The organism is Salmonella sp. 741265050_HSA (genome assembly GCF_046569445.1).
Lineage (GTDB): Bacteria > Pseudomonadota > Gammaproteobacteria > Enterobacterales > Enterobacteriaceae > Salmonella > Salmonella enterica.
This window is the reverse complement of record NZ_JBKFSV010000020.1, coordinates 1-57,221: the sequence shown is the minus strand read 5'-3', so window position 1 is coordinate 57,221 and position 57,221 is coordinate 1. Positions and strand designations below refer to the sequence as shown.

54 protein-coding genes and 2 pseudogenes (1 of these 56 running past the window's edge) are annotated in these 57,221 nt (G+C 52.2%); 22 read left to right on the top strand and 34 right to left on the bottom strand.

Annotated elements, in window-relative coordinates; all coding sequences use genetic code 11:
• Together ACLD4F_RS20735 and dsbA are read left to right on the top strand one after the other, a co-directional pair.
• Positions 1 to 844, top strand: partial view of a serine/threonine protein kinase gene (locus ACLD4F_RS20735; RefSeq protein ID WP_000999264.1) — the 3' portion only. Its footprint begins 143 nt before the window's first position; 844 of the gene's 987 nt are visible here — the last part of the coding sequence; its start codon lies beyond the left edge, outside the window; the stop codon is at positions 842 to 844.
• A 16-nt stretch (positions 845 to 860) separates the two neighbouring features.
• A complete protein-coding gene (gene dsbA, locus ACLD4F_RS20730; RefSeq protein WP_000725364.1) occupies positions 861 to 1,484 on the top strand; it encodes a thiol:disulfide interchange protein DsbA in 624 nt (207 codons plus the stop codon).
• Between the two features lie 12 nt (positions 1,485 to 1,496).
• Here the strand turns inward: dsbA and ACLD4F_RS20725 are convergent, their stop codons facing one another.
• Positions 1,497 to 2,405, bottom strand: coding sequence for an acyltransferase (locus tag ACLD4F_RS20725; protein WP_000196890.1), 909 nt, complete (start codon positions 2,403 to 2,405; stop codon positions 1,497 to 1,499).
• A gap of 387 nt (positions 2,406 to 2,792) precedes the next feature.
• Between ACLD4F_RS20725 and polA the strand changes: the two genes are divergently transcribed.
• Positions 2,793 to 5,579, top strand: a complete 2,787-nt coding sequence (gene polA / locus ACLD4F_RS20720; protein ID WP_000249963.1) for a DNA polymerase I — start codon at positions 2,793 to 2,795, stop codon at positions 5,577 to 5,579.
• Positions 5,580 to 5,913: 334 nt separating this feature from the next.
• Here polA and yihA read toward each other — a convergent pair whose 3' ends face one another.
• Positions 5,914 to 6,546, bottom strand: a complete 633-nt coding sequence (gene yihA, locus ACLD4F_RS20715; protein ID WP_000183331.1) for a ribosome biogenesis GTP-binding protein YihA/YsxC — start codon at positions 6,544 to 6,546, stop codon at positions 5,914 to 5,916.
• A gap of 239 nt (positions 6,547 to 6,785) precedes the next feature.
• Between yihA and ACLD4F_RS20710 the strand changes: the two genes are divergently transcribed.
• The 3 genes from ACLD4F_RS20710 to hemN all read left to right on the top strand — a co-directional run bounded on the left by ACLD4F_RS20710 (position 6,786) and on the right by hemN (position 9,206).
• Entirely contained in the window at positions 6,786 to 7,010 is a 225-nt protein-coding gene (locus tag ACLD4F_RS20710) for a hypothetical protein (protein ID WP_001541209.1), read from the top strand.
• A 118-nt stretch (positions 7,011 to 7,128) separates the two neighbouring features.
• Positions 7,129 to 7,644, top strand: a complete 516-nt coding sequence (gene yihI / locus ACLD4F_RS20705; protein WP_079944623.1) for a Der GTPase-activating protein YihI — start codon at positions 7,129 to 7,131, stop codon at positions 7,642 to 7,644.
• A gap of 188 nt (positions 7,645 to 7,832) precedes the next feature.
• Positions 7,833 to 9,206 carry an oxygen-independent coproporphyrinogen III oxidase gene (gene hemN / locus ACLD4F_RS20700; protein WP_079944622.1) on the top strand — a complete coding sequence of 458 codons (1,374 nt, stop codon included), beginning with the start codon at positions 7,833 to 7,835 and terminating at the stop codon, positions 9,204 to 9,206.
• A gap of 89 nt (positions 9,207 to 9,295) precedes the next feature.
• Here hemN and ACLD4F_RS20695 read toward each other — a convergent pair whose 3' ends face one another.
• The 4 genes from ACLD4F_RS20695 to glnA form a co-directional block, all read right to left on the bottom strand.
• Entirely contained in the window at positions 9,296 to 9,406 is a 111-nt protein-coding gene (locus ACLD4F_RS20695; RefSeq protein WP_001578131.1) for a YshB family small membrane protein, read from the bottom strand.
• A 112-nt stretch (positions 9,407 to 9,518) separates the two neighbouring features.
• Positions 9,519 to 10,928, bottom strand: coding sequence for a nitrogen regulation protein NR(I) (gene glnG / locus ACLD4F_RS20690; RefSeq protein ID WP_001188782.1), 1,410 nt, complete (start codon positions 10,926 to 10,928; stop codon positions 9,519 to 9,521).
• An 8-nt stretch (positions 10,929 to 10,936) separates the two neighbouring features.
• Positions 10,937 to 11,986, bottom strand: a complete 1,050-nt coding sequence (glnL, locus tag ACLD4F_RS20685) for a nitrogen regulation protein NR(II) (RefSeq protein WP_000146194.1) — start codon at positions 11,984 to 11,986, stop codon at positions 10,937 to 10,939.
• Between the two features lie 274 nt (positions 11,987 to 12,260).
• Entirely contained in the window at positions 12,261 to 13,670 is a 1,410-nt protein-coding gene (glnA, locus tag ACLD4F_RS20680) for a glutamate--ammonia ligase (RefSeq protein WP_001271699.1), read from the bottom strand.
• Between the two features lie 375 nt (positions 13,671 to 14,045).
• On the opposite strand from glnA, the gene typA reads away from it, so the two are divergent.
• The gene (gene typA / locus ACLD4F_RS20675) at positions 14,046 to 15,869 is read left to right on the top strand and encodes a ribosome-dependent GTPase TypA (protein ID WP_000572064.1); all 1,824 of its coding nucleotides are present in this window, start codon (positions 14,046 to 14,048) and stop codon (positions 15,867 to 15,869) included.
• A 54-nt stretch (positions 15,870 to 15,923) separates the two neighbouring features.
• Here typA and ACLD4F_RS20670 read toward each other — a convergent pair.
• The 10 genes and pseudogenes from ACLD4F_RS20670 to yihU form a co-directional block, all read right to left on the bottom strand.
• A pseudogene (locus ACLD4F_RS20670) lies at positions 15,924 to 15,995 on the bottom strand (hypothetical protein); the annotation flags it as partial.
• Positions 15,996 to 16,103, bottom strand: a pseudogene (locus tag ACLD4F_RS20665) (cytoplasmic protein); the annotation flags it as partial.
• A gap of 156 nt (positions 16,104 to 16,259) precedes the next feature.
• Complete coding sequence (ompL, locus tag ACLD4F_RS20660) at positions 16,260 to 16,952, bottom strand: porin OmpL (RefSeq protein WP_000838829.1); 693 nt, start codon at positions 16,950 to 16,952, stop codon at positions 16,260 to 16,262.
• A 67-nt stretch (positions 16,953 to 17,019) separates the two neighbouring features.
• The gene (locus tag ACLD4F_RS20655) at positions 17,020 to 18,441 is read right to left on the bottom strand and encodes an MFS transporter (protein ID WP_411011010.1); all 1,422 of its coding nucleotides are present in this window, start codon (positions 18,439 to 18,441) and stop codon (positions 17,020 to 17,022) included.
• 45 nt (positions 18,442 to 18,486) lie between these two features.
• Positions 18,487 to 19,869: an MFS transporter gene (locus tag ACLD4F_RS20650; protein WP_058216155.1), complete on the bottom strand. Its 1,383-nt coding sequence runs from the start codon at positions 19,867 to 19,869 to the stop codon at positions 18,487 to 18,489.
• 45 nt (positions 19,870 to 19,914) lie between these two features.
• Positions 19,915 to 21,951, bottom strand: coding sequence for an alpha-glucosidase (locus tag ACLD4F_RS20645; protein ID WP_079944620.1), 2,037 nt, complete (start codon positions 21,949 to 21,951; stop codon positions 19,915 to 19,917).
• A gap of 43 nt (positions 21,952 to 21,994) precedes the next feature.
• Positions 21,995 to 22,852: an aldose-1-epimerase gene (locus ACLD4F_RS20640; RefSeq protein WP_079944619.1), complete on the bottom strand. Its 858-nt coding sequence runs from the start codon at positions 22,850 to 22,852 to the stop codon at positions 21,995 to 21,997.
• A gap of 3 nt (positions 22,853 to 22,855) precedes the next feature.
• Positions 22,856 to 24,097 (bottom strand): sulfoquinovose isomerase, encoded by a 1,242-nt coding sequence (gene yihS / locus ACLD4F_RS20635; protein WP_076727648.1) that lies wholly within the window; start codon positions 24,095 to 24,097, stop codon positions 22,856 to 22,858.
• A 15-nt stretch (positions 24,098 to 24,112) separates the two neighbouring features.
• The gene (yihT, locus tag ACLD4F_RS20630; RefSeq protein WP_001067413.1) at positions 24,113 to 24,991 is read right to left on the bottom strand and encodes a sulfofructosephosphate aldolase; all 879 of its coding nucleotides are present in this window, start codon (positions 24,989 to 24,991) and stop codon (positions 24,113 to 24,115) included.
• Between the two features lie 22 nt (positions 24,992 to 25,013).
• Positions 25,014 to 25,910, bottom strand: a complete 897-nt coding sequence (gene yihU, locus ACLD4F_RS20625) for a sulfolactaldehyde 3-reductase (protein ID WP_000268248.1) — start codon at positions 25,908 to 25,910, stop codon at positions 25,014 to 25,016.
• A 164-nt stretch (positions 25,911 to 26,074) separates the two neighbouring features.
• On the opposite strand from yihU, the gene ACLD4F_RS20620 reads away from it, so the two are divergent.
• From ACLD4F_RS20620 to fabY, 6 genes are all read left to right on the top strand, one after another.
• The gene (locus ACLD4F_RS20620; protein WP_001520529.1) at positions 26,075 to 26,971 is read left to right on the top strand and encodes a sugar kinase; all 897 of its coding nucleotides are present in this window, start codon (positions 26,075 to 26,077) and stop codon (positions 26,969 to 26,971) included.
• 33 nt (positions 26,972 to 27,004) lie between these two features.
• Positions 27,005 to 27,808: a DeoR/GlpR family DNA-binding transcription regulator gene (locus tag ACLD4F_RS20615; RefSeq protein WP_000059693.1), complete on the top strand. Its 804-nt coding sequence runs from the start codon at positions 27,005 to 27,007 to the stop codon at positions 27,806 to 27,808.
• Between the two features lie 190 nt (positions 27,809 to 27,998).
• Positions 27,999 to 28,598 carry a glucose-1-phosphatase gene (yihX, locus tag ACLD4F_RS20610; protein ID WP_079942247.1) on the top strand — a complete coding sequence of 200 codons (600 nt, stop codon included), beginning with the start codon at positions 27,999 to 28,001 and terminating at the stop codon, positions 28,596 to 28,598.
• Positions 28,592 to 29,464, top strand: a complete 873-nt coding sequence (locus ACLD4F_RS20605) for a virulence factor BrkB family protein (RefSeq protein WP_000921423.1) — start codon at positions 28,592 to 28,594, stop codon at positions 29,462 to 29,464. Before yihX ends, ACLD4F_RS20605 begins: the two co-directional genes overlap by 7 nt.
• Positions 29,461 to 29,898: a D-aminoacyl-tRNA deacylase gene (gene dtd / locus ACLD4F_RS20600; RefSeq protein WP_000560969.1), complete on the top strand. Its 438-nt coding sequence runs from the start codon at positions 29,461 to 29,463 to the stop codon at positions 29,896 to 29,898. Before ACLD4F_RS20605 ends, dtd begins: the two co-directional genes overlap by 4 nt.
• Positions 29,899 to 29,942: 44 nt before the next feature.
• Positions 29,943 to 30,884 carry a fatty acid biosynthesis protein FabY gene (gene fabY / locus ACLD4F_RS20595; RefSeq protein WP_170909870.1) on the top strand — a complete coding sequence of 314 codons (942 nt, stop codon included), beginning with the start codon at positions 29,943 to 29,945 and terminating at the stop codon, positions 30,882 to 30,884.
• 14 nt (positions 30,885 to 30,898) lie between these two features.
• Here fabY and ACLD4F_RS20590 read toward each other — a convergent pair whose 3' ends face one another.
• The 3 genes from ACLD4F_RS20590 to ACLD4F_RS20580 all read right to left on the bottom strand — a co-directional run bounded on the left by ACLD4F_RS20590 (position 30,899) and on the right by ACLD4F_RS20580 (position 32,668).
• Positions 30,899 to 31,345, bottom strand: a complete 447-nt coding sequence (locus ACLD4F_RS20590; RefSeq protein ID WP_001259009.1) for a type II toxin-antitoxin system HigA family antitoxin — start codon at positions 31,343 to 31,345, stop codon at positions 30,899 to 30,901.
• Positions 31,342 to 31,653 (bottom strand): type II toxin-antitoxin system HigB family toxin, encoded by a 312-nt coding sequence (locus ACLD4F_RS20585; RefSeq protein WP_000558166.1) that lies wholly within the window; start codon positions 31,651 to 31,653, stop codon positions 31,342 to 31,344. The genes ACLD4F_RS20590 and ACLD4F_RS20585 overlap by 4 nt, the downstream gene beginning before the upstream one ends.
• Positions 31,654 to 31,738: 85 nt before the next feature.
• Positions 31,739 to 32,668 carry an alpha/beta hydrolase gene (locus ACLD4F_RS20580; protein ID WP_023181423.1) on the bottom strand — a complete coding sequence of 310 codons (930 nt, stop codon included), beginning with the start codon at positions 32,666 to 32,668 and terminating at the stop codon, positions 31,739 to 31,741.
• 217 nt (positions 32,669 to 32,885) lie between these two features.
• Between ACLD4F_RS20580 and ACLD4F_RS20575 the strand changes: the two genes are divergently transcribed.
• Positions 32,886 to 33,197: a cytotoxic translational repressor of toxin-antitoxin stability system gene (locus ACLD4F_RS20575; RefSeq protein WP_001159632.1), complete on the top strand. Its 312-nt coding sequence runs from the start codon at positions 32,886 to 32,888 to the stop codon at positions 33,195 to 33,197.
• A complete protein-coding gene (locus ACLD4F_RS20570; RefSeq protein WP_000362050.1) occupies positions 33,198 to 33,488 on the top strand; it encodes a helix-turn-helix domain-containing protein in 291 nt (96 codons plus the stop codon).
• Between the two features lie 46 nt (positions 33,489 to 33,534).
• On the opposite strand, the gene fdhE is transcribed toward ACLD4F_RS20570, so the two are convergent.
• The 4 genes from fdhE to fdnG are packed head-to-tail and all read right to left on the bottom strand — an operon-like array spanning position 33,535 to position 39,058.
• Entirely contained in the window at positions 33,535 to 34,464 is a 930-nt protein-coding gene (gene fdhE, locus ACLD4F_RS20565) for a formate dehydrogenase accessory protein FdhE (RefSeq protein WP_000027730.1), read from the bottom strand.
• Complete coding sequence (gene fdoI, locus ACLD4F_RS20560) at positions 34,461 to 35,096, bottom strand: formate dehydrogenase cytochrome b556 subunit (protein WP_000829025.1); 636 nt, start codon at positions 35,094 to 35,096, stop codon at positions 34,461 to 34,463. Before fdoI ends, fdhE begins: the two co-directional genes overlap by 4 nt.
• A complete protein-coding gene (fdxH, locus tag ACLD4F_RS20555) occupies positions 35,093 to 35,995 on the bottom strand; it encodes a formate dehydrogenase subunit beta (protein ID WP_000331361.1) in 903 nt (300 codons plus the stop codon). The genes fdoI and fdxH overlap by 4 nt, the downstream gene beginning before the upstream one ends.
• A 12-nt stretch (positions 35,996 to 36,007) precedes the next feature.
• On the bottom strand, positions 36,008 to 39,058 hold the full coding sequence (gene fdnG, locus ACLD4F_RS20550; protein ID WP_077248424.1) for a formate dehydrogenase-N subunit alpha: 3,051 nt from the start codon (positions 39,056 to 39,058) through the stop codon (positions 36,008 to 36,010).
• A 194-nt stretch (positions 39,059 to 39,252) separates the two neighbouring features.
• On the opposite strand from fdnG, the gene fdhD reads away from it, so the two are divergent.
• Both fdhD and ACLD4F_RS20540 read left to right on the top strand, forming a co-directional pair.
• Positions 39,253 to 40,089: a formate dehydrogenase accessory sulfurtransferase FdhD gene (gene fdhD / locus ACLD4F_RS20545; RefSeq protein ID WP_001059739.1), complete on the top strand. Its 837-nt coding sequence runs from the start codon at positions 39,253 to 39,255 to the stop codon at positions 40,087 to 40,089.
• A 192-nt stretch (positions 40,090 to 40,281) separates the two neighbouring features.
• Complete coding sequence (locus tag ACLD4F_RS20540; protein ID WP_023217881.1) at positions 40,282 to 41,382, top strand: YiiG family protein; 1,101 nt, start codon at positions 40,282 to 40,284, stop codon at positions 41,380 to 41,382.
• 354 nt (positions 41,383 to 41,736) lie between these two features.
• Here ACLD4F_RS20540 and ACLD4F_RS20535 read toward each other — a convergent pair whose 3' ends face one another.
• Positions 41,737 to 42,060, bottom strand: a complete 324-nt coding sequence (locus ACLD4F_RS20535) for an AzlD domain-containing protein (protein WP_000527677.1) — start codon at positions 42,058 to 42,060, stop codon at positions 41,737 to 41,739.
• Positions 42,060 to 42,719: an AzlC family ABC transporter permease gene (locus ACLD4F_RS20530; RefSeq protein WP_000683586.1), complete on the bottom strand. Its 660-nt coding sequence runs from the start codon at positions 42,717 to 42,719 to the stop codon at positions 42,060 to 42,062. Before ACLD4F_RS20530 ends, ACLD4F_RS20535 begins: the two co-directional genes overlap by 1 nt.
• A 100-nt stretch (positions 42,720 to 42,819) precedes the next feature.
• Here ACLD4F_RS20530 and ACLD4F_RS20525 point away from each other — a divergent pair, with 100 nt between their 5' ends.
• Positions 42,820 to 43,368, top strand: a complete 549-nt coding sequence (locus tag ACLD4F_RS20525; protein ID WP_001517951.1) for a helix-turn-helix domain-containing protein — start codon at positions 42,820 to 42,822, stop codon at positions 43,366 to 43,368.
• Between the two features lie 88 nt (positions 43,369 to 43,456).
• Here ACLD4F_RS20525 and rhaM read toward each other — a convergent pair whose 3' ends face one another.
• The 5 genes from rhaM to rhaB all read right to left on the bottom strand — a co-directional run bounded on the left by rhaM (position 43,457) and on the right by rhaB (position 48,738).
• A complete protein-coding gene (gene rhaM / locus ACLD4F_RS20520) occupies positions 43,457 to 43,771 on the bottom strand; it encodes an L-rhamnose mutarotase (protein ID WP_000619478.1) in 315 nt (104 codons plus the stop codon).
• Complete coding sequence (gene fucO, locus ACLD4F_RS20515) at positions 43,768 to 44,916, bottom strand: lactaldehyde reductase (protein WP_023217882.1); 1,149 nt, start codon at positions 44,914 to 44,916, stop codon at positions 43,768 to 43,770. Before fucO ends, rhaM begins: the two co-directional genes overlap by 4 nt.
• 126 nt (positions 44,917 to 45,042) lie before the next feature.
• Positions 45,043 to 45,870 carry a rhamnulose-1-phosphate aldolase gene (gene rhaD / locus ACLD4F_RS20510; protein WP_175268646.1) on the bottom strand — a complete coding sequence of 276 codons (828 nt, stop codon included), beginning with the start codon at positions 45,868 to 45,870 and terminating at the stop codon, positions 45,043 to 45,045.
• Between the two features lie 142 nt (positions 45,871 to 46,012).
• The gene (gene rhaA, locus ACLD4F_RS20505; protein WP_080160284.1) at positions 46,013 to 47,272 is read right to left on the bottom strand and encodes an L-rhamnose isomerase; all 1,260 of its coding nucleotides are present in this window, start codon (positions 47,270 to 47,272) and stop codon (positions 46,013 to 46,015) included.
• The gene (rhaB, locus tag ACLD4F_RS20500; RefSeq protein WP_411011009.1) at positions 47,269 to 48,738 is read right to left on the bottom strand and encodes a rhamnulokinase; all 1,470 of its coding nucleotides are present in this window, start codon (positions 48,736 to 48,738) and stop codon (positions 47,269 to 47,271) included. Before rhaB ends, rhaA begins: the two co-directional genes overlap by 4 nt.
• A 287-nt stretch (positions 48,739 to 49,025) precedes the next feature.
• Between rhaB and rhaS the strand changes: the two genes are divergently transcribed.
• Together rhaS and rhaR are read left to right on the top strand one after the other, a co-directional pair.
• Positions 49,026 to 49,862, top strand: coding sequence for an HTH-type transcriptional activator RhaS (gene rhaS / locus ACLD4F_RS20495; RefSeq protein WP_000217112.1), 837 nt, complete (start codon positions 49,026 to 49,028; stop codon positions 49,860 to 49,862).
• 152 nt (positions 49,863 to 50,014) lie between these two features.
• Positions 50,015 to 50,863, top strand: coding sequence for an HTH-type transcriptional activator RhaR (gene rhaR / locus ACLD4F_RS20490; protein ID WP_000013292.1), 849 nt, complete (start codon positions 50,015 to 50,017; stop codon positions 50,861 to 50,863).
• Here the strand turns inward: rhaR and rhaT are convergent.
• On the bottom strand, positions 50,860 to 51,894 hold the full coding sequence (rhaT, locus tag ACLD4F_RS20485; protein ID WP_076727675.1) for an L-rhamnose/proton symporter RhaT: 1,035 nt from the start codon (positions 51,892 to 51,894) through the stop codon (positions 50,860 to 50,862). The genes rhaR and rhaT overlap by 4 nt on opposite strands.
• 618 nt (positions 51,895 to 52,512) lie before the next feature.
• Between rhaT and ACLD4F_RS20480 the strand changes: the two genes are divergently transcribed.
• Complete coding sequence (locus ACLD4F_RS20480; RefSeq protein ID WP_000378721.1) at positions 52,513 to 53,196, top strand: oligogalacturonate-specific porin KdgM family protein; 684 nt, start codon at positions 52,513 to 52,515, stop codon at positions 53,194 to 53,196.
• Positions 53,197 to 53,353: 157 nt separating this feature from the next.
• Here the strand turns inward: ACLD4F_RS20480 and ACLD4F_RS20475 are convergent, their stop codons facing one another.
• The 3 genes from ACLD4F_RS20475 to ACLD4F_RS20465 are packed head-to-tail and all read right to left on the bottom strand — an operon-like array spanning position 53,354 to position 56,171.
• Positions 53,354 to 54,661, bottom strand: a complete 1,308-nt coding sequence (locus tag ACLD4F_RS20475) for a TRAP transporter large permease (RefSeq protein WP_000566800.1) — start codon at positions 54,659 to 54,661, stop codon at positions 53,354 to 53,356.
• On the bottom strand, positions 54,654 to 55,169 hold the full coding sequence (locus ACLD4F_RS20470) for a TRAP transporter small permease (RefSeq protein ID WP_001091410.1): 516 nt from the start codon (positions 55,167 to 55,169) through the stop codon (positions 54,654 to 54,656). The genes ACLD4F_RS20475 and ACLD4F_RS20470 overlap by 8 nt, the downstream gene beginning before the upstream one ends.
• A gap of 18 nt (positions 55,170 to 55,187) precedes the next feature.
• Entirely contained in the window at positions 55,188 to 56,171 is a 984-nt protein-coding gene (locus ACLD4F_RS20465; RefSeq protein ID WP_000812822.1) for a TRAP transporter substrate-binding protein, read from the bottom strand.
• Positions 56,172 to 56,499: 328 nt separating this feature from the next.
• On the opposite strand from ACLD4F_RS20465, the gene sodA reads away from it, so the two are divergent.
• Complete coding sequence (gene sodA, locus ACLD4F_RS20460) at positions 56,500 to 57,120, top strand: superoxide dismutase [Mn] (RefSeq protein WP_000122634.1); 621 nt, start codon at positions 56,500 to 56,502, stop codon at positions 57,118 to 57,120.
• Positions 57,121 to 57,221 lie beyond the last annotated feature (101 nt).

Sequence of the window (57,221 nt, the reverse complement as noted above, 5' to 3'; positions counted from 1 at the left end):
CCGTCGACGTTTTGTCGTTAAGTTTTATCGTCCTGAACGCTGGTCTGTTGATCAAATTCGGGAAGAACACCAATTCGCGCTTGAACTGGTGAAGGATGAGGTTCCGGTTGCCGCTCCGCTCGCGTTTAATGGCCAGACGCTGTTAGCGCATCAGGGCTATCATTATGCCATTTTCCCCAGCGTAGGCGGTCGTCAGTTTGAAGCAGATAATATCGATCAGATGGAGGCGGTAGGGCGTTATCTTGGTCGATTGCATCAGACGGGGCGAAAACGTCCTTTCACTTTCCGGCCTGACATTGGGCTTGCAGAGTATCTTTTTGAACCTCGCCAGGTATTCGAAGATGCCGCACTGATTCCCTCCGGGCAAAAAGCGGCTTTCCTGAAAGCCACTGATACTCTACTGTCTGCAGTTACCGAATGCTGGCGCACCGATTTCGCCACGCTGCGATTGCACGGCGATTGTCATGCCGGCAACATTCTATGGCGTGATGGACCGCTGTTTGTCGATTTAGATGATGCCCGTAACGGCCCGGCGATACAGGATTTATGGATGCTGCTGAACGGCGACAAAGCCGAACAGCGAATGCAGCTTGAAACCATTATTGAAGCTTATGAAGAAGTTAGTGAGTTCGATACGGCTGAAATTGGTCTCATTGAACCTTTACGCGCCATGCGTTTAGTTTATTATCTTGCCTGGTTGATTCGTCGTTGGGGCGATCCTGCGTTTCCGAAAAACTTTCCTTGGTTAACAGGGGAAGATTACTGGCAGCGACAGACAACGACTTTTATTGAGCAGACTAAAATTTTGCACGAACCCCCTTTACAATTAACGCCAATGTATTAATCGGAGAGAGTTGATCATGAAAAAGATTTGGCTGGCGCTGGCTGGTATGGTTTTAGCTTTTAGCGCCTCGGCAGCACAGATCAGCGACGGTAAACAGTATATCACGCTGGATAAACCGGTCGCTGGCGAACCCCAGGTACTGGAGTTTTTCTCCTTCTACTGCCCACATTGTTATCAGTTTGAAGAAGTGCTTCATGTGTCTGACAATGTGAAGAAAAAGCTGCCGGAAGGCACCAAAATGACCAAGTACCACGTTGAGTTCCTGGGGCCGTTGGGCAAGGAGCTCACCCAGGCATGGGCGGTGGCGATGGCGTTGGGTGTAGAAGATAAAGTCACGGTCCCGCTGTTTGAAGCCGTACAGAAAACCCAGACAGTACAATCTGCCGCGGATATCCGTAAAGTGTTCGTTGATGCGGGCGTCAAGGGCGAAGATTACGATGCAGCATGGAACAGCTTCGTGGTGAAATCACTGGTTGCGCAACAGGAGAAAGCCGCGGCTGACCTGCAACTGCAGGGCGTTCCGGCGATGTTTGTAAATGGCAAATACCAGATTAACCCACAAGGCATGGATACCAGCAGCATGGATGTTTTTGTTCAGCAGTATGCTGATACTGTGAAATATTTGGTTGATAAAAAATAAAAAGAACGCCGGTCACTGACCGGCGTTTTTATAAGATGTTTTAATCTCTTCTATCTGTATATCTTTCTTATCCCACAGCGTATTAAGCCAACGTTGAAAACGGCGTTTGAATGTTTTGTCGTTCACGTAATCGCCGTGCAGTTCTTCATTTATGGGTTCCAGTTGCACCCGAACAACAATACGCGTCAGCCTACCGCTTAGCATATCGTAGAAAGGGTGGCGATCGTTGTTTGGGTAACACAACGTAATATTAAGCAGCTTATCGAACTGTGAGCCTAAAACGTTAATCGCCATTGCAATACCGGCTGCTTTTGGCGGCAACAGATGTTGATAAGGTGAATGCGTTTGCTGACGTTTCTCATGCGTAAATCGCGAGCCTTCAACAAAGTTAACGATAGTGGTGGGATACCGACGAAACTTTTCGCAAGAGCGACGAGTTGTTTCAACATCTTTGCCGCGTCGATCGGGGTGGCGGAGCAAGTAGCTACGGGAGTAGCGCTTCATAAACGGCATATCTAATGCCCAGCACGCCAGGCCGATGAACGGCACCCAGGCCAATTGCTGTTTAAGAAAGTACTTATTCATTGGGATATGCTTGCGGAACAGAACGCAAAGCACAACGATATCGGCCCAGCTGCGATGATTACAAATCAGTAAATACCAATTTTTCTTGCTCAGCCCTTCTAACCCTTCTACATCCCATTGCAAGTGCGGATTAAGGCGTAACAGCGCTGCAAGACCAGCACACCAGCAATACATCATGAAATTGCAGAAAATGGAGACCTTGCGCCAGATACCGGGAACAGGCAAAAGAAGCTTTACCATACCGGCAATGATGATCGGTACTGAGCAAACAATAGTGACCAGGATGGTCAATACGATACTCAATGGGAGCGTGATAGCCGCGAGTATTCTCGTCATAATAAATTATTCAAAAGTTAGCCATAAACGGTGCGCGAAAAGGGCGCAAGGGGCTGATTCTATCAGAAAACGATGCTAATGATGGCGCTGAGTGAAATAGAAACACTCGTAACAACTATCCACATTATGATAACGGCATGAATCAGATAATCAGAAAAACGTGATGTTAACAACTCATTGAAAATAATGGGTAATTATTAAGATGAGAAGGCTATCGCGCTGATTTTAAAGTAATGGTAAGAATTTACACACAAAGTTATCCACAGGTTGTTTTGCGAGCGATCCTGAAGATCGACAAAACTTTTCCGCAAATGCGGCGAAAAACTCAAGTTTTCCTCCTGTATGTGGCATCCTTTAACCATAATCTGTTAAACAGGCACGGACATTATGGTTCAGATCCCAGAAAACCCACTTATTCTCGTAGATGGCTCATCCTATCTCTATCGCGCCTATCATGCGTTTCCGCCGTTAACCAACAGCGCGGGAGAACCTACGGGCGCAATGTATGGTGTTCTCAACATGTTGCGCAGCCTGATCATGCAGTATCAGCCGACGCATGCTGCGGTGGTGTTTGACGCCAAAGGAAAAACCTTCCGTGATGAGCTCTTTGAACATTACAAATCGCATCGTCCTCCGATGCCGGATGATCTGCGTGCGCAAATAGAGCCGTTACATGCCATGGTTAAAGCCATGGGGTTACCTCTGCTGGCGGTCTCTGGCGTAGAAGCGGATGACGTTATCGGTACACTGGCGCGAGAAGCGGAGAAGGTGGGGCGTCCGGTATTAATCAGCACCGGCGATAAAGATATGGCACAGTTGGTGACGCCGAATATTACGCTGATCAACACCATGACTAACACCATCCTCGGCCCGGATGAAGTCGTTAATAAGTACGGCGTGCCGCCTGAGCTGATTATCGACTTTCTGGCGCTGATGGGGGACTCCTCGGATAATATTCCAGGCGTACCAGGCGTGGGTGAGAAGACGGCGCAAGCTTTGCTTCAGGGATTGGGCGGCCTGGATACGCTGTACGCCGAGCCGGAAAAAATTGCCGGTCTCACTTTCCGCGGCGCCAAAACGATGGCCGCTAAATTAGCGCAGAATAAAGACGTAGCGTACCTGTCTTATAAACTCGCCACCATTAAAACGGATGTTGAACTGGAGCTGACCTGCGAACAGCTTGAAGTGCAGCAGCCGATTGCGGATGAACTGCTGGGCCTGTTTAAAAAATATGAGTTTAAGCGCTGGACGGCGGACGTTGAGTCAGGCAAGTGGCTACAGGCAAAGGGCGTGAAACCGGCGGCCAAACCGCAGGAAACGGTCGTTATTGATGAATCGCCCAGCGAACCGGCAGCGGCGCTCTCTTATGAAAATTATGTCACGATTCTGGACGACGTTACGCTGGAAAGCTGGATTGAAAAGCTGAAAAAAGCGCCAGTTTTTGCTTTCGACACGGAGACCGACAGTCTGGATAATATCGCCGCCAACCTGGTGGGCCTCTCGTTTGCTATCGAACCTGGCGTTGCCGCGTATGTACCTGTCGCGCATGATTATCTGGACGCTCCGGATCAAATCTCCCGCCAGCGTGCTCTGGAACTGCTGAAGCCGCTGCTGGAAGATGAAAAAGTGCGCAAAGTGGGGCAAAACCTCAAGTACGATCGCGGCGTCTTGCAAAATTACGGTATTGAGCTGCGCGGTATCGCCTTCGATACCATGCTTGAGTCTTACATTCTGAACAGCGTCGCCGGACGCCATGATATGGACAGTTTGTCCGATCGTTGGCTGAAGCACAAAACTATCACCTTTGAAGACATTGCCGGTAAAGGTAAAAACCAGCTCACCTTTAACCAGATCGCACTGGAGGAAGCGGGGCGCTATGCGGCAGAAGATGCGGATGTCACGTTACAGTTGCATCTCAAAATGTGGCCTGAGCTCCAGCAGCACAAAGGCCCGCTGAATGTTTTCGAAAACATCGAAATGCCGTTGGTGCCTGTACTGTCACGCGTTGAGCGCAATGGCGTAAAAATCGATCCTGCCGTCCTGCACAAACATTCGGAAGAAATCACGCTACGTCTGGCGGAACTGGAAAAGAAAGCGCATGACATTGCGGGCGAGGCGTTCAACCTGTCCTCGACGAAGCAGTTGCAGACCATCCTGTTTGAAAAGCAGGGTATTAAGCCGCTGAAGAAAACGCCTGGCGGCGCGCCGTCAACGTCGGAAGAGGTGCTGGAAGAGCTGGCGCTGGACTATCCGCTGCCGAAAGTGATTCTGGAGTATCGTGGTCTGGCGAAGCTAAAATCCACCTATACCGATAAGCTGCCGCTGATGATTAACCCGAAAACCGGGCGCGTCCATACGTCCTATCATCAGGCGGTAACGGCGACGGGACGTTTATCGTCCACCGATCCGAACCTGCAAAATATTCCGGTGCGCAATGAAGAAGGCCGCCGCATTCGTCAGGCATTTATTGCGCCTGAGGATTATCTCATCGTGTCTGCGGACTATTCACAGATTGAGCTGCGTATTATGGCGCATCTTTCCCGTGATAAAGGACTGCTCACGGCGTTCGCCGAAGGGAAGGATATTCACCGCGCAACGGCGGCGGAAGTCTTTGGCTTGCCGCTGGATAGCGTGACCGGGGAACAGCGCCGAAGTGCGAAAGCCATTAACTTTGGCCTGATTTACGGGATGAGCGCCTTCGGTCTTTCTCGCCAGCTTAATATTCCGCGTAAAGAGGCGCAGAAGTATATGGATCTCTACTTCGAACGCTACCCTGGCGTGCTGGAATATATGGAGCGCACCCGCGCTCAGGCAAAAGAACAAGGCTATGTGGAAACGCTGGAGGGACGCCGTCTTTACCTGCCGGATATTAAATCCAGCAACGCGGCGCGGCGCGCGGGGGCGGAACGCGCGGCGATCAATGCTCCCATGCAAGGAACGGCTGCCGATATCATCAAGCGCGCCATGATTGCCGTCGATGCCTGGCTACAGGCCGAGCAGCCACGCGTGCGGATGATTATGCAGGTACACGATGAATTAGTGTTCGAGGTGCATAAAGACGACTTAGATGCGGTAGCAAAACGTATCCATCAGTTGATGGAAAACTGCACGCGTATTGATGTGCCGTTGCTGGTAGAAGTCGGTAGCGGGGAAAATTGGGATCAAGCGCACTAAGCATTTAAGGAATAACGCGCTTTTTTCGTAATTAAGCAACATAAGCACGGGGGTTTTGTGATGGGTATTAGAATTCCCTATGTAAAGAATGAAAAAAAATTACGAAAAGGTCTTTCTGTGTTGCTCAAAAAAGAGTAAAGTTATTCACGTAGGGTACAGAGGTAAGATGTTCTATCTTTCAGACCTTTTACTTCACGTAATCGGATTTGGCTGAATATTTTAGCCGCCCCAGTCAGTTTATGACTGGGGCGTTTTTTATTGTGCGCAAGAAAAGTTTCGCTCACACCGTAGGCCGGATAAGACGCGCAGCGGCGCCATCCGGCATAGCGGGTGATTATTCCCCGTCCTGAATCTCTTCGACCGGTGCCAGTTCACTAAACCAGCTATCCAGCTTCTGACGTAACTTATCCACGCCCTGCTTTTTCAGCGAGGAAAACGCTTCTACCTGCACATCGCCATTAAAAGCCAGCACGGCTTCACGTACCATATTCAACTGCGCCTTGCGCGCGCCGCTGGCCAGTTTGTCCGCTTTGGTCAGCAGAACCAGAACCTGGATATTGCTCTCTACAGCCCACTGGATCATCTGTTGGTCGAGGTCTTTCAACGGATGGCGGATATCCATTAAAACGACTAAGCCCTGTAGGCTTTGACGTTTCTCCAGATATTCCCCCAGCGCGCGTTGCCACTTGCGTTTCATCTCTTCCGGGACTTCCGCATAGCCATAGCCCGGCAGGTCGACCAACCGTTTGCCCTCTACGACTTCAAACAGGTTAATCAATTGGGTACGGCCCGGCGTTTTAGAGGTGCGCGCCAGGCTTTTTTGGTTGGTCAACGTGTTCAGGGCGCTGGATTTGCCTGCATTGGAACGGCCAGCAAAAGCCACTTCAATTCCGCAATCGGAAGGTAAATGGCGAATATCAGGCGCACTCATCACAAAATGCGTCTGTTGATAATTCAGGTTAGTCAAAGCGGTCGTCTCCGTCAGTCAAAGCATTGTGGCGATTATACCTGAACGCCAGCAAAAGACGGATTTTTCGGCGCGTCGGTGCTGTAAGCAAAAGCCATACGCTTTGTGAGACATTGTCCATTGCACTTATGCGACATGACAGAGTCGTTGTCAGGCTCAAAGCCAGTTAATATAGTTAAATCATGAATTTATAGAAAGGTAATTGTCTGAAAAAAAGGGATTTGCCGTGTCGGTATCTTGTGAGTTTACCCCAAAAGAGTAAAGTAATGCACATAGCGAGGACGCTAACAGGATCAACGACTCAGGATGAGGGTCAGGAGCGCCAGGAGGCGAAGACACAGGATTGTCAGGAAGACAAACGTCCGGAGACGTTAGTAAAAGGAAATGGAAACAACATGGAATGTTCCAGGCTAAGGGAAAAACAGGGCGTGTTGATAGCCAACAGGGATGGTGGAACCCGTTAAGGGTCGTGAGTCAAGAAAAAAGGCGGCAGATTACTCTGTCGCCTTTTTTCTTTGCTTGCTTTCTGCTAGATTCCGCCTCAATTCTATACTGAATAAAACGGCTTAAAGATCTGACATCATGAAAAAACCAACCTCTGCACCGCGCAGTAAAGCCTTTGGCAAACAGCATCGTAAAACGCGTGAAGAGTTAAACCAGGAGGCGCGCGACCGTAAACGCCTGAAAAAACATCGCGGTCATGCGCCGGGAAGTCGCGCGGCGGGCGGCAATTCCGCTTCGGGCGGCGGCAATCAGAATCAACAAAAAGATCCACGTATTGGCAGTAAAACACCTGTTCCATTGGGCGTGACTGAAAAAGTGACCCAACAGCATAAACCGAAAAGTGAGAAACCTATGCTTTCACCGCAGACGGAGTTGGATTTACTGGAAACGGATGAGCGCCTGGATGCGCTGTTAGAACGTCTGGAAGCGGGCGAAACCCTGAGTGCGGAAGATCAAGCCTGGGTAGATGCCAAACTGGATCGTATTGATGAACTGATGCAGAAGCTTGGTCTGTCTTACGATGACGACGAAGAAGACGACGAAGAGGACGAGAAGCAGGAAGATATGATGCGCCTGCTAAGAGGCGGCAACTAACGGGTTTACACCGTGGGCTTGCCCGTCCTGCTTATAACCCTTCCGGTTATATGTTATCTGGTGTGGTTATTCGTTAAACTACAGCGATTGTCGCGGCGACAGAAATGGCTGCGCAGCCGGCTTGCCGCCCGTCATGGCGTGAAGCCGGTACGCCGTACCCGCCAGAGACGCCATCGGAAGGAGTGAGCATGTCTGAACAGCAAATAGACTGGGATCTGGCCCTGATCCAGAAATATAACTATTCCGGGCCACGATATACCTCGTACCCAACCGCGCTGGAGTTTTCTGAAGACTTCGAGGACGCCGCATTCTTGCAGGCTGTGGTGCGTTATCCTGAACGTCCGCTCTCGCTGTATGTGCATATCCCGTTTTGTCACAAGTTGTGTTATTTCTGCGGCTGCAACAAGATTGTCACCCGCCAACAGCATAAAGCTGACCAGTATCTTGACGCGCTTGAGCAGGAAATTCGTCATCGCGCGCCGCTGTTTGCAAACCGTCATGTCAGCCAGCTTCACTGGGGCGGCGGTACGCCTACTTACCTGAATAAAGCGCAAATCAGCCGCTTAATGACGCTGTTGCGTGAAAATTTCCACTTTAATACCGACGCGGAAATCTCGATCGAAGTCGATCCCCGTGAAATTGAGCTGGATGTGCTCGATCATTTACGTGCGGAAGGTTTTAACCGCCTGAGTATGGGCGTGCAGGACTTTAATAAAGAGGTGCAGCGCCTGGTTAACCGCGAGCAGGATGAAGAATTCATCTTTGCGCTGCTTAATCACGCCCGCGATATCGGCTTTACCTCGACCAATATCGATTTGATCTACGGTCTACCGAAACAGACGCCGGAAAGCTTCGCTTTCACGCTGAAGCGTGTGACGGAACTGAACCCCGATCGTTTGAGCGTCTTTAACTATGCGCATCTGCCAACGCTTTTTGCCGCCCAGCGTAAAATTAAAGATGCCGATTTACCCAGCGCGCAGCAGAAACTGGATATTTTGCAGGAGACCATCGTATCGCTTACTCAGGCTGGTTATCAGTTTATCGGGATGGACCATTTTGCCCGTCCGGACGACGAACTGGCCGTCGCGCAGCGCGAAGGCGTGCTGCACCGTAATTTTCAGGGCTATACGACCCAGGGCGATACCGATCTGCTGGGGATGGGGGTTTCTGCTATCAGCATGATTGGCGATGGCTACATGCAGAACCAGAAAGAGCTGAAGCGTTATTACCAGCAAGTGGATGAGCGGGGCAATGCGCTATGGCGTGGTATTACGCTGACCCGTGATGATTGCATTCGTCGCGATGTTATCAAGGCGCTGATTTGTAACTTCCGCCTGGATTTTAACGCTGTCGAACAGCAGTGGGGTTTGCATTTCGCTGAGTATTTTGCCGAAGATTTGCAGTTACTGTCGCCGCTGGCGAAAGATGGGCTGGTGGATATTAGCGAGAAGGGAATTCAGGTGACGGCGAAAGGTCGTTTGCTGATCCGCAATATCTGCATGTGCTTTGACGCGTATCTGCGCCAGAAAGCGCGGATGCAGCAGTTCTCGCGCGTCATTTAGCCGGGTTGCCCGGTGGCGCTGCGCTTACCGGGCCTACACGTTGCGACAACCTGTAGGCCGGATAAGCATTAGCGCCATCCGGCACATTGTCAGCTGAACAGTCCTACCAGCGCGGCACACAACACGGCGGCTAGCGCAGTTTGTGGCGTGTGGCTGTCGACCGCTCCACTCGATACCAGATTAATAATAGATTCTAACATAATGAATCCCCCCGTTTGCCGGGCATGATCATACTGAACTCATCGGAACAGTAAAGCGCAAAATAGCAGCGTTTTGCGCTCAATTATTAATCTTTACACTCGCGGGTAATGTTTACTCCATTCCCAGCTCTTTCAACTTTCGCGTTAGGGTGTTTCGCCCCCAACCGAGCAGCCTGGCGGCTTCCTGTTTATGACCCTGCGTATGGCGTAACGCCGTGGTCAGTAGCGTTCTCTCCAGTTCTGGCTGCGCTTCAGAAAGCAGGTTTTGATGACCGGATCGCAAGGCGCGGTCCGCCCATTGCGCCAGTAATGTAGCCCAGCTATCCGGCGGCAGGTGGGACGGGCTATCCGGCGCCGAGGCTTCAAACAGTTCGCCCGGTAAATCCTGGATCAATACCTCCTGTCCGGCGGCCATGACGGTGAGCCAGCGGCAGGTATTTTCTAACTGACGCACGTTACCAGGCCATGCCAGGCGCGTTAACGCCGTTTCGGTTTCCGGATGTAATAATTTGGCTTCCACACCTAATTCACGGGCGGCGACCTGCAAAAAATGGCGCGCCAGGCGCGGAATATCCTCACGGCGTTCACGCAACGGCGGAAGATGGATACGAATCACGTTCAGGCGGTGGAACAGGTCTTCGCGGAATTTCCCTTCCTGAACGCGTCGTTCGAGGTTCTGGTGGGTGGCGGCGATAATGCGCACATCCACTTTTACCGGCGCGTACCCGCCCACGCGGTAGAACTGTCCGTCAGCCAGCACGCGTAACAGACGAGTCTGGACATCCAGCGGCATATCGCCAATTTCGTCCAGAAACAGCGTGCCGCCGTCAGCCTGCTCGAAACGGCCCTGCCGGATGGTATTCGCCCCGGTAAAAGCGCCTTTCTCATGGCCAAACAGTTCGGATTCAATCAAATCTTTCGGGATGGCCGCCATATTGAGCGCGATAAACGGCGCTTTGGCGCGTGGGCTATGGCGATGTAGCGCATGGGCGACCAGTTCTTTACCGGTTCCTGATTCGCCGTTAATCAGCACGCTAATCGAAGAACGCGACAGCCGACCAATAATGCGAAACACATCCTGCATGGCGGGCGCTTCGCCTATCATGTCTGTTGTCGGGCCGTTAACCTCGATATTACGCGGCTGCTGCTGCTCCTGATAGTGGCTAATCGCGCGCTCGACCAGAGCGACGGCTTCATCAATATCAAACGGTTTAGGCAGATAATCAAACGCCCCCTGCTGATAGGCGCTCACGGCGGCATCTAAATCGGAATGCGCGGTCATAATGATGACCGGAAGCATCGGGTGACGCTGTTTAATCTGCTTTAATAGCGCCAGCCCGTCCATTCCCGGCATTCGGATATCCGACAGCAAGACGTCCGGCGTTTTACTGGCCAGCGCAGCCAGTACTTCATTACCATTCTCAAAGGTGGTACAGGTCAACCCTGCCCCGGCGAGAGCACGCTCAAGCACCCAACGGATGGAACTATCATCATCGACGACCCAGACTATTCCTCGTTGCATAAACACCTCTATTTCCGAATCGGCAGGTAAACCGAAAACTCGGTATGCCCCGGCCAACTGGTAAATTCAATTTTGCCGGCGTGTTGATCGATAAGATTGCGGGCGATAGATAACCCAAGCCCGGTGCCGCCTTCGCGACCGCTGACCATCGGGTAGAACAGCGTATCCTGTAAATGGGGAGGAATGCCCGGCCCATTGTCTTCAACGTCTATACGCGCCGCCAGGCGATAGCGTTCGCCATGCAGCGTTAACTGGAAGGCGGTACGGGTACGCAGCGTAATTTCGCCGCCTTCCGGCCCCAGCGCCTGCAAGGCATTGCGGACAATATTCAGCAGTACTTGCTCAATTTGTTCCGGGTCGTGCGGCAGTTCTGGCAGACTGGGGTCATAATCGCGGATAAGCCGGACATTATCCGGCAGTTCCATCGATACCAGCGCCACCACGCGCTCCGCGACTTTATGTATGCTCTCGGTAATGTGCATTCCCGGGTGCTGCGGCCCCAGCAAACGATCGACAAGGTTGCGTAGCCTGTCGGCCTGTTCAATGATGACTTTGGTATATTCCGTTAGCGCCGGGTCGGGCAGCGCCTTGCTGAGTAGCTGCGCCGCGCCGCGCAGGCCGCCGAGCGGATTTTTGATTTCGTGCGCCAGACCGCGCACCAGATCGCGGGCGGCGATTTGCTGCGCGTGCTGCAACTGCTCCTGACTCAGACGACGCTGGTTATCCATCGGCGCCATTTCGAGCAGTATAAAATCGTCGGGCAGACGTTGGGCGGTCAAAGAGAGAATATGCGAGCGACTATCAATCACCAGCGTCACTTCGTTATCGGTAAAGCCTTGCCCTGCCGCTAAACTTTCGCGCATCAGGTCAATGTTTAACGAAAAATAGCTCAACAGTTCAGGTAACGGCGTCCCGAACAGTTTGCGTGAGCTTTGCGCGAGCAACTGCTGCGCGGCAGGATTGGCGTAATGGATTGCCAGCGCGTCGTCGACCACTAGCACGCTGTTGATTAACGAATTGAGGATCTGCCCAGCATCGGGCTGTATGCCGCTTGCCATTCAGCAGTCTCCTGGAAAAGGTTGCACCATTTTAGTGCATTATAGCTTTTTACCACTAAAAAGCGCGTGAGATCAGATTGTTGGTGGAGAAAAAAGCCCATCCAGGGATGGGCTGAAAGTTTCCACGGCAACTCAAAAACTCCTGACGCCTTTCACGCTGCTGTTGTGTTGGCTGCTTTCGCTTACCCCAGTCACATCGCTATCTATGCTCCTGGGCATGTGCTCAGTTGCCGCCTTGCAGCAACGCGAAATTCGTCGGATTTTTAATATACGATTAAACGCTGTAGTACAGCTCAAACTCTACCGGGTGCGGGGTCATACGCACGCGGTCATCTTCTTCGCGACGCAGCGCAATATACGCATCGATCGCTTCATCCGTGAACACGCCGCCTGCTTTCAGGAACTCGCGGTCCAGGTCCAGCGCGTTCAGCGCTTCTTCCAGAGAACCCGCTACCTGTGGGATCTCTTTCGCTTCTTCCGGCGGCAGGTCATACAGGTTTTTGTCCATGGCTTCGCCCGGGTGAATCTTATTCTTAATCCCGTCCAGACCGGCCATCAGAAGGGCGGCAAAGCACAGATACGGGTTAGCCGCCGGGTCCGGGAAGCGAACTTCGATACGGCGCGCTTTCGGAGACGCCACCACCGGAATACGGATGGAGGCGGAACGGTTACGGGCGGAGTAGGCCAACATCACCGGCGCTTCGTAACCCGGGACCAGACGCTTGTAGGAGTTGGTGGTCGGGTTCGCCAGGGCGTTGATGGCTTTGGCGTGTTTGATGACGCCGCCGATGTAGTACAGCGCTTGTTCAGACAGGCCGGCATATTTGTCGCCAGAGAACAGGTTGGTGCCGTTCTTCGCCAGAGACATGTGGCAGTGCATACCGGAACCGTTATCGCCGAACATCGGTTTTGGCATAAAGGTCGCGGTCTTACCGAAGCGGTGAGCCACGTTATGCACGACATATTTGTAAATCTGAATTTCGTCGGCTTTTTTGGTCATGGTGTTAAAGCGGGTCGCCACTTCGTTCTGACCTGCGGTCGCTACTTCGTGATGGTGCGCTTCAACGACCAGGCCCATTTGCTCCATGACCAGACACATTTCAGAACGGATATCCTGCGCGGAGTCAACTGGCGGAACCGGGAAATAACCGCCTTTCACGCCCGGACGATGGCCTTTGTTGCCGCCTTCGTACTTGGTAGAGGAGTTCCAGGCGCCTTCAATATCGTCAATCGCCACATGTGAGCCGGAGATAGATGCGCCGAAGCGGATGTCGTCGAACAGGAAGAATTCAGGTTCCGGCCCAAACAGGACGGTATCGGCGATACCGGTCGCGCGCAGGTAGTCTTCCGCACGTTTTGCGATGGAACGTGGGTCACGGTCATAACCTTGCAGAGTGCCAGGCTCCAGGATGTCGCAACGGATAATCAGGGTAGAGTCCGCGAAGAACGGGTCGATAACCGCAGTGGACGCATCGGGCATCAGCACCATGTCGGATTCGTTAATGCCTTTCCAGCCGCCGATAGAGGAGCCGTCAAACATTTTGCCTTCTTCAAAGAATTCGGCATTTACCTGATGAGCAGGAATCGTGACGTGCTGTTCTTTGCCTTTGGTATCGGTGAAGCGCAGATCGACAAACTTCACTTCGTGCTCGTTCAGCATCGTCAAAACGTGTTCAGCGGACATACTTGTACTCTCCCGGATTGGTCATGGTCGGTCGTCGTGGTAACGAGATCTTCAATTCTGCTGGCCGTGTCGCCGTAAAAATATAAAGCGAAATCTGTGCCAACTTTCACATTGCCCCCAAAAGGCGTTATCATGCGCACCATCGTGCAAAAGGGCTGCACCACGGTGACTATGTTGCACCAAAATAGTGCTTCAATGTGAACATTAAGCACCACATTGGTGCAATAGAACGCAAGCCACCCTTTTAACGCTCCGTGAAAGCGATCACAAAGAGACTCTGCAATACTTGTTTGCGGAGGATGTTTGTGATCCTGTTTTGTAGTGCGATTAATCCGTGTACAATAACGCGCTATTTCTAATGCCTGAGGCAAAGTTGTGATCGAAAATTTGCGTAACATCGCCATCATCGCGCACGTTGACCATGGTAAAACTACCCTGGTTGATAAGCTGCTCCAGCAATCCGGTACGTTCGACGCGCGTGCCGAAACTCAAGAGCGAGTGATGGACTCCAACGATTTGGAGAAAGAGCGTGGTATTACTATCCTCGCTAAAAACACCGCTATTAAATGGAATGATTACCGTATCAATATCGTTGATACTCCCGGGCACGCTGACTTCGGTGGTGAAGTAGAGCGCGTCATGTCCATGGTTGACTCTGTGCTGCTGGTGGTTGACGCATTTGACGGCCCGATGCCGCAAACGCGCTTCGTGACCAAAAAAGCCTTTGCTCATGGCCTGAAACCTATTGTGGTTATCAACAAGGTTGACCGTCCTGGCGCGCGCCCTGACTGGGTTGTTGACCAGGTATTCGACCTGTTTGTTAACCTTGATGCGACCGACGAACAGTTGGACTTCCCGATCATCTACGCTTCGGCGCTGAACGGTATCGCGGGTCTGGACCACGAAGATATGGCGGAAGACATGACCCCGCTGTATCAGGCGATCGTTGATCATGTTCCGGCGCCGGACGTTGACCTCGATGGTCCGTTGCAGATGCAGATCTCCCAGCTGGACTACAACAACTACGTTGGCGTTATCGGCATCGGCCGTATCAAACGCGGCAAAGTGAAGCCGAACCAGCAGGTCACTATCATCGATAGTGAAGGGAAAACCCGTAACGCGAAAGTAGGTAAAGTGCTGACGCATCTGGGTCTGGAGCGTATCGACAGCGATATCGCCGAAGCGGGCGATATCATTGCGATCACCGGTCTGGGCGAGCTGAACATCTCCGACACCATCTGCGACCCGCAGAACGTTGAAGCGCTGCCGGCGCTGTCCGTTGATGAGCCGACCGTGTCTATGTTCTTCTGCGTTAACACCTCGCCGTTCTGCGGTAAAGAAGGTAAGTTTGTGACTTCTCGTCAAATTCTTGACCGTCTGAACAAAGAGCTGGTGCATAACGTGGCGCTGCGCGTTGAAGAAACCGAAGATGCGGATGCGTTCCGTGTATCCGGTCGTGGCGAACTGCACCTGTCCGTGTTGATTGAAAATATGCGTCGTGAAGGTTTCGAACTGGCGGTTTCCCGTCCGAAAGTTATCTTCCGTGAAATCGACGGTCGTAAACAAGAGCCGTACGAAAACGTGACGCTGGACGTCGAAGAGCAGCACCAGGGGTCTGTCATGCAGGCGCTGGGCGAGCGTAAAGGCGACCTGAAAAACATGAATCCGGACGGTAAAGGCCGCGTACGTCTCGACTACGTGATCCCAAGCCGTGGGCTGATTGGTTTCCGTTCAGAATTCATGACCATGACTTCCGGTACGGGTCTGCTGTACTCCACCTTCAGCCATTACGACGATATTCGTCCGGGTGAAGTGGGCCAGCGTCAGAACGGCGTACTGATCTCCAACGGTCAGGGTAAAGCGGTGGCGTTTGCGCTGTTCGGTTTGCAGGATCGCGGTAAGCTGTTCCTGGGTCACGGCGCGGAAGTTTACGAAGGCCAGATTATTGGTATTCACAGTCGCTCCAACGACCTGACGGTAAACTGCCTGACCGGTAAGAAACTGACCAACATGCGTGCGTCCGGTACGGATGAAGCGGTGATTCTGGTTCCGCCAATTAAAATGAGCCTTGAGCAAGCGCTGGAGTTCATTGATGACGACGAACTGGTAGAAGTCACCCCAACCTCTATCCGTATCCGTAAACGTCACCTGACGGAAAACGATCGCCGCCGTGCGAACCGTGGTCAGAAAGAAGAGTAATTAACGCTCTTACGGATAAAAACCCTGCCGAAATGAAAACTCGGCGGGGTTTTTTTATTCACATTGATAAAGAGATAAGGTCGTCAAAAAATCAGCAATCGCTGGCGTATTATGCCGACCAATGACAATGGTCAGTGAGCGAAGCTTTGGCAGATCTTCATCGGTTAAAATTAAATTAATGAGCTGTTCCTGGGTTAATTCATTGTCCCAATCAATATTAAATCGCTTATTCATTTGTTTCCCTTCTCTATAAGCATGAATATGGTAAAACGCTTTGCGAATATTATCATGGCGCTTAGAGGCGGGATATCGGGAGTCTGATTCAGGATGAATGAGCGGGCAGAACAACTACCCGCTGTGATGCAGATTCGAAAAATAGAGGCGATAATATCAGAAGAAATACTTCGCCCCGATACGAATCTGGTTTTGCTCTCTATGGTAGGGGCCCACGTTACGATCTAACCAGCGTAATTCAAAGTAGGGCAGCCAGTGTTCATTGATACGATAACGGAAGGTGTTAGTGATTTCCCAATGATGCTTCGTACCATTACTACTATTAAAATCATTAACGTTATAAAAATAGTGTGGTTCAAAGGTATAAGAAAATTTATCGGTAATGGTAAAATTCCAATAGTTACCGATTTCATAGCTGTCATTATTATCCAGTTCGCCATTCAAATCGGTTGAACTATAATTATTGTGATTATATCGGTTACGTACCGTAAGATTAAACCACGGGGTAAATTTATAGTTAACATCCAGATAGACGGCGCCGCCGGAACCAATGCTTTTGTCGTTTATTAACCCGCCAGGCTGGATGGTTAATTTATCTGTAGGTTTAAATAACGGATACCAGCCCTCAATCTCATTATAACCGTGCTTTAATTCATCATCACGCTGTAGCGTATAGGTATTGGTCAACATAATTCCGGCACCCATATCGGAGTTATAGCCGACGCGCAGCATAAACTCCATTTGGTCAGACGCCAGGTTATAGGCCTCACGGTTTTCTACATAAGCGCCAGCAAAAACAGAGGTGGATATTACTGAAGTTAATATCACTAGAGTATTCAGAGATTTCATAATAAATCCATTTTTCAAATATAGGGAAGCCGCCATCCATAGGGATGGATAAAGCGGCAAGCGTCGTTTAATTATTTACAGTAGAAATACTTTGTTTATTATTAGTCGCGACAATTTGATTACCTGTTTTCTTTCGTTGGGCAATTTCCTCGATAATAAAAGCGAAACGTTGTTCATTGAGCTTATAAAAAAAGCCCATCGTTAGTGCTGCGATAATGGCAAGACCGCAAGGCCATAAAAAAATGAGCTGACGCAAACCAAGCAACGTGGTGTCACTTTGAGCTATGTTGGGGATATAACCGATTTGCGTCAGCATAATACCTGGCAAAAAGCCAGCAAGCGCAGCGGAAATTTTGCGGGAAAAGGTGTAACCCGTATACACCGAGCCTTCAGCGCGAATACCCGTTTTCCATTCACCGTAGTCAACCGTATCCGGAACCAGCGCCCAGTTCAGGCTGTTGACGAAAGCGGTACCGAAGAAGGCGATACAAGAGAAAATAACAAACAGGAATGACGTTCCGCCCCAGATAAAATTCAGGATATCGCCAACGGCCCACAATATCAGACCACCAAGATAAACCTGTTTTTTCCCGAAGCGTTTTACCGCAGCAGGTACTAATAAAACACCAATCAGGATACAGCCCATGCTGAAAAAACCCATCCATGACAACAAATGAATATCGTTCAGCACGTACTGAGTGTAATAAACCTGAATGGCCAGCTTGATATTAAAGGCGGCCAGCGTGCACAAATTGGCAACGCAGAGCACCAGCAGCGGCGGATTACGAAAAATCGCGCAGAAGGACTTCAATATGCTGGGTTTATGCGTGTCAGGTACGGTTTCGATATACCGTTCTTTCACCCCGCTAAAGCTCCACCACATGCTGAACAGCCCGCAGACCGAAAAAATGACTGCTGCAATCAGATAACCCAGCGAAGGGGAACGGGTAAACAGCGCCTGAATGGGCATAAAACCTACAGTACAAAGAAGAAGGCCAATGGTAGCGCCGCCTTGTCGCCATGCGGCGAGCTGGGCGCGCTCATGCGGATTTTTGGTAATAGCGGGTACCATCGCGCCGTATGAGCAGTTCATCAGGCTGTAGAACAGACCGAACAACATAAACAGCACCGTCGCGAAGGCTGTTTTAACGGGTAAAGTAAAGTGAGTGGCAAAGAATTGCGCAGTAGCAACCAGAGCGACCGGAAATGACGCATACAGAATAAAAGGCCGAAACTTTCCTTTTGCGCCAATATTACGGCGTGAATCCAGCAATACGCCGGTGAGCATATCGGTAAAAGCGGTGAAGAATTTCGCCACCAGAAAGATAATTCCACCGTAATATGCAGGCATCCCGAGTTCATCGGTATAAAACTTCAGTAGATACAGCGTACCGATACACAGCATCAGATTTGAGCCGAAATCGCCCACGCCATAGGCGCATTTTTCCCGCAGGCTCAACTTTAGCGTTAGCGGATCATGATTAGACATAATCGCCTCTCAAAACGCCCCGCAGGGCGTTATATTTTATTGTTGTTAAACCGTATGTTTCCGGGCCTCAATCTCTTCCACAATTCGCACGTACATCTTCTCGTTGAGGTTGTAGAAACAGCCCATCGCAATAATGGTGATGACCGCCAGCACGCAAGGATAAATAAAGATCAACTGGCGTAGGCCTTCGACGGTGCCTGCCGATTGCACCACATTCGGGATATAACCGATTTGCGTCAGCATCCAGCCGGGGAAGAACCCTGCCAGCGCCTGGGAGACCTTACGGAAGAACGTGAAGCCGGTGTAAACCGTCCCTTCCGAGCGGACGCCGGTGCGCCATTCACCGTACTCCACCGTGTCGGAAACCAGCGCCCAGTTCAGGCTGTTGACGAAGGCGGAACCGAAGAACGCCAGGCAGGAGAAGGCGACAAAACTGACCGAGCCGCCGCCAAAGAAGTAGTTGAGCAGATCGCCCGCCACCCATATTAACAGCCCGCCGATATAGACTTTCTTCTTGCCAAAACGCCTTACTGCGCCGGGCATCAAAAAGACGCCGATAAAAATACAGCCCATGCTAAAGAAGCCCATCCAGGAGAGGAGGATCGGGTCGTTAAGAACGTACTGTGTGTAATAAACCTGAATCGCCAGTTTGACGTTGAAGGCGCCGAGAGTACAAAGGTTGGCGATACACAGAATAAACAGCGGACGGTTACCGGCGATGGCGCGGAACGACTGCAATAATCCAGGCTTTTGCGCGCTATCGACAGGTTTCACTTCAACGTAGCGCTCTTTAACGCCGGCGTAGCACAGCCACATAAATAGCAGGCCAAACAATGAAAATAGCGTGGCGGCGAAAATATAGCTGAGTTGGGCATTGCCTTCGATCAGGTTCATGACCGGCACAAATCCAACGGTACACAGCAGCAGGCCGAGAGTGGCGCCTCCCTGGCGCCAGGCAGCAAGCGAGGCGCGTTCATCCGGGTTCTTGGTAATCGCCGGCACCATCGCGCCATACGAGCAGTTCATCATGCTGAAAACCAATCCGTACAGCATAAACAGTATCGTTGCGACGACGGTTTTTCCCGTCACCTCAAACGGTGTGCCGACAAAGTTAGCAATCGCCAGTAGCGTTACCGGAAATGCCGCGTAAAGCACGAACGGGCGGAATTTGCCCTTCGGACCAATTTTACGCCGCGAGTCGAGCATAATGCCGGTACCCATATCGGTAAATGCGGTGAAAAATTTGGCGATAAGGAAAATGATCCCGCCGTAAGTCCCTGGTAAACCCAGCACATCGGTATAAAATTTGAGTAAATAGAGGGTCCCGATATCTAACAGGATATTGGAACCTAAATCCCCCAGTCCATAGGCAAGTTTTTCTTTAAACGGCAAGCGTAGGGTTGCCGGATTCGATGATGTTTGACTCATTATTCTTCTCCATCTGCCCGCAGGTTTCCCTGCGGGCGAGCCGTATTAGATATTCCGTAAAGAAGCAAAAAGTGAAGCCCACTCGCTCTTCGCGCGATAGAAGACCGGCGGCTTGCCAATGGGCGCATCCACGGTAATTTCACCGCCGTGGTGAACTTCGCCGGTCCAGATATTCACCCAGTGATCTTCCGGCAGGTACAGCGTCCAGTCGCAACGCCCCTGCTCGTGAACCGGCGCGACCAGCAGATCCTGACCGAGCAGATATTGATATTTCAGGGTGTAGGTTGCGGCATCGTTCTCGTAGTGCAGGAATAGCGGACGCATGACCGGCAGACCGGTAGCCGCGTTTTGCGCCACCGCCTGCTTGAGATACGGTTTCAGCGTGGTAAAGACGGTGGTCATGCGGGCAAAGTGGGCAATAGTTTCCGCGTCGCCGTCGAACTGCCAGTTATCGCCGGGGCGGTTGCCTTCATGGGTGCGCATCATCGGCGTAAAGGCGCTGAAATCGCACCAGCGCAGCAGCAACTCTTTGCTGCGTTTCATGTCAAACAGGGTGGTGTAGCCGCCGATATCGCTGTGATGCAGACCATGGCCGGTCATCGCCAGCGACAATGCCGCAGGCACTACAGAGGCCAGACCATCATCAAGGCTCCAGTCAACGTTCTGGTCACCTGCCCACATCATGGTGGAATATTTCTGACTGCCGGTGTAACCCGCACGCATAAAGAACAGGATCTCGCCGAGTTTGCCGGTCTCCTGTAGCGCTTCGTAGTTACATTTCGCCCACAGCGCAGGCCAGGCGTTATGCATGATCTCGGCGCTGACGCCGTTGTGCAGATACGTGTCGGTCGGCAGATATTCGCCGAAATCCGCCATCCAGCCGCTGCAGCCGAGCGCGATCATGTTCTTTTTGATGACGTCTTTGAACCAGTCGTAAGCTTCAGGATTGGTCAGATCGACCACGCCGCCATAGAATTCGCCAAACTCGACCAGATAGTCGCCGCCCGTGGCGTCTTTCGCCAGATAGCCGTGTTTCGCCGCCTCAGCGCAGAGGTCTTTATCACTGGCGACGTATGGGTTGATATAAGAGAGGAACTGGACGCCTTCTTCTTTCCACTGTTTGATCCGGCTATCCAGTTGCGGATAGTTGTCGCTATTCCACTTCCAGTTCCACATCACGCGCTTGCCAAAGGAGGTCATGCGGATACCGGACCAGTCCTGCGCCCAAATACCGTTCACTTTTACGCCTGCGTTGCGCATGGTATCCAGTTTTTGCTGGCAAACTTCCGTACCGCCCTGAATGCCTAGCGTGACGCCGTCATAAACCCAGTCCGGCAGCTCCGGCTGGCGGCCTAACAGCGCAGTCAGTTTTTCCAGTAGGGCGATGTAGGTGTCGGCACACTCAAAACGCAGTGTAGTTTTATCTTCCCACAGCGCCAGTTCGTGATACTCCGGCGCGCTGAAGTCGAAATTCATATAACAGCTATTTTCAACGTGGCAGTAGTATTTTTGCGTGCTGACAAAGGTCGGTTGCGGGAAGAAGGTCCAGTAATAGTCGCCGCCGGCGTTCTCTTTACAGTCTGCCTGCCAGGTGACATAGCTGGTTTTATTACGGCCAACGCCCTGTTCGCTGGTCCACAGCGGGAACGGCTTGCCGCGCAAATCGAAATAAGAGAACTGTTCGCCGCAGCCGTAGATATGGTCGTCTGGATTAGCCGCGAGGCGTAACCAGATACGGTTATGGTGCAGGTCGTCGTTTTGCAGATCCAACGTCAGGCGTCCCGCCTCATCGGCGGAGATGCGAAGGGTGGCGCTAATTGTTGCGCCACGGCTGAATTGTACCAGCCAGCCGTCGGGTAGCTCGCTGACCGTGGCCTCCGTTAATGCAATCTTCTCATTGAGTTTGTCTTTGATGCTGAAGTTGCCGCGGAACATGTCAATGTCGGCAACGCCCGCGCCAATCCACAGACAGGGGGTTTCGGCGCTGTGGCGTAAAATCAGGCGCTGCTGCCAGCTAAGCGCAAAACCATCCTGTGATGTTGTCAGTTCAAAATCGGTTGACCGTTGTGGTAGAGAATTCATTGTAATCTCCGTGAATGTAGGGTAATTCGGTAATCCATTTGGGCTAGTCACAGCCGATGGAAAAATGCAGTTGATGGATCGCTTTTGGGGCAAGATGAATCAGTGCGATCCCGGAATTAAATGCATCGGGTGGGCAGCTCATAGGCTCTACCGCGAGACCTTTTCGGCTGAGTTTTTCGCCGGTATAGATCTGTAGCCAGGGTTGGTTGCTGCGTAAAAATGTAGACATGTTCTGCGTTGGGCTGGTAAGTCTGACCTCCCACTCAGCCGGGGTAGTCGCGGTCTTAACCGCATGATCAAGGCGCGTTTCGCCGAGCAGGCATGATGCGGAAAAATCCCTGCCTGCGAGCAATTCTTCGCTTGCAGGCAGTGTTAATACACAGCTATCGATGCTTTGCAGATTACAAGTCAAATAAGGATGTGCGCCCGCGCCATAAGGGGCTGATTCATCGCCAATGTTTTGCGTACGAATAAATACGTGCAGCCCACTGGCGGCATCTAACCGATAAATCACTTCCGATATCAACGCAAAGGGATAGCCGTAAGAGGGCGGCAGAAAAATCGTTAGCGACGCTTCCGTCGCCGACTGATAATTAATCTGCCAGTCTCGCCAGGCTAACAGACCGTGAATGGCGGTCTGCGAAACCGGGTCGTTAACGGCAAGCTGGAAAACCTTGCCGTTATAGGAGTAGCAGCCATTTGTCACGCGATTGGGCCAGGGAATCAATACTTTCCCCAGATGCGCCATGGGTATTTCTTCCGGTTTATGCGGGATGACCACATGGCGTCCATGATGGGTCAGTTCCGCCAGACCTGCGCCAACCGTGACGATTTTCGCCTGGTAATGGCCCGCATTAAGCTGAATAGTTTTTCCACCGCTGTGCATGGCTGCCATCCTCATGACCTATTTCGCGTTGATATCCAGGAGACCCGCCGCGACCGCTGGAGCCAGGCCCGGCGCCAGTGGCAGACGAGGAATGACCAGACAGTGCAGCAGATGGTAAATATCTTGCTTGCCGTCCCACACTTTGGTGGTCACTTTGTTATCGGCGTCCAGCTCTTGCCACCAGGAACCATTTTCATAGTCCATCAGGTACTTAATGCAGTAGTCCCACCATTTCTGATACCACTCTTCATACTGGCTATCGCCCGTCAGGGTGTAGAGGGCGTAGGCTGTCCCCATCGCTTCCACAATCGGCCAGCGCACGCGTTCACGTACGATAGGTTTACCGTCCCAGTCGACTGAGTAGACAAAGCCGTCTGCGCCATCTGGCGCCCAGGCGTCGCGGATAGTGGCATGGAACAGACCTTTCGCGTCTTCCAGCAGCCAGGCGGGCGGCGTTTCGAAGCGGGCCTCCAGCGCAGCATGGAGATGGAGCATCAGACGGCCCCACTCAATCCAGTGACCTGGCGTACCGCCGTAGGCGCGAAAACGGTGGGCAGGATTATCTTTGTTGTAGTCGCGGATAGGGTTCCACTGTGAATCGAAGTGTTCATTGACGCGGTAATCACCGTTGCGCGCCACATCATGAATAATTACCGACGCGATACGCAGCGCGCGATCCAGCCATTTTTTGTCATGGGTAACGTCATAAACAATCAGGAACGCTTCGACGGCGTGCATATTGGCGTTGCCGCCACGGTAGTCTTCGGTTTTGCTGAAGGCTTCATCCCAGGACTCCAGGCACATCTGCTCTTCTTCACTCCAGAAGTATTTCTCAATCACTTCTATGGTGTAATCCAGCAATTTCTTGGCTTCAGGATGCCCGGTCGTGACGGCGCTGGCCGCGCCCAGCAAGGCGAAGAAGTGTTGATAACCCTGTTTAGAGGCATCTACCACGCCCTGATCATTAACGCAGGCATACCAGCCGCCGTATTTTTTGTCGCGCAGTGTGCCGTTCATGGCTTTGATGCCATGATCGACCAGATCATAAGCGCCCGGTCGGCCCATCGACGCCGCCACGGAATAAACGTGCAGCATACGCGCCGTGATCCAAAGATGGGTGCCCATCTCTTCTTTGATTTGCCCTTTATTTCCCAGCCAGCCGAAGCCTGTCGGCACCGCGGCGTTTTTACCGAAATTAAAGATGCGGTCGGTTTCCTGCTCCAGCCAGCGGTTGTGGCTCAACGTGTTAAACCATTTCATTGTTTCATCCTCGTATTAACGACGTTTTGCCATCATTTCATCGACGATCTCGCCCAGACGTTGCAATTTAGGCGCGGAAACATCACGTAGCATCAGCTCGGTATCCGGTAGACCAATCACTGATGACCAGACCGCGCGTCCCGCCAGGAACCCGGATGCGCCAGCTTCCATGGCGACCCTGACCGCGCGAGGGAACAGTTTTTCGTCCACACCGGAAGAGAGGATGACCCACGGCATATTGATATGCCCATTCAGGCGTTGTGAGGCGGTAAGAAGATCGGAACGCGCGCCTTTGCCGTAGAGCGGCATTTCAACTTTGTAAAGATCGGCGCCGCTGTCGCCCAGCTCTTTGGCCGCATCGATAATCGCCTGCTCGCGATCGAACTTGTCGCCGCAGCGCGGCGGACGTACAACCGGTTCGATAATGCTCAGCAAACCATTGGAGTGGCATAATTCATTGAATTCTTTGACCATATCCAGACGCTGTTGCGCGTCTTCGTCGCTGCGCCACAGCACCAACAGTTTTAAGGCTTTCGCGCCATCCCGTTTTACCGCCTGCGCATTAATTTTTTTATCAATGACCACGTTATCAACGGGAATACCGTTGCCCGGGATGAAATCATCCGCCGCGACGATCATGGCGCAGCTTTTAGCGACCGCGTTTTGTTCTACGGCCTGGCGATAACAGAACTGCTGATCCAGCAGAACGGCAGAGGCATACGGGGAAAGAATTTTCGCCGCATTCACTTTGAAATCCGTCAGCACGCTATCGGCAACGGGTGTTTTCGCACCAGCAGCAGCAAACATTAAACGCATCGCCTCGCGCTGATCGACAGCCAGCATGGCAAACCCGCCGGACGCTCGCGTAATGTCTTTGATGGTGTAGTTGTTCATTCAATTTTCCTTTATACAGTCGTTACTTTTTTACGTTGGCGGTCAGCCCGGCGCTGATGCGCACCTGTTCCAGGATGGCGCTCCAGTCTTCCCGACCGCGGCCTGCGGCCCGCGCCAGGTTATAAACTTCACGGGAGGCGGCGCCGAGCGGCATCGGTACGTGCAGTTGATTGGCGACATCCAACGCGATGCCAAGATCTTTGTGCGCCAGATCGATCATGAAGGCGGGAGACAGATCTCCTTTCATCACTTTATTCGGCCAGGTGGTGGTGAAATGCCCTTTGCCTGCGGCAGTGCCGCTCATCACTTTTAAAGCCACGTCGAAGGAAAGCCCCAGCGCTTCACACAGCACGGCGGCTTCGGCGGAGAGCGCATTTAGCGCAATACTCATGTAGTTGTTGATCAGTTTTACGCGAATACCCATTCCCGGGCCGCCGGTGTTGACCAGCTCATTACCCATCGCCATCAGAACAGGGGTAGCACGCTCTACTTGCTCCGCCGTACCGCCTGCCAGCAGCAACAATGTGCCGGTAATCGCGTTGTCGGATGTCCGGCCTACCGGCACATCCATCATGCTGAACCCTTTGCTCTGCATGTCGGCAATCAGCTTATCGGTTTGCAACGGATGAATAGTGGACATATCAATGACCAGCGCTTCACGGGAAAGAGTTTCACAAACGCCTTGCTCGCCAAACAAAACGGAACGAACCAGATCGCCGTTCGGGAGCATGGTGATAACAAATTCAGCGCCGATGGTTGCCTGAGCCGGGCTGCTTGCAGGTTGCGCGCCTTTGTCTACCAGACGCTGTACGGCGTCGGGATTAACATCGAAGACGCTGAGTTGATGGCCCTGCTTTAGCAGATTGCTCGCCATAGGGGAGCCCATCTGTCCCAACCCGATAAATGCTATAACTGCCATATCGTTCTCCTGAACACGGTGGTGTCATTTTTTGTCATTAATGAGCCTTTTTCTGTCTGTTTGTGATCGTATTTGTAATTTATAGTCAAAAAATTGACAGCCGTCACTTTTTAAACATTTCGTGAAATTAAAATGAGCACATCGGAAATGCTTGAGGAATGACCATGGTTCGTATTGCTTGTGTAGGTATTACCGTGATGGATCGCATCTATTACGTGGAAGGATTACCGACAGAAGGGGGTAAATATGTGGCGAAGCGCTATACGGAAGTGGGCGGCGGGCCTGCGGCGACCGCTGCCGTGGCTGCGGCGAAATTGGGCGCACAGGTGGACTTTATTGGCCGTGTGGGCGATGACGACACCGGAAACAGCCTGCTGGCGGAACTGGAATCCCTGGGGGTAAATACCCGTTATACCCGCCGCTACACGCAGGCCATGTCGTCGCAGTCAGCGATTATGGTGGATGCCAAAGGAGAGCGGATTATCGTTAATTATCCCAGCCCGGATTTATTACCTGACGCCGACTGGCTTAACGACATCGATTTTTCGCAGTGGGATGTGGTGTTGGCGGATGTACGCTGGCATGACGGCGCAAAACAGGCGTTTACGCTGGCGCGTCAGGCTGGCGTCATGACTGTTCTTGATGGCGATATTACGCCGCAGGATATTAGCGAGCTGGTGGCGTTAAGCGACCACGCCGCCTTCTCCGAGCCAGGGCTGGCACGCCTGACGGGGATGAGCGAAGCCATTGATGCGCTAAAAAAAGCACAAATGCTCACAAATGGACATGTCTATGTCACGCGAGGCAGCGAAGGCTGCAACTGGTTGGAAAAAGCGGCGGTACGCCACCAACCGGGTTTTACCGTGGAGGTGGTGGATACTACTGGCGCGGGCGATGTTTTTCATGGCGCACTGGCATTTGGCCTGGCAAGCGGATACGCCATCGAAGAGGCTGTCAGATTCGCCAGCGGCGTTGCCGCGCTGAAGTGTACGCGCCCAGGTGGCCGGGCGGGTATCCCTGATTGTGAGCAAACCCGATCTTTCTTGTCACTTTTTGTATAATATGAGCAGTAGGAAGCTTTTAGAGGAATGCTCATGAGTCTTACCGAACTGACCGGTAATCCGCGACATGATCGGCTGTTAATGCTTATTGATGAGCGCGGCTATATGAATATCGATGAGTTAGCCAGTTTGTTGGAGGTCTCTACCCAGACGGTTCGCCGCGATATTCGTAAATTAAGCGAGCAGGGGCTGATTACGCGTCATCACGGCGGCGCTGGCAGAGCGTCCAGTGTGGTCAATACCGCCTTTGAGCAGCGAGAGGTCTCCTGGACGCAAGAGAAAAAAGCCATTGCAGAAGCCGTGGCTGACTATATTCCGGATGGCTCCACGATATTTATCACGATTGGAACGACGGTTGAGCAGGTGGCGCGCGCGCTGCTCAACCATAATCATCTGCGCATTATCACCAATAGCCTGCGCGTCGCGCACATTCTTTATAATAACCCTCGCTTTGAAGTGATGGTGCCTGGCGGCACGCTGCGCCCGCATAATAGCGGCATTATCGGGCCATCCGCGGCGGCGTTTGTGGCGGGGTTCCGGGCGGACTATCTCGTCACCAGCGTAGGCGCGATAGAGAGCGATGGCGCGTTACTGGAGTTTGATGTCAACGAAGCCAGCGTAGTGAAAACCATGATGGCCCACTCGCGACATATTCTGCTGGCCGCCGATCATACGAAATACCATGCTTCTGCGGCGGTTGAGATCGGCAATGTGTCACAGATTACCGCTCTGTTTACGGACGAGTATCCCGGTCCGGCATTACAGAATTTACTTCAATCCCAGCAAATCGAAGTGGTTCAGGTGAGTCCTTCGCTGGACGACGCCGTTTCAGCGTGACAAGCGCCCTTGCGCCGGATGGCCGCGTCAGCGCTTTATCCGGCCAATAAAACGGCGCTGTGATGCAGGCGATATTGAACATCGTCTGCGTTTCTATTGTCTTTTTGTTAATTGATTTATAAAGGGATACATAGTCAAACTTCTCCTTTCCCGCTACAGTTATTCATCCCCGGTTAGCAAGGAGAATGACATGCTCTACATCTTTGATTTAGGTAATGTGATTGTCGACATCGACTTTAACCGCGTATTAGGTGTGTGGAGCGACCTGAGTCGAGTACCGCTGGCTTCGCTGAAGCAAAAATTTACGATGGGCGAGACTTTTCACCAACATGAACGCGGTGAGATAACGGACGAAGCGTTTGCTGAAGCTTTCTGTCATGAAATGGCGTTATCGCTCAGTTATGAACAATTCGCGCACGGCTGGCAGGCGGTATTTGTCGGATTACGGCCCGAAGTGATTTCTATTATGCATAAACTGCGCGAGCAGGGGCATCGCGTGGTGGTGCTATCCAATACTAACCGACTGCATACCCACTTCTGGCCGGAGGAATACCCGGAGGTGCGCGCTGCCGCCGACCATATCTATTTATCGCAGGATTTGGGAATGCGTAAACCGGAAGCGCGTATTTATCAGCACGTCCTGCAGAAAGAAGGTTTTTCCGCTGCCGATGCGGTCTTTTTCGACGACAATGCCGATAATATAGAAGGGGCCAACCAGTTGGGGATCACCAGCATTCTGGTGAAGGATAAAGCCACCATCCCTGACTATTTCGCGAAGCTGTTATGCTAAAAACCGTTCACCAAAAAGCTGGACGCCATACGCGCCCTGTTCGGGCCTGGCTCAAGCTATTATGGCAGCGTATTGATGAGGATAATATGACGACTCTGGCGGGAAATCTCGCCTATGTCTCATTACTCTCCTTAGTACCGCTTATTGCCGTCGTTTTTGCCCTTTTCGCTGCTTTTCCGATGTTTTCTGATGTCAGCATTCAGTTACGCCATTTTATTTTTGCTAACTTTATGCCAGCCACCGGAGACGTGATTCAGCGCTATATTGAGCAGTTTGTCGCTAACTCCAACAAAATGACGGCGGTGGGCGCCTGTGGACTGATTGTGACGGCATTGCTGTTGATGTACGCCATTGATAGCGCCTTAAACACTATCTGGCGCAGCAAACGCACACGGCCAAAAGTGTACTCTTTTGCGGTGTACTGGATGATCCTCACGCTCGGCCCGCTTCTCGCTGGCGCCAGCCTGGCGATCAGCTCCTACCTGCTTTCTTTACGCTGGGCCAGCGATCTGAATACGGTCATCGACAATGTATTGCGCATCCTTCCGCTGCTGCTCTCGTGGATCTCATTCTGGTTACTTTACAGTATTGTCCCAACAACTCGCGTACCGAACCGTGACGCTCTTGTCGGCGCGTTTGTCGCCGCGTTGCTGTTCGAGGCCGGAAAGAAAGGTTTCGCGCTTTATATCACCATGTTCCCGTCATATCAGCTCATTTATGGCGTACTGGCAGTGATCCCTATCCTGTTTGTCTGGGTATACTGGACCTGGTGTATAGTCTTGCTTGGCGCAGAAATAACTGTCACTCTCGGGGAATACCGAAAACTCAAACAAGCCGCAGAACAAGAAGAAGCTGACCAACCATGATTGCATTAATTCAACGCGTAACCCGTGCCAGCGTCACCGTGGAGGACGAGGTGACGGGTGAAATCGGCCCAGGACTTTTGGTGTTATTGGGTGTCGAAAAAGAAGATGACGAACAAAAAGCGAATCGTCTGTGCGAGCGCGTGCTGGGATACCGTATCTTCAGCGATGCTGACGGCAAGATGAATCTGAATGTACAACAGGCTGGCGGCAGCGTGCTGGTGGTGTCGCAGTTTACGCTGGCGGCAGATACCGAGCGCGGTATGCGACCAAGCTTTTCTGGCGGGGCTGCGCCGGATCGCGCGCAGGCGCTTTATGAATATTTTGTCGAACGCTGCCGCCAGCAGGCGATAAACACGCAAACCGGACGCTTCGCTGCCGATATGCAGGTTGAGCTGGTTAATGACGGTCCCGTGACATTCTGGCTCCAGGTATGAGTCAGCTTCCGGCGTGGCCGCGGATAACAAGAGAGAGTACGGCTATGTATCACCTTCGAGTTCCGCAAACAGAAGAAGAATTAGAACGTTACTACCAGTTTCGCTGGGAGATGCTGCGTAAACCGCTGCACCAGCCGAAAGGGTCGGAACGGGATGGCTGGGATGCGTTGGCGCACCATCAAATGGTGGTGGACGAAGAAGGAAATTTAGTTGCAGTGGGCCGCCTGTATATCAATGCAGATAACGAGGCGTCTATTCGTTTTATGGCTGTACATCCCTCGGTGCAGGATAAAGGGCTGGGGACATTAATGGCGATGACCCTGGAGTCTGTTGCCCGCCAGGAAGGCGTTAAGCGCGTCACCTGCAGCGCGCGCGAAGATGCGGTTGAGTTCTTTGCCAAACTCGGATTTGTCAATCAGGGGGAGATTACTACGCCCACAACCACGCCAATCCGCCATTTTCTAATGATTAAACCGGTAGCATCGCTGGATGATATCCTGCATCGCGGCGACTGGTGCGGGCAGCTTCAGCAGGCCTGGTATGAGCACATTCCATTGAGTGAAAAGATGGGGGTGCGCATTCAGCAGTACACTGGGCAAAAATTTATCACCACGATGCCGGAAACCGGTAATCAAAATCCGCATCACACGGTGTTTGCCGGCAGCCTGTTCTCCCTGGCGACGCTGACCGGATGGGGACTTATCTGGCTGATGCTCCGTGAACGCCATCTTGGCGGGACGATTATTCTTGCTGACGCCCATATTCGCTACAGTAAACCGATTAGCGGAAAGCCAAACGCCGTGGCTGATTTGGGGTCGCTAAGCGGTGATTTGGACAGGCTGGCGCGGGGTAAAAAAGCGCGTGTCCAGTTGCAGGTTGAACTGTTGGGCGGCGAGACCGCCGGGGCAATTTTCGAAGGCATTTATATCGTACTACCTGCGAAACCGTTCGGCTCGTATGAAGAAGGCGGCAACGAGGAGGAGTAGCTGGACATCTCCAACTACTCGATGAAGGCATCCGCTGGTAGTTTAAAGCGTTGTGTAAGCGCTTTAATATGATTAACCGTTAGCGCTCTGCGGCCATTTAAGATGTTGCTGACGTTCGATTTAGAACCAAGTTCGTTGGCAAGATCTGCTGCTTTGAGACCGTATTGATCCATGAGCGTTCGCAATACTGAAACGCCAGGGGGCGTTTTCTCCAGGTGTTGGTTGAGTGCTTTGAATTCCGGCGCATGTTTTTCGTATTCACTGATTCGGGCACAGAGCAATTCAAATAGTGGGTTTTCAAGATCGTCGTGGTCGACCAGAAACTCCACTAGCGCTAGTGCCCTGCGATACTCATTGTCATTTCGGTCTTCCCCCATCAGTGGGACGCTTTTTACCGCATCGCTGAAGGTATCAACGATCTTTTTTGCGCTGGTTGCATCCATCTGACGATGAGTTCTCATTCTTTATTACCCCGATAATATGCGGTCAGTTTGTCATATTCGGCATGGGAAACGATATGTTTCACAAATATCTTATGTAACCTGAAATCTATGTAGGAAATGAGTCTCAGGCTGTTACCAGAAACATCAATCACCCACCATTTATCTCTGTACTTAAAATTATCCAGTGAAGGAATATACCGCTTCATCTCTTCAGGCTGAGTGAATGTTTTTTTCTCCAGAACATTCAGCAACTCAGTGAGAGCAAGCTCATGGTTTGGATACATGAGCATCGCTTCATTGAACGGTTTTCGGCTGATAACATGCACAATGTAGTTCCATTACAAAGTTTTCAACCTGAAAACAATTTAGCGCAACGTTATCCAGTTTTCAAGTTGAAAACAAAATTGAATTTTAGGTCATTTTGCCTGTTGATGGACTTACAACACGCCAGGCCACATCTCGCATGGCGCTTCGTGCCGCCTGGCTCACGCCTCCGAGCTGGAAAAAGCCATGGATGACACCGAGATAGCGCTGGCAAGTACACGCCACGCCCTGGTCGTTCAGACGGTGATATAGCGCTTCGCCTTCATCACGCAGTGGGTCGAACTCTGCGGTGAGGATATGCACCGGCGGTAAACCGGCAAAATCTTCACGCCATATCGGACTGGCTTCCGGGTGACGGAGGTCGGTATCCTGGAGATACATTTCGAAGCCTGATAGTAGTGTGTCGCGGGTGATGATGTAGTCTTGCCCGTTGCTGGCATAGCTGGGGAAACTGGCAGTAGCGTCAAGCATCGGGTAGATCAACAGCAGCTTCGCCGGAGACCAGTGGGCGGTGGATTTCAGGCGTAGCGCGCTGACCAATGCCAAATGCCCGCCTGCGCTATCGCCAGCAAGCGTGATACGTTCACGATCGATGCCTAACTGCTCCGCGTATTGATGGACGATATTGGCCCCGCGTTCAGCGTCGTCATGAGCCGCAGGGAAGGTGTGCTCTGGCGCAAGGCGATACTGAATGGCAATCACCTTACAGCCGCTTTTCCAGGCCAGTTGCCGTAGCTGGGGGTCATGAGTCAGAAAGCCGCCGCTAACAAAACAGCCGCCGTGATAGTAGAGGATACAGGGTAGAGAACCGGATGCGTTTGGCGGCGAAACGACGCGAAATGTCATCCCTTCCAGCACGATATCTTCCGAACTCACCCGAATTTCTTTCTCACCCGCCAGCGTTGTGCTGGCAATATAGCCCGCTCTTCGGTCATCAATATTCTGCTCTCGTGAAGAGGGACGGCCCGCGGCGATAAACCCAGCGACCAGTTCGGCAATTCCTTTTTCCAGTGGCATATAACGCTCCCTTGACTGTATGTATGTACAGTTTATAACCTGGTTCGTTGGGGATGGAAAGTGGTGAAACGAGGGGATAATGATTCTGGATAGAGGTTCGCAAAAAATGGAATGCGGTTGGCGCTGGGTTTTTAATTTTTGTACTGTGAAATGATGATGCTATACGCCATTGACGTATAGATTATTTTCACTACTATAAGCCAATGGCGTATGGAATATGCAATTTATAGAAACGGAACTCTTTACTGAAGATGTTAAAAAACTGCTCGATGATGATGAATACCATAAGCTTCAGGTTTTTATGGCTCAGCATCCAGATTGTGGTGATGTCATTCAGGAAACGGGCGGCCTGAGAAAAATGCGCTGGGGATCGCGAGGCAAAGGAAAGCGTAGTGGCGTGCGAATTATCTATTTTCACCGTAGTCAACGGTATGAGATTCGCTTGCTTCTGATTTATCAAAAAGGCATTAAAGATGATCTCACGCCGCAGGAAAAAGCGGTGCTTCGTATGCTGAATGAGAGGTGGTAGATGGATAAAGTGTTATTTGAGCGATTAACTCAAAGTATGTCTCAAATGAATGAAATCATTGAAGGGACCCGTGAGCCTTCTCGTACCTTTCATATTGATGCAATGAAGATTAAAGAAATACGGCAGGCATCTGGGTTGTCGCAATCTAAGTTTGCAGAACTGATTTCGGTCAACGTGGATACGCTGCGCAACTGGGAGCAAGGAAGACGTTCACCGACAGGGCCAGCCAAAGCGTTACTTCGCGCCATTGCCAACGACCCGAGAAACGTTATACAAGCATTGCGTTATTGAGCAATGATCCGGCTAACGTAGATTGCTAGCCGGTATACCAGAGAACTTATTCCCCTTCCCCCGGGAACAGGAACGGGTTGATGGAACTGCGGGCGAAGCCCTCCTGTTCCATGCGCGCGTCCAGCACCAGCGAGGCGAGGTCGTCGGCCACTGCTTCCACTTTCGGGTCTTTTTCCTGATAGAGAATCTTCAGGTAAGTCCCGCAATCGCCGCAGCTTTCGGCTTTCACCGCAGCCTGCTCATTTTCCAGTGACCAGTAGTGTAAGTCGCGGCTCTGTTCGCAGTTACTGCATTTTACGCGCACGACATGCCATTCGGTTTCGCACAGGTTACAGTGCAGATAACGCAGCCCCTGCGTGGTGCCGATCTGCACCATGCTGGAGACCGGCATCGAACCGCACACCGGGCAATACTGGCGCGCTTCACCGTATTCCGCGCGGGCTTTGCCTGGAATCAAGCTGGCCATTTGCGCCCAGTAAAGGGAGAGCGCGGCCCAGATAAACGGGGCTTTATCGCTGCTGACGGAGGCAAAATCCGAGGCAAACAGCGCGCTGGCCATCTGCTCCAGCTCCTGCTCTGAGGCTTTCTCCAGGTTCTCAATCACCGCCAGCGCGGGGCCGCTCATCTCGGGTTTTAGCTCGGCAATTAACGAATGCAGCAGTTTTTGCCAGTGCTTATCACGCGGCAGCACGTGGATATCCAGCGGCGGCTTGCCCTGGTCGTTCGCTTCTTTAATGCGTGCGGTCAGATCCATTTCCAGCGGATGATCGTACAGCACCACTTCCTGCGCGTGCGCGATAAGCGCGGCAAAGCGCAGGTAATCGCCCAGCGGGTTATTTTCAGCCAGCTCGCGCAGACGTTCGGCGCGGCGGTTGTAGACGTTTTTGAGTCGGGGGAACAATAACGGCGGAATCATATCCGCCGTACGTTTCTCGCTCGACCCCAGCTCATCTTGCGGGATTATGCGAATACTCATTCAGTTTCTTTTTCCGTTGTCTTGCGGACTTCTCGGTACCAGCGCGGGTGATGTTTCTTCGCCCACGACCGGGTTACCCAGCCTTCCACCATCGCGGTAATGGTGCCTTTCACCCAAAGGGCGGCGTAGATATGCACCATGATAACCACAATTAACGCTACTGCGGCAAAAGAATGCAACATTAACGCGAATCGGATCACCGGGATTGAGAAAGCAGGCGCAAAGTACGGACGCCAGATAATTACCCCGCTTACCAGCAGCAGCACCAGGAAGATAATCGCCGCCCAGAATACGCATTTCTGACCGAAGTTATAACGCCCGGTGTCACCCACTTCCTCGTTGACGACGATCTTACGAATATTCTTCGCCCAAAAGATATCATCCCGATTGATTAGATTGTGGTGCCAATAACGGAAAAACATGATGATGAACGAGGCAAACATAACCACGCCCACAAACGGGTGCAGAATTCGCGCCAGTTGTGGGGTGCCCAGGATATGCATCAACCAGTTGAAGGATGGGAATAAAAAGCCCAGCCCGCTCACCGCCGCCAGCACGAAGCAGAAGGCGACGATCCAGTGGTTGATGCGTTCCGGCGCCGTATAGCGCACGATGGTGTCACGTCGTTTCATTTGCGCACCTCGTCTTTCTCTTCATGCAGGTTGTCATCTTCCTCTTCCGCACGGTTCGGGCCGACGCCGACATAGTGGAAGACGCTGGCGGCAAAGGTCGCGGCAAAACCGAACGCGGCGAGCGGTTTCCAGACGCCTTTCCAGAACTTAACGGTTTCGCTGATTTCCGGGTTCTCCGGCAGGCCGTGATACAGATTCGGCTTGTCGGCATGATGCAGCACGTACATGACATGCGTACCGCCTACGCCCGCCGGATCGTACAGACCCGCGTTGTCATAACCACGGGTTTTGAGTTCCGCCACCCGCTCGCCCGCCAGCGTTTTCATATCCTCTTTCGAGCCAAAATGAATGGCGCCGGTTGGACAGGTCTTCACGCAGGCCGGTTCTTGCCCCACGGTCACGCGGTCGACGCAGAGCGTACATTTATAGACGCGGTTGTCTTCCGGGTTAAGGCGCGGCACGTTGAACGGGCAGCCAGCGATACAGTAGCCGCAGCCGATACACTGCTCGGACTGGAAGTCGACAATACCGTTAGCATACTGAATGATCGCCCCTTCCGCCGGACAGGCCTTCAGGCAGCCGGGATCGGCGCAGTGCATACAGCCATCCTTACGGATCAGCCATTCCAGTTTGTCGTTCTGTTCCACTTCCGAGAAGCGCATTACCGTCCAGGATTTCGCGGTCAAATCAGCCGGGTTGTCATACACCCCGACGTTATTGCCCACTTCATCACGGATGTCGTTCCACTCGGAGCACGCCACCTGACACGCTTTACAGCCGATACAGGTGGTGACGTCGATGAGTTTCGCCACCTCTTCCTGGTGGTCCCGCGCCTGGGGCGCGGGGGTGAAACCGTTAGTGGCGGAACGACGAATGATGTCTTGCGATTGATAAGCCATAGGTCGTCTCCGTTACACCTTTTCCACGTTCACAAGGAAGGATTTAAACTCCGGCGTTTGCGTGTTCGCATCACCGACGAAAGGCGTTAACGTATTGGCTATAAAACCTTTTTTCGCCACGCCTTCGTAGCCCCAGTGAATAGGAATACCGATGGTATCGATATCCTTGCCGTCCGCTTTCAGCGTGCGAATACGCTTGGTCACCACCGCTTTGGCTTTGATATAGCCGCGGTTCGAGGAGACCTTCACGGTATCGCCATGCGCGATGCCGAGCTTATTCGCCAGCTTCTCGCCAATTTCCACAAACTGTTCCGGCTGGGCGATAGCGTTAAGCAACGCGTGCTTGGTCCAGTAGTGGAAGTGCTCGGTCAGACGGTAAGTGGTTCCGACATACGGGAACTTATCCGCTTTACCCAGCGCGTCGGCATCGTCTTTAAAGATACGGGCGGCAGGGTTAGAGATAACGTTCGGGTGCAGCGGGTTAGTGCCCAGCGGCGTTTCAAACGGCTCGTAGTGTTCCGGGAACGGCCCTTCCGCCATCTTATCGATGGCAAACAGGCGACCCATCCCTTCCGGCTGCATGATAAACGGTCCGACGTCGCTGCCGGGCGCGGCGGCGCTGTAGTCCGGAATATCCCATCCGGCCCATTTTCCGCCTTCCCATTTCAGTAGCTGACGTTTCGGGTCCCAGGGGTTACCCTGCGGATCGGCGGAAGCGCGGTTATACAGAATACGGCGGTTAAGCGGCCATGCCCATGCCCAGCCCAGCGTGTTGCCGAGACCAGACGGGTCGGCGTTATCACGACGCGCCATCATGTTGCCTTCCGGCGTCCAGCTACCGGCGAAAATCCAGCAGCCGCTGGACGTCGTACCGTCATCACGCAGTTGCGCGAACGAACTGAGCTGTTGACCTTTCTTCACCACCACCGCGCCGGTTGCCGGGTCGATAAGATCGGCCAGCGCTTTACCGTTACTTTCCATCGCCACTTCTTCAGAGGCGGGTTCGTATGGTTTGGTGTAGTTCCAGGTCATATTCAACACCTGTTCCGGGTTGGCGCCGCCCTGTTCAGAGTACATCTTACGCAGGCGTAAGAAGATACCGGCGAGGATTTCGCCGTCGGTCATGGCAATTCCCGGGGCGTCCGCGCCCTTCCAGTGCCACTGTAACCAGCGACCTGAGTTAACGATGGAACCATTTTCCTCGGCAAAACAGGTGGAAGGCAGACGGAACACTTCGGTCTGGATTTTTGCGGGATCAACGTCGTTCGACTCACCGTGGTTTTGCCAGAAGGTGGACGTTTCGGTGTTGAGCGGATCGATAGTCACCAGGTACTTCAGTTTGGAAAGCGACGCGACCACTTTGTTTTTGTTCGGGAATGAGGCCACCGGGTTAAAGCCCTGGCAGATATAGCCGTTGACCTTGCCCTGTTTCATCATCTCGAAGTACTGCAACACGTCGTAGCCTTTGTCCCACTTCGGTAGCCAGTCGAAGCCCCAGCTATTTTCCGCTGTCGCTTTATCACCAAAGAAGGCCTTCATCATCGAGACGAAGAATTTCGGATAGTTGCCCCAGTAGTTGACCTGATCCTTCAGCAATGGCTTCGGCGTATTGGCAGCCAGATAGGTTTGCAGGTCGGTCTGTTTTTCGCTCGGTAGCGTCAGGTAGCCCGGCAGACTTTGCGACAGCAGTCCTAAGTCGGTCAGTCCCTGAATATTGGAGTGACCGCGCAGGGCGTTAACGCCGCCGCCCGCCATCCCCATGTTACCGAGCAGAAGCTGGATCATCGCCATAGTACGGATGTTCTGCGCGCCGATGGAATGCTGCGTCCAGCCCAGCGCGTACAGGAACGACGCGGTTTTATCTTTTGCGCTGGTTTCTGCAATGTACTCGCACACTTTCAGGAAGTCCGCTTTCGGCGTACCGCAGATATTTTCTACCACGTCCGGCGTATAGCGTGAGACATGCTGTTTCAACAGATTCCAGACACAGCGCGGGTGTTGCAGTGTCGTATCGCGTTTGGCAAAACCGTTTTCGTCCAGTTCATAGTGCCAACTGGTTTTATCGTACTGCCGCTTATCTGCGTCGTAGCCGGTGAACAGACCATCATCGAAGCCAAAATCTTCACGCACGATCAGGCTGGCATTGGTATAGGCCTCGGTGTATTCACGGTTGTATTTTTCGTTGGTCAGCAGATACAGCATCACGCCTGACAAGAAGGCAATGTCAGTACCAGAGCGTATTGGCGCATAGAAATCGGCCACCGACGCGGTACGCGTAAAGCGCGGATCGATCACAATCAGCTTCGCGCCGTTGTGAATTTTGGCTTCCATCGCCCAGCGGAACCCGACCGGGTGAGCTTCTGCGGCGTTACCGCCCATCACCACGACGAGGTTGGCGTTCTTGATGTCGACCCAGTGGTTGGTCATCGCACCGCGACCAAATGTTGGAGCAAGACTTGCTACCGTTGGTCCGTGTCAGACACGCGCCTGGTTGTCGACCGCGAGCATACCCAGCGCGCGGGAGAATTTTTGCGTTAAATAACCCGTCTCGTTACTGGATGCGGAAGCGCACAGCATCCCGGTGGTGAGCCAGCGGTTAACGGTAACGCCTTCGGCGTTCTGCGCCTGATAGTTGGCGTCGCGATCTTCCTTCATCAGTTTAGCGATGCGGTCAAACGCTTCTTCCCAACTGATTTGTTGCCACTTATCTGAACCCGGCGCGCGGTATTGCGGGAATTTCAGGCGGCTTTCAGAGTGGATAAAGTCCACCAGACCGGCCCCTTTCGGGCACAGCGCGCCACGGCTTACCGGATGATCCGGGTCCCCTTCGATATGGAAAATAGATGCTTTGGCGTTTTTCGCACCGTCGCCGAGGCTGTACATCAACAGCCCGCAGCCAACGGAACAGTAGGTGCAGGTGTTACGGGTTTCGCGGGTGCGCAGCAGTTTATATTGCCGTGTTTCCGCTAGCGCTACGCCGGGCGCGAAGCCCAGTGCCGCCGCCGTGGTGCCTGCCATACCGCCAGCGCAGATCTTAAAGAACTGCCTTCTGCTGACCTGCATGGTTTGCTCCTTGTTTCGACATTGTCACTTCTCTTTCACATTTCTCTATCCGAAACGCTCAGGGAGTGGTTGTTATTTTTCTTTGCGGACGGGCCCGCAAAGGTTCAGAATTGGATAAATTTTCCTCCATCCGGGAGGAGTTGTAACAGAATACCATAATGTTGGTGTGTGTGTTCTTATATGGTTAAAAGAAAGTGAACAATATACTGTCTGAAGAAGTCCTAAATGTGACTGATTTCACAACCTCACGCCAGTTGACTCTCTGGAAACGCGAGGATTTGCAGTCCCCCCAACTTGATGATGTTGCCGAGGAAGTGCCAGTGGCACTGGTGTATAACGGTATTTCGCATGTCGTTATGATGGCTTCTCCGAAAGATCTGACGCATTTCGCAATAGGGTTTTCTCTGTCGGAAGGGATCATTGACAGCCCGCGTGAAATCTATGGCATGGACGTTGTGCCGTCCTGTAACGGACTTGAAGTGCAGATTGATCTTTCCAGCCGTCGATTTATGGGGCTGAAAGCGCGTCGTCGCGCGCTGGCCGGACGTACCGGTTGCGGCGTGTGTGGCGTGGAACAGCTCAATGACATCGGTAAGCCGGTGCAACCGCTGCCGTTTAGCCAAACGTTTAATCTCGGTAACCTTGATCGCGCGTTAAAACATCTGAATGATTTTCAACCGACGGGTAAGCTGACGGGTTGTACGCACGCTGCGGCGTGGGTCATGCCGTCGGGTGAACTGGCGGGGGGCCATGAAGATGTCGGACGCCACGTTGCGCTGGATAAACTGCTCGGTCGCCGCGCCACGGAGGGTGAGGAATGGCGGCAAGGCGCGGCGCTGGTTTCCAGTCGTGCGAGTTACGAAATGGTGCAGAAGTCGGCGATGTGTGGTGTGGAAATTTTGTTTGCGGTTTCTGCTGCCACCACGCTCGCGGTTGACGTCGCTGAACGGTGTAATCTTACGCTGGTGGGGTTCTGTAAGCCGGGTCGGGCGACGATTTATACCCATCCGCAGCGGTTAATCGCAGACTAAAATAGTACCCTCTACATTTGCGTAAAATATATATTATTAATTTAATATATATTTTATGTAGAATGATGGTATATGAAATATATATTTTCTGGATTTTACAGCCTCTCTTAATAACGGAATGACGTATAGTGGCGAGGCCATATTTTCGTTAAAATAAGAGAACCCCAACGTAAATATACAAAAGGCAATTAAATGAAAAGGAATTTATTATCCTCAGCGATAATCATTGCGCTAATGACCCTGGGCGCAACAGGATGTGATGACAATAATGTTAAAACCGAGGCGACGCCGGCCGCCAGCAGTCAGCCTGCGACGCCAGCGCCTTCTCAGACGCCGGAAACGCAATCTGACGAAAGTCCAGCGCAGCTCTCAGCAGCGAAGCCAGAAACGGCAACTCAGCCCCCGGCGGCGAAGCCAGAAACGCCAGCTCAGCCGGAGGTTGACGCTGAAGAAGTTTATAGTGAAAAAATGGATGTCTATATCGATTGTTTTAATAAACTTCAATTGCCCGTTCAGCACAGTCTGGCGCGTTACGCGGATTGGGTGAAAGACTTTAAAAAAGGTCCGACAGGGAAAGAGAGCCTGGTTTATGGCATTTATGGTATTACGGAGTCTTACATCACGAATTGCCAGAAAGAGATGAAACAGGTGGCCGCCTTAACGCCATTACTTGAGCCTATTGATGGCGTTGCCGTTAGCTATATTGATAGCGCCGCCGCGCTGGGTAATACCATTAACGAAATGGAAAAATATTATACCCAGGAAAACTATAAAGATGATGCCTTTGCTAAAGGTAAGGCGCTGCATCAGACATTACTGAAGAATATCGAGGATTTTAAACCCGTCTCGGAAAAATATCATGAGGCTATTCAGGAGATAAATGACAGGCGGCAATTGACACAGTTGAAGAGAATAGAAGAAGCGGAAGGTAAAACATTTAACTATTATTCTCTGGCTGTCATGATCTCGGCAAAGCAGATCAACAAGGTTATTTCTGCCGATACCTTTGATGCCGAAGCGATGATGAAAAAAGTCGCGGAACTGGAAACAATGATTGCGCAATTGAAAGAAGTGAATACTGATGGCCGTAATTCTTCTTTCATCAGCTCTGCGGCTGATTATCAGCTACAAGCTAAAAAATATATTCGTCGCATCAGAGACAATGTTGAGTATTCTGATTTTGAAAAGAAACGGGTGCAGGACCCTGCAACAGGATGGATGGTTGCGGATTCTTATCCGGCGTCGTTGAGAAGTTATAACGAGATGGTGGATGATTATAATCGCCTGCGTTGAGTGACGGCACATTAACTGCGTGCAGGCTGGCGCAAGCGCCTATAAAATTACGCTATAACGCCAATAAAAAGCGCCGATCAGGCGCTTTTTTCGTTCATGTGTTCTTCGTCAGGCAATATCCGTAAAAATAGCTGACGTAACATTAACTAAGGAGAGTTATTAGGAAAACCAGTAATCTGAAGCTATCACAAGATGTTGACGTCACGCTGGAAGACACTGGTAGTGTAATTGAGGATCGGCATTTATATGGAAAGCATTTATCCCGCCTGATGCGAAAATTCTGGGCCTCTTCAGCATAGGGCGGCCCAGCCTTCATCACTTATAGGGTGTCACGTCCAACTGTTCTGTAAGACGTTAATTAATACCCGCCATTCGTAATAACGCGGTCACCACTGCAGCGGCGATAATCACCACAATAAGCGGCATTTTACGCCAGGCTAAAAATACGGCGAAGCCAACCCCAAGAACGCGCGCCATTCCGGCAAAATGTTCGCCTTCGTAAAAGGTGGTTGCCAGCGCGACGGAGAATAGCAGCACCGTTGCCGCATCCGAGAGCAGCGCCTGTGAACGCTCAGACAGCGCCAGACGGCTGCCAAGTTTCGCGCCGCCGAGGCGCATCAAATAGGTTCCCGCAGATAAAAGAGCAATACCGATAATAAATAGCGTCATATTGCCCATTATTTTTTCCTCGCCAGTAGGCCAAGCAGCGAAAGCAACACCGGCAATCCGGCAGCCACAAAGGGAACGGCGGCAAGCGACAGCGCGGCGCCGCTGCAACCACGAATCAATGTGGTGCGGTTTTTAAACGCCGGGATCACCAGCGCCAGTAAGATTGCCGGGAATACGGCATCCAGACCGATGGTTTCTGGGGCCGGGAGCAGTTTGCCGACACCTGCGCCAATCAGTGTGCCAATCGGCCAGAATAGGGCGACGCCCAGACCGCATAGCCAGTAGGCGGCTTTACGTTGTTCGGGTGTTTTTTGCGACAGGCCGAACACCACGCTCTCATCATTCATAATATGGCAGCCGAAAAAGCTGGCGGCGCGGGTGCCAACCAAATCGCGCACCGTTACGCCAAACGGCACGTGGCGCGCATTCACCAGCAGTCCTGCCGCCGCCGCCGCTAACGGATTGCCGCCGCTGGCAACAATGCCGATAAACATAAATTCGGACGCGCCCGCCAGTACAAAAATAGAGAGGACAAACGGCACCCACAGTGGGAAACCGTAGGCCATCGCCAGTGAGCCATAGGACATGCCGACGACGCCCACGGCCAGGCACACTAAAAATATCGCTTTTATCGTGTCTCCTTTGAGACAGGAAAAATAGTGTTTCATCTTCTTTAGTCATATCGAACGAATTTTCATTATAATGAACGGAACAGATTTGCTTTACAAGACGAACATTTCGTTCGTTATAGTGAACGTTGGATGCTTTATGACACAACCTATTAGCGTCATTGCCAGAAGCCTGGTACGCGAACGCCAGCGAACCGGACTGTCGCTGGCGGAGATTGCGCGGCGCGCAGGCATCGCTAAATCTACGCTTTCACAACTGGAAGCAGGGAACGGCAACCCCAGCCTGGAGACGTTATGGTCGCTATGCGTCGCGCTCGACATTCCCTTTGCCAGGCTGCTGGAGCCGCAGGTACAAAAAACGCAGGTGATTCGCCGCGGAGAAGGCACCAAAGTGGTGGCGGAGCAGGCGCATTATCAGGCGATATTACTGGCGGCGTGTCCGCCCGGCGCGCGGCGTGATATCTATCTGCTGTTGACGCAGCCGGGGGCCGACCGGATCTCTCACCCGCATCCGCCGGGGTCGGTGGAACATATTATTGTTACGCAGGGAAAAGCCCTCGTCGGCTTAACCGAGGCGCCGGAAGAGCTGGCGGAGGGCGATTACATTTGTTATCCCGGCGACCAGGCGCATATCTTTAAAGCGCTGGAACCGGATACACAGGCTATCCTGGTAGCGGAGCAGAATTGAAATTGCCGGATGGCGGCGTAACCGCCTTATCCGGCCGACAAAAAATAAAACTGTAGGCCCGGTAAGCTTGCGCCACCGGGCACACGACTTACTGCAGATAGAACACCTCTTTTAGCTCTGCGCTGACCGGGCTGTTATCCGGATTCGCGGGCATAACGTCACGCATATGTTTCCACCAACGCTGGCAAACGTCGGTGCTGGCAACGGCGTTCCAGCGTTCCTCGGATTCAATCTCAACGGTGGCGAACAGCAGATTGCGCTCCTGATCGAGATAAATCGCGTAGTGATGCGCGCCGTGAGATTTTAATACGGCTTCCAGCTCCGGCCAGATTGGGTTATGACGACGCTGATACTCCTCGTGCGCGTCGGCATTTACCTGCATCACAAAGGCTTTGCGGATCATAACGCCTCCAGGTACAGCTCGCGAACTTCATCGCGGCTGGCGGTGCGCGGGTTACACGGCGCGCACGGGTCGGCGAGGGCTTTATCCAGCCAGCCTTCGATATCTTCTTTTGTGACGCCCAACGTGCTGAAACCGTCTGGAATGCCGACGCGTTTGCTCAGCGTACGGATAGCGTTAATCGCTTCCTGACTTGCGGCTTCGTCAGACATACCGCGCGTCTCCACGCCCATCGCCTGTGCGATGCGGGCAAAACGCGCGACGGCGTGCGGACGGTTAAAGTTCTCGACAATTGGCAGCAGGATAGCGTTGCAGACGCCGTGCGGCAGATTGTGGGTTGCGCCCGGCTGGTGCGCCAGCGCGTGAACCAGCCCCAAACCAGCGCTGTTGAACGCCATACCCGCCAGGTACTGGCCGAATGCCATTTGCTCACGGGCTTCGAGGTTATGGCCATCGTCAACCGCTTTCGGTAGCCACAAATTGATTAAGCGAATCGCTTCCAGCGCGTTAGCGTCGGTGAGCGGATGCGCGCCAACGGAGACATAGGCTTCCACCGCATGGGTCAGGGCATCCATGCCGGTTGCGGCGGTCACAGACGCCGGGATTTCCAGCATGACGCTGGCGTCATCCACGGCAATATCCGGGATGATATTCGGGTCGATGATCACCTCTTTGACCTTACGGGCAGAGTCGATAATCACCGCGTTGCTGGTCATCTCGGCCGCGGTACCTGCCGTAGTATTAATCGCTACCAGCGGTACGCCGGCGTTTTTCACTTTGCCGACGCCGGAGTAGGCGGTAGATGGACCTGGGTTGGCGGTCAGAATTTTCACCGCTTTAGCGGTATCGATCGGGCTGCCGCCGCCGAAGGCGATAATGTAGTCACATTCTGCGCTCTGATACGCCGCAAAACCTTTCTGCACCAGCTCTTCTGTCGGGTTTGGGAACACCTCATCAAACAGGTGGTAAGACATTTGATGTTCATCCAGTGCGCTAAACAGGCTATCCAGCAGGCCCAGCTTTACCAGTTGACCATCGGTAACGATCAGCGCTTTGCCCCATTGCTTATTCGCCACGAGGTTCACCATATCGGCAATCGCTCCAGCGCCATGCAGGCTAATTTTTGGCAGTGCCAACATAAAGCTCATCACTATTCTCCTTAAAAAAATTCCCTGTTGCCCGATGGCGCTACGCTTATCGGGCCTACGGTAAAATGCGCACCGACCTGTAGGCCGGATAAGGCAAAGCCGCATCCGGCGTTGAGTTGGGAGGTATCAGTACAGCGCTACGGCGCTGGCCAGCGGTGTCACGCCAAAACGTTTGCCGAGTGCGACCAGTTCTTCGCGCGTGATGGTCTGCTTCATACCGCCCATCGAATAGATTTTGACTAATACCTCAGCGGATTTCTCTGCGGTATCTATCAAACCGAAGGTTTCATCCAGCGTAGGTCCGCTTCCGAACACGCCGTGGAACGGCCACAGTACCAGCGAATGTTGCTGCATTTCTTGCGCGGTGGCCTGGCCGATTTCATCGGTGCCTGGCACCATCCACGGCAGAATGCCGACGCCGTCCGGGAATACCACCAGACATTCGGTGCTGCCTTCCCACAGTTTGCGGGTGATCAGCGCAGTGTTGTTTTCCAGTACGTAGGTGAGGGCGATCAGGTTAGTCGCATGGCAATGCATAATGACGCGGTCTTTGCCGTGGGTGGCTTTGATGCGTTCGCAGTGGGAGAGGAAATGCGCCGGGAGTTCAGAGGTGGGTACCGCGTCGTGGGTTAAGCCCCACAGAATGTGGTAGCCTGCGCCGTCGCTGTCGATTTTGACCACGCCTAAATTGGCTGCCGGATCGAGCTGCACGTTGCGGAAGAATTTGCCGGAACCGGTAACGATAAACGGCGTATTCGCCAGCAGCGGCATGGGTTGACTTAGCGCGATGTAGCGCGGTTTTTCGTGGAAATTAGCTGCAAAAGGCGCGATATCGGCTTCATCCAGACGCAGCGTCAGGTTACCGCCATTACGTTCGTCCCACCCTTTCAGCCACGCATCAGACGTGGCTTTAATCATGCCCTGGACAAACCAGGAATCGGTAATATTTTGCATGTTCGTGTTCCCATTTATTGCCCGCAGGTTATTCGGGTCTTACGTAGGCCGGATAAGCGCAGCGCCATCCGGCAATCGTGTTTCATTTATTGCCGGATGGCGACGCGGGCGTCTTATCCGGCCTACAGATCAGGTGTCGCTGTCAGCTACGTTTGCTCAGGATCTCTTTTTCGTAGGCGCGAACGCTGTCCAGCCACTGGCTGCCAGCCGGCGTGTCGTGACGCTGGCAATACATTTCCCAGACGGCCTGCCACGGCAGAGATTTTTGCTCTTCCAGCAGCGCCAGACGCGCGGTGTAATCGCCGCTGGCCTCAAGCTGACGCAGTTGATCTGTGGGTTCCAGCAGAGCGCGCAGTAGCGCTTTTTTCATGTTGCGGGTACCGATAACCCACGCGGCGACACGGTTGATAGAGGCGTCGAAGAAATCCAGACCGATATGCACACGGTCGAACAGGTTATGACGGACGATCTCGCTGGCAATTGCCTGGGTTTCATCGTCCAGGAGCACCACGTGGTCGCTATCCCAGCGTACCGGGCGGCTGACGTGCAGCAGCAGCCGTGGCACATAGAGCATGGCGGCGGAAATTTTGTCGGAAATCACTTCAGTGGGATGGAAGTGGCCCGCATCCAGGCACAGCGCGGTCTGACGGCTGGTGGCGTAGCCCATGTAGAACTCATTGGAGCCGACGGTGTAGCTTTCCGCGCCGATACCAAACAGTTTGCTTTCGACGGCGTCGATGTGGTGCGCCGGGTCGAATTTCTCGCTAATGACCTCATCCAGCGCTTCCAGCAGGCGCTGGCGCGGGGCTAAACGGTCGACGGTAATGTCTTTCATGCCGTCCGGGATCCAGATGTTCATCACCGACGGCGTACCGAGCTGCTCACCAAAGTATGCCGAGACGCGGCGGCTGGCTTTGCAGTGATCGATCCAGAACTGGCGAATTTTCGCGTCTGGATGAGAGAGGGTAAAACCGTCAGCGCTCAGTGGATGAGAAAAACAGGTGGGGTTGAAATCCAGCCCCAGCCGGTTCGCTTTCGCCCACTCCACCCAGTTTCTAAAATGCTCCGGTTTGATCTGGTCGCGAGCAACCGGCGTATCCGACTCAAGATAAATGGCGTGCAGGTTCAGCCGTTTTGGTCCTGGGATCAGACGCAGCGCCTGTTCCAGATCGGCGCGCAGTTCGGTGGCGTTACGCGCTTTGCCCGGATAGTTGCCGGTTGACTGAATTCCGCCCGTCAACGAACCTTCCGGGTTCTCGAATCCGGCAACATCGTCGCCCTGCCAGCAGTGCATGGAAACCGGCAGGCGATCGAGCTGGCGCAGCGCCTCCTCGACATCAATACCTACTGCGGCGAAACGTTGTTTTGCCAGTTCCCAGGCTTGTTCCAGTTGAGTGGTCATGCGCAAAGCTCCTTTGTCTGTCGTTTGGGTTGAAACTGCGCAACGTGGCGGGCAATTTCACTATCAGGATTAGGGATATAGGTTGTCAGGTCGTAGTTAGCGCTGATGACCTGACGGAAGTCATCGACGTTGTTTAATTCGTCGAGGGTCATAAGCTGAATACCAATATTGCCAAGGGTGGAGGCTTCAACCGGCCCGGCCATCACGCGAATGCCACATGCATCGGCGCACAACTGGTTGAGTAGCGCGTTTTGGCAGCCGCCGCCGACAATATGCAGTTGGGTAAATTTTTCGCCGCGCAGATTTGCCAGTTCGTGCAAAATGTCGGCATACAACAGCGCCAGACTGTCGAAAATGCAGCGCGCCAGTTCGGCATCGCTGACGGGAACGGGCTGGTCGGTCTCGCGACAGGCGGCCTGGATTTCGGCGCTCATATCGTCAGGATTGATAAAGCGATCGTCATTCGGGTTAATCAGGAAACGGCAGGCCGGCAGCGCTTCTGTTTGGGCGATAAGCGCAGGCAGATCGGTAATGCGCCGTTCTTTCAGCACACTCTGGAGCAGCCACAAACCCATAATGTTTTTCAGTACCCGATAACGCCCTTCCGCGCCGCCTTCGTTGGTGATATTGGCAGCCAGCGCCTCGTCAGTGGTGTAGGGCATTTTGCTTTCAAAACCCATCAACGACCAGGTGCCTGAAGACAGGTAAGCGCTATGTTTATTTGCCAGCGGAGAGGCAATAACGGCGCTGGCGGTATCGTGGCTGGCGACGGCTACCACCGGAATACGGTTGCCCTGCGGGCAAATCCAGTCGCCGATAACATTGCCAGGGTGCGAGGGGCGACCGAACCAGCTCTTTTTCGCGCCAGTCCATGTCAGCAGGGTCTCGTCCCAGTCATCGGTATTGATATTGACCAACTGGGTGGTCGTGGCGTTGGTGTATTCCCAGTTCATTTCACCGGTCAGGCGGTAGCTGAAATAATCGGGCATCAGCAGCGCATGAGCGACCTGCGCTGTTAACTCAGGCTGTTGTTTCGTCAGCGCGCGTAGCTGATAGATGGTGTTAAACGGCAGAAACTGAATCCCGCTGCGGCGATAGATTTCGCTTTTGCCGATCTGGACCAGCGCTTGCGACATGATGCCCGTGGTACGGTTATCGCGGTAGGAGACCGGCAGGCCGACACGCTGACCTTGTTTATCCAGCAGGACATAATCGACGCCCCAGGTGTCGATGCCGATGCTGTCGATAAGAATGCCTTCATTGCAGACTTTCTTCAGACCAAGACGGATATCCTTTTCCAGACTGTCGATGTCCCAGGTGTCAAACCCGTCTGTTTTTTGTAGGCAGTTCACAAAACGGTGAATTTCACGTAGCGTCAGGGTACGGTGTTTGCTGTCGTAACGCGCCAGCATCACGCGCCCGCTGGATGCGCCGAGATCAACCGCGACACAATGGCGAAAAGTCATAATCAGGTCCTTCTTAGAGTCATTGCGCACAGTCTAAAAAAGCCCTCAAAGACCTACCTTCTCGTTACTGACAGGAAAATGAGCCGCTGGCAACAAGGCAAAGATGAACGTGATAGCGTTCACAGTTTCTACTAATAGGCCGGTGTGATGTCGTCCGCATTTCCCGCTTTTTCCCGCCTTTTCTTGAAAAAAAGACCATGTTTGCGCGCTTTAGCGTCAAAAATTTAAGGTGAGGCCGATAGCCCTTAATTACTATTCGGACATGTTGAATTCAGGAGGAAGCAACCATGACCGTACTGCATAGCGTGGATTTTTTTCCATCAGGTAAAGCGCCCGTGGCGATTGAACCCCGTCTGCCGCAAGCCGCTTTCCCTGAACATCATCATGATTTTCATGAAATCGTGATTGTGGAACACGGTACGGGCATTCATGTATTCAACGGGCAGCCGTATACCATCAGCGGCGGTACCGTGTGTTTTGTTCGCGATCACGACCGGCATTTATATGAACATACCGACAACCTATGCCTGACGAATGTACTGTGGCGTTCGCCGGACGCTTTCCAATTCCTGGCGGGGCTGGATCAATTGCTGCCGCAGGAGCAGGATGGTTACTATCCTTCGCACTGGCGGGTGAATCAGAGTGTGTTGCAGCAGGTGCGCCAGTTGGTCGGTCTGATGGAGCGCGCCGGAGACGGCATGGATGCGCCTGCCGTGGCGAATCGCGAAATTTTGTTTATGCAACTACTGGTGTTGTTACGCCGCAGTAGCCTGATGGAAGGCGCGACCAATAACGACGCCAAACTCAACCAACTGATGGCATGGCTGGAAGACCATTTTGCGGAGGAGGTCTGCTGGGAGGCGGTAGCTGAACAGTTTTCGCTGTCGCTACGCACGCTGCATCGTCAGCTTAAACAGCATACCGGGCTGACGCCGCAACGTTACCTTAATCGCCTGCGTTTGATCAAAGCCCGGCATTTATTACGCCATAGCGATCATAGCGTGACAGAAATCGCGTACCGCTGCGGTTTTGGCGACAGTAACCACTTTTCGACTCTGTTTCGCCGAGAATTTAACTGGTCGCCGCGGGATATCCGTCAGGGACGCGATGCGATAATCCAGTAACGCGAACGCTATCAACGTTTTCGTCGCCAATATGCTGATAATTATACCCTTTAATACCGGATGGCGGCTGCGCCTTACCTGGCCTACGGCGGCGAGCGGTAGACAGAATAAGCGTAGCGCCATCCGGCAAGCATTCAACATGAGGTGCTGCGGTGGCAAATCAGTTAATCCTTTTGAAAAAAGATTTTTTTACTGATGAGCAGCAGGCCGTTACGGTTGCCGATCGCTATCCACAGGATGTTTTTGCGGAACATACGCATGAGTTTTGTGAACTGGTGATGGTCTGGCGGGGCAATGGCCTACACGTTCTTAATGAGCGCCCATACAGAATTACCCGCGGCGATCTGTTTTACATTCGTGCTGAAGACAAACACTCCTATACCTCCGTTAACGATCTGGTGCTGCAAAATATCATTTACTGCCCGGAGCGTTTGAAACTCAATGTAAACTGGCAGGCGATGATTCCCGGCTTTCAGGGAGCGCAGTGGCATCCTCACTGGCGGCTGGGCAGTATGGGAATGAATCAGGCGCGGCAGGTCATTAACCAGCTTGAACATGAGAGTAATGGGCGCGATCCGCTGGCGAATGAGATGGCGGAATTGCTGTTTGGTCAACTGGTGATGACGTTAAAACGGCATCGCTACGCGACCGACGATCTTCCGGCAACCTCCAGAGAAACCCTGTTGGATAAATTAATTACCGCTTTGGCTAATAGCCTTGAGCGTCCCTTTGCGCTGGATGCGTTTTGCCAGCAGGAACAATGCAGCGAACGGGTGCTGCGGCAGCAGTTTCGCGCCCAAACCGGGATGACGATTAATCAATATTTACGCCAGGTCCGTATTTGCCACGCGCAGTATCTGCTTCAGCATAGCCCGCTGATGATTAGCGAGATTTCGATGCAGTGCGGCTTTGAAGATAGTAATTATTTTTCAGTGGTGTTCACACGGGAAACCGGGATGACGCCGAGCCAATGGCGCCATCTCAGTAATCAAAGCGATTAACTGGCCATGCCTAAACCGACAATATTCGCCGCGATAATAATTACCACGCAGCCGAGGCTTAATACGGCAACGGGACGGCGGCCAGCATTTTTCCACTCTTTTAGCACCAGACCGACAAGCCCCCCGCACAGCACATAGAAGCTCATGTGCAGCATCCAGCTCATGTAGTCATATTGCGCTGGAATGCGCGCGTGACCCCAGGCATAGAAAAAGAACTGCAAATACCACATCAGACCGCCAAGCGCGGACAGCAGAATATTGCTGATAATCAACGGTCTTGCCAGCGAGAAGTCGGCTTTTATCGACAGATTTTGTACTTTTGCCAGGCGGATAAAACAGAAACCGAGGTTAACCAGCGCGCCGCCGCCCATAATCACCACGTAACTCGGCAGCGCGACATAGAGCGGGTCAACGCCAAGCGCGGCAGCAGCTTCATGCATCGGTTTCGCGGCGTTCATGGCAAAAGACATCCCCGCCGAGAAAATACCGCACATCACTGCCAGCAGAAGCCCTTTCTTCAGATTGAACTCCTCCGCTTTAATGCCCATTTTGCGTTCTTTTAACTGTCCGGCGCGCGTCACAATCCCGACGCCGATCAGCGCGACAAAAACGCCAAGTAGCGTCATGCGTCCCCCTTCGGTATGGAGTAACACATCGAAGTTACCGTTGATGATAGGCGTCATCAGCGTGCCGACGATAAGCGTAATGCCAATAGCGATGCCGATACCCATCGACATCCCGAGATAACGCATAGTCAGACCGTAGTTAATATTGCCGATGCCCCACATGGCGCCGAACAGAAAAACCGGTAAAAGGGTGGAGAGGTTAAACTGTCCATAATAGGCCCAGAAATCAGGCAGTAACAGAGCGCTAATTGTCCACGGCAGAATAAGCCAGGAGACGATGCCGCCCACTGACCACATGGTTTCCCATGACCACTGTTTCACTTGCTTGAACGGAGCATAGAAGCAGGCTGCACTGGCCGCCCCTATCAAATGCCAGAAAATACCCATCGTAATCGCGTTACTCATGACATGTTCCTCATTATTTTTTATGGACGGGATACCCCTTCCGTTTGCATGAGTTTAAAAATTACGCAGCCTGGTAACCTTATAACGATTGCCGCCGTTGGGTGTATTCTGGCAATCAGCACGTTAATGAAGTGATTAACTTCACGTTTTAAAAAAGTCGGAGCGCATCATGACCGTCTGGATGTTATTTAAATCAGTGGGTAATATTGGTTTTCTAAAATACCTTCATCATAACGACACGAAACGACTTAGCTGGCAGCAATGCAAAGAAAACGCTGCGTGAGCTCACATAATGGGAATAGTCTGACTTACCGTTTGATAAAAGGGTAGTTATACAGTAATTATTTAGTTGTTTTATTTGTATTTACAATTTAAATATATTGAAATTAACGTTAGGAATCAATGAAATATAAATATAGGGAAATCCCTATATTGGCTTTGTTGATGGTTTTTTGATTTTTATGTTATATGGCGAATATAAATTTCATTTATTTTATTTTGCTTTTTGAACATTATCCCAATTTTAAATTAAAGATCTTTGCCTATATTGTCGCCATTCACATTGCGTATTATGGTTGTAACGGCCTGACATAAAACAACGTTTTAATTTTAAATTAAATGGATTCTGTTATGAGAAAATCTCTTTTCTTACTATTACCTCTTGTTGTAACAAATGCGCATGCAGTATATGTCGATGTTCGTCATGAATATCTTGATGATAGTAAAGCTAACTATGACCGTGCGTATATTTCTCATCGGTTTGCGAATGGTGTTGGTTTTGCGATAGAAGCTATCTCAAAATCAGGCGGGGATGACACCAATAAAGCGTTTAATGACCTGGAAACACAGGGCAACGAATATACGATAAGCTACCAATTTAAAACCGGTGATGTCGCCTGGCAACCGGGTTTTGTGCTGGAAACAGGCAATGGTTACTCTACCTATAAGCCTTACTTCCGCGCGACGTGGACATTAAATGAAAGCTGGTGGGTTGGCGCGCGCTATCGTTTTGAATATGTACGCCGTTCTTCTGATATCCGGGATGATGATACCATCAATCGTATGGATGTCTGGGCAGGTTATAAATGGAACAACTTTGACTGGACAATTGAAGGGATTTATAAGAAAGCCGATAAATATGATCTTTACGATGGCGGCAAAGATAATTATGAATATAACTTCAGAACTGCCTATATTATTGACCAATGGTCGCCATTCGTTGAGGTAGGTAATGTTTCCGTCAATAGCAACAGCGATGAAAGACAAACCCGTTTCCGCGTGGGTATAGGCTACACATTCTAATCATTATCCCTGTTTATTATTTATTCCCTTTTCCGGCTACTTTATAGGTAGCCGGTTTTTTTTACCTGGTGATTACCTGCGGATAATTATTATCGCGCGTTGGCCGGATAAGACGCGAATCGCCATCCGGCAACGAGATGCGCAGGAAACTATGCGCTTACATGATGCCCAGTAGACGGGGTAAAAACAGTGTGATTTCCGGAATGTAGGTAATTAATAACAGAACGCCGATAATCGCGCCGTAAAAAGGCAGCAACGGTTTAATCACTTCCTCAACTTTGACCTTACCGACGCTCGCACCGACATATAAACCACTGCCAACTGGCGGCGTAATGGTGCCAATCGCCAGGTTATAGATCATGATAATGCCGAAATGCACCGGATCGACGCCTAGTTTAGCCATGATCGGCAGCAGAATCGGGGTAAAAATCAGAATGGCCGGACCGATATCCATAAATGCGCCGATAATCAACAAAAAGACGGTAATGACTAACAGGATAACCAGTTTATTGGCGGAAATACCGAGGATCATATCGCTCAGCGCTGCAGGAATATTGGTGATCGACATTGAGAAGGACATCGCCGAAGAGGTTGCCAGCAGGAACATGATGACCCCGGTCATTACCACTGTCTGGAGCAAAATCGAAGGCAAATCCTTAATTTTCAGCGTGCGGTAAAACACCATCGTCAGCAATAACGTATACACCACGGCAATCGCGGAGGCTTCAATGGCGGTGAAAATCCCCTGCACAATGCCGCCGACGATAATCACGATCAGTAACAGGCTGGGAATGGCCTCAACGGCAACTTTTAGCGCCATGCCTTTTTGGACGGTGAAGAAAACCCGATAATTTCGACGCTTAGCGACCACCAGCGTGACCAGCATACAGCCAACGCCCCACAGCACACCCGCAACCAGACCGCCGGCGAACAGAGCGGCAATCGATGTTCCCCCGCTTGCCAGCGCATAAAGGATAAAAGCCGTGGTGGGCGGAATTAACATTCCCGTCGGCGCGGAGGCGATATTCACCGCGGCCGCAAAGCCGCGATCGTAACCTTCGCGCGCGCTCATCGGCACCATCACGCCGCCGATGGAGGTTGAGGCGGCAATTGCCGATCCGGAAATTGCACCAAACATCATATTGCCGACGATGTTGGTGTAAGAGAGCGAGCCGGGCAGTTTGCCAGTAAACAGTTTGGCAAAATTGACCAGCCGGGCGGCAATTCCCCCGCTATTCATGATCACCCCGGACAAAACGAAGAACGGCACGGCCAGCAAGGCAAAACTGTCCAGGCTGGAGAACATTTTTTGCGCGGTGGCGAACATCGAAATATCGAAAGGCAGTACCAGCATCATGGTGCTGAAAGAGGCGATAACGATGCAGATCCCGATAGGCGCGCCCATGGCCAGTAAAACAACAAAGACGGCAATTAGCGTACAGGACGCAAAAATAGGGTCAATCATGTGATTTCTCCAGAGTGTGCTCAGTGGTATCCGTGGCGGAATGGATAGCTTTCAGGGCGTCAACGATATTCAGCAGCCCATAGAGGATGATCAGTACGCCCGCGCAGGGGAGCGCGTAATAAATTTTTCCCATCGGAATGCCCAGCGCAGGGGAGATTTGCAGCATAGAAATCGCAGAAATCTTTAAGCCGCCGATAATCAATACCCAAATGGAAAACGCGATAAAAATGACCTGCAGAATAATATCCCACCAGCCGCGAATCGTCGGCGACACCTTATCCAGTAAGATAGTCAGACTGATATGCTGTTTCTGACCGGCGACAAAAGCCATGCCCAGCATTGATACCCACACCAGGAGAAATCGCAGCATCTCTTCGGTAAGGGTGCTGGGAACGCCCAGAATGTAGCGGCTCACCACCTGCCAGCAGGCGATGCCAACCATTATCGCCAGCACCAGGCAACAGATAGCGCCCAGCAATAAATCAAGTCCTTTTCTGAATGTGTTCATCTTAATTTCCTGATTAGATTAATTTTTTGCTGTCTGGATACGTTGATACAGCCCGTAAAGCCGCGGTTTGTTTTTCAGACCGTCGTAAATAGGCTGTACCGCCTTCTGGAAGGGCTTTTTGTCGATCTCGTAGAATTCAACGTTGAAATCTTTTACCGCCGCCAGCCTGGTTTTCTCTATTTCCTTGTCCCATGCGGCTTTCTCAAATTCGATCGACGCCTTGATGGCGGCTTCGACGATGCGTTGCTGTTCCGGCGTCAGCTTTTCCAGCGTGAGGGTACTCATTAGCAGGATATCGGGAATGCGGGTGTGCATATCGTAGGTGTAATAACGGGCGACTTCGCCGTGGCGGGCGATGGTGAGAGCGAACTCATTGTTTTCCGCACCGTCGAGAATGCCTTGTTGTAACGAGGTATAGACCTCCGCCTGGCTCATGGCGATGGGCGAAGCGCCCAGCAGTTTGAGGGTTTGGATCGCCGTCTCACTCTGCATGACGCGGATCTTCTTCCCGCGTAAATCCTCAATGCGTTTAACCGGCGCTTTGCTCATATAAAAATTACGCGCGCCGGAATCATACCAGCCTACGCCGACAAACCCCTGTGCGGCGGTGGACTGATAAACAGGCTCCATCACCTGTGGGTTATCCATTACGCGGTAGTATTCCTCGACGGTGGCAAACAGGTAGGGAAGTGAGAACACGCCGTACTCAGGCGAAAAACTCTCCATCAGCCCGGACGACACTTTAGTGATGTCGACGACGCCGACCTGCGTCAACTCCACCAGTTCGCGCTCGCCGCCAAGCTGTCCGTCCGGGAAGTACTGTACTTTGATATCGCCGCCCGTTTTCTCTTCAACTTGCTGCCCCAGGAAGTGCAACGCATCTTTTACCGGCTGGCTATTTTCAGCGTAGGCCAGGCGCAAAATGGTTTCGCCGTGGGAGAAGAAAGAGAGTGTGGAGAGTAAGGCCAACGTAGCCAGACGTATAAAACCAGGTTGCTTCATGATTCCCTCGCAATTGTAATAATTTACCGGGAATGTAATTGCATGGTGAAATTATAACCTTCTTGATTTTGCCACCGCTGACAAAATCTGGCACCAAAAGAAAGATTTTGAAACCCTGTTTCACATTTCATGATTTCCAGGAATTCATCAACAGGCGGTTTCGGTTGGAGGCGTAAAAAACGATTTTTTTAAGCGGATGCCGTAACGTTTATAACCCTGGAAAAAGTACGGCATTGATAATCATTTTCAATATCATTTAATTAACTATAATGAACCAACTGCTTACGCGGCGTTAACACTGTGCCGCTCGACAATAATGGAGATGATTATGAGTTATACACTGCCATCCCTGCCGTACGCTTATGATGCACTGGAACCGCACTTCGATAAGCAGACGATGGAGATTCACCACACCAAACACCATCAAACCTATGTCAACAACGCTAACGCGGCGCTGGAAAACCTGCCTGAGTTTGCTAACCTGCCGGTTGAAGAACTGATTACTAAACTGGATCAGGTGCCAGCGGACAAAAAAACCGTGCTGCGTAACAACGCGGGCGGCCACGCTAACCACAGCCTGTTCTGGAAAGGGCTGAAAAAAGGCACCACTCTGCAGGGCGATCTGAAAGCGGCTATTGAGCGTGACTTCGGTTCCGTTGACAACTTCAAAGCTGAATTCGAAAAAGCAGCAGCAACCCGTTTCGGCTCCGGCTGGGCGTGGCTGGTGCTGAAAGGTGACAAACTGGCTGTGGTTTCTACCGCAAACCAGGATTCCCCGCTGATGGGTGAAGCCATTTCCGGCGCTTCCGGCTTCCCGATCCTGGGTCTGGACGTGTGGGAACACGCTTACTACCTGAAATTCCAGAACCGCCGCCCGGACTACATCAAAGAGTTCTGGAACGTGGTGAACTGGGACGAAGCAGCAGCGCGTTTCGCCGCTAAAAAATAATTTGCATTGCACGTCTGTAGAAGCGAGTCTGATGACTCGCTTTTTTTGTCTATGGAAAACCCCCAGCTAGGCTGGGGGTTCCGGAAAGCTTTCAGCTTTAA

Excerpts from the sequence above, each read along its gene's own strand:
- ACLD4F_RS20535 (WP_000527677.1), bottom strand. The coding sequence starts at position 42,060 with ATGGGCAATATGACGCTATTTATTATCGGTATTGCTCTTTTATCTGCG.
- ACLD4F_RS20725 (WP_000196890.1), bottom strand. The coding sequence starts at position 2,405 with ATGACGAGAATACTCGCGGCTATCACGCTCCCATTGAGTATCGTATTG.
- fdoI (WP_000829025.1), bottom strand. The coding sequence starts at position 35,096 with ATGAAACGACGTGACACCATCGTGCGCTATACGGCGCCGGAACGCATC.
- ACLD4F_RS20620 (WP_001520529.1), top strand. The coding sequence starts at position 26,075 with ATGGTTCGTATTGCTTGTGTAGGTATTACCGTGATGGATCGCATCTAT.
- fucO (WP_023217882.1), bottom strand. The coding sequence starts at position 44,916 with ATGAGCTTTATGTTGGCACTGCCAAAAATTAGCCTGCATGGCGCTGGA.
- rhaA (WP_080160284.1), bottom strand. The coding sequence starts at position 47,272 with ATGACCACTCAACTGGAACAAGCCTGGGAACTGGCAAAACAACGTTTC.
- ACLD4F_RS20590 (WP_001259009.1), bottom strand. The coding sequence starts at position 31,345 with ATGAGAACTCATCGTCAGATGGATGCAACCAGCGCAAAAAAGATCGTT.
- ACLD4F_RS20655 (WP_411011010.1), bottom strand. The coding sequence starts at position 18,441 with ATGTCTAATCATGATCCGCTAACGCTAAAGTTGAGCCTGCGGGAAAAA.
- ompL (WP_000838829.1), bottom strand. The coding sequence starts at position 16,952 with ATGAAATCTCTGAATACTCTAGTGATATTAACTTCAGTAATATCCACC.
- rhaT (WP_076727675.1), bottom strand. The coding sequence starts at position 51,894 with ATGAGTAACGCGATTACGATGGGTATTTTCTGGCATTTGATAGGGGCG.
- ACLD4F_RS20695 (WP_001578131.1), bottom strand. The coding sequence starts at position 9,406 with ATGTTAGAATCTATTATTAATCTGGTATCGAGTGGAGCGGTCGACAGC.
- ACLD4F_RS20575 (WP_001159632.1), top strand. The coding sequence starts at position 32,886 with ATGCAATTTATAGAAACGGAACTCTTTACTGAAGATGTTAAAAAACTG.
- ACLD4F_RS20570 (WP_000362050.1), top strand. The coding sequence starts at position 33,198 with ATGGATAAAGTGTTATTTGAGCGATTAACTCAAAGTATGTCTCAAATG.
- glnA (WP_001271699.1), bottom strand. The coding sequence starts at position 13,670 with ATGTCCGCTGAACACGTTTTGACGATGCTGAACGAGCACGAAGTGAAG.
- ACLD4F_RS20645 (WP_079944620.1), bottom strand. The coding sequence starts at position 21,951 with ATGAATTCTCTACCACAACGGTCAACCGATTTTGAACTGACAACATCA.
- ACLD4F_RS20615 (WP_000059693.1), top strand. The coding sequence starts at position 27,005 with ATGAGTCTTACCGAACTGACCGGTAATCCGCGACATGATCGGCTGTTA.
- yihI (WP_079944623.1), top strand. The coding sequence starts at position 7,129 with ATGAAAAAACCAACCTCTGCACCGCGCAGTAAAGCCTTTGGCAAACAG.
- glnL (WP_000146194.1), bottom strand. The coding sequence starts at position 11,986 with ATGGCAAGCGGCATACAGCCCGATGCTGGGCAGATCCTCAATTCGTTA.
- ACLD4F_RS20580 (WP_023181423.1), bottom strand. The coding sequence starts at position 32,668 with ATGCCACTGGAAAAAGGAATTGCCGAACTGGTCGCTGGGTTTATCGCC.
- ACLD4F_RS20530 (WP_000683586.1), bottom strand. The coding sequence starts at position 42,719 with ATGAAACACTATTTTTCCTGTCTCAAAGGAGACACGATAAAAGCGATA.
- rhaM (WP_000619478.1), bottom strand. The coding sequence starts at position 43,771 with ATGATCCGCAAAGCCTTTGTGATGCAGGTAAATGCCGACGCGCACGAG.
- dsbA (WP_000725364.1), top strand. The coding sequence starts at position 861 with ATGAAAAAGATTTGGCTGGCGCTGGCTGGTATGGTTTTAGCTTTTAGC.
- fdxH (WP_000331361.1), bottom strand. The coding sequence starts at position 35,995 with ATGGCTTATCAATCGCAAGACATCATTCGTCGTTCCGCCACTAACGGT.
- fdhE (WP_000027730.1), bottom strand. The coding sequence starts at position 34,464 with ATGAGTATTCGCATAATCCCGCAAGATGAGCTGGGGTCGAGCGAGAAA.
- ACLD4F_RS20475 (WP_000566800.1), bottom strand. The coding sequence starts at position 54,661 with ATGATTGACCCTATTTTTGCGTCCTGTACGCTAATTGCCGTCTTTGTT.
- sodA (WP_000122634.1), top strand. The coding sequence starts at position 56,500 with ATGAGTTATACACTGCCATCCCTGCCGTACGCTTATGATGCACTGGAA.
- hemN (WP_079944622.1), top strand. The coding sequence starts at position 7,833 with ATGTCTGAACAGCAAATAGACTGGGATCTGGCCCTGATCCAGAAATAT.
- rhaS (WP_000217112.1), top strand. The coding sequence starts at position 49,026 with ATGACCGTACTGCATAGCGTGGATTTTTTTCCATCAGGTAAAGCGCCC.
- ACLD4F_RS20640 (WP_079944619.1), bottom strand. The coding sequence starts at position 22,852 with ATGAGGATGGCAGCCATGCACAGCGGTGGAAAAACTATTCAGCTTAAT.
- ACLD4F_RS20540 (WP_023217881.1), top strand. The coding sequence starts at position 40,282 with ATGAAAAGGAATTTATTATCCTCAGCGATAATCATTGCGCTAATGACC.
- glnG (WP_001188782.1), bottom strand. The coding sequence starts at position 10,928 with ATGCAACGAGGAATAGTCTGGGTCGTCGATGATGATAGTTCCATCCGT.
- ACLD4F_RS20470 (WP_001091410.1), bottom strand. The coding sequence starts at position 55,169 with ATGAACACATTCAGAAAAGGACTTGATTTATTGCTGGGCGCTATCTGT.
- dtd (WP_000560969.1), top strand. The coding sequence starts at position 29,461 with ATGATTGCATTAATTCAACGCGTAACCCGTGCCAGCGTCACCGTGGAG.
- fabY (WP_170909870.1), top strand. The coding sequence starts at position 29,943 with ATGTATCACCTTCGAGTTCCGCAAACAGAAGAAGAATTAGAACGTTAC.
- ACLD4F_RS20605 (WP_000921423.1), top strand. The coding sequence starts at position 28,592 with ATGCTAAAAACCGTTCACCAAAAAGCTGGACGCCATACGCGCCCTGTT.
- rhaD (WP_175268646.1), bottom strand. The coding sequence starts at position 45,870 with ATGCAAAATATTACCGATTCCTGGTTTGTCCAGGGCATGATTAAAGCC.
- yihX (WP_079942247.1), top strand. The coding sequence starts at position 27,999 with ATGCTCTACATCTTTGATTTAGGTAATGTGATTGTCGACATCGACTTT.
- polA (WP_000249963.1), top strand. The coding sequence starts at position 2,793 with ATGGTTCAGATCCCAGAAAACCCACTTATTCTCGTAGATGGCTCATCC.
- ACLD4F_RS20480 (WP_000378721.1), top strand. The coding sequence starts at position 52,513 with ATGGATTCTGTTATGAGAAAATCTCTTTTCTTACTATTACCTCTTGTT.
- ACLD4F_RS20465 (WP_000812822.1), bottom strand. The coding sequence starts at position 56,171 with ATGAAGCAACCTGGTTTTATACGTCTGGCTACGTTGGCCTTACTCTCC.
- yihS (WP_076727648.1), bottom strand. The coding sequence starts at position 24,097 with ATGAAATGGTTTAACACGTTGAGCCACAACCGCTGGCTGGAGCAGGAA.
- rhaB (WP_411011009.1), bottom strand. The coding sequence starts at position 48,738 with ATGACTTTTCGCCATTGTGTCGCGGTTGATCTCGGCGCATCCAGCGGG.
- ACLD4F_RS20525 (WP_001517951.1), top strand. The coding sequence starts at position 42,820 with ATGACACAACCTATTAGCGTCATTGCCAGAAGCCTGGTACGCGAACGC.
- yihU (WP_000268248.1), bottom strand. The coding sequence starts at position 25,910 with ATGGCAGTTATAGCATTTATCGGGTTGGGACAGATGGGCTCCCCTATG.
- yihT (WP_001067413.1), bottom strand. The coding sequence starts at position 24,991 with ATGAACAACTACACCATCAAAGACATTACGCGAGCGTCCGGCGGGTTT.
- ACLD4F_RS20650 (WP_058216155.1), bottom strand. The coding sequence starts at position 19,869 with ATGAGTCAAACATCATCGAATCCGGCAACCCTACGCTTGCCGTTTAAA.